The following is a 57671-nucleotide window of genomic DNA, read 5'->3' as shown; positions in this document are numbered from 1 at the left end:
GAGGTCTTATCAAGAATTAGGTAAACAGCAGTTGTTAGTGAAAAGTGGCGAGTTAAAAGGGCGATTAGAAGGCAGTCGAGATGTTGTTAGATACCAACAAAGCAATATGGGACAACTATTACTCAGTGCTTTTGTTGAAAAAACCGATGCAGACGTTGGCATTATGTCTGGGGGGATGATTCGTGACTCGTTAATTGAAGGTAATATTACCTATCGTGATATTTTAAAAGTAGAACCTTTTGGTAATAGTGTAGTTTACTTTGAATTAACTGGCAGTGAATTAATTGATTATCTGAAAGTTGCATTAAGTAAAAAACAAGGTTCGGGTGGATATGCACATTTGAAAAATATAAACCTAACAAGAAATGGGAACAATATTGAAGATATAAAAATTAATGATCAACCGATCAATTTACAAAAAAACTATCGTATTGCCACACTCGACTTTTTAGCCGCAGGTGGAGACGGCTATCCAATAACCAATACGTCATCGACTTATGTTGATACGGGCTATCGCGATGCCGATGTTGTAAAACAATATTTTGAGACTCATTCGCCAATTACTGCGTCTGATTATGAACCAAAACAATTTATTATTGAGAAATAAATATTGAGATAATTATGAGCATGACCGAATTTCAACAAAGTTGTTATAATATTGTGACAGACCCTAATTTGTCACCCAAACAAAAATCAAATTTGCTCGCCTTAGCAGCAGAAAATAATTTACCTTATGTAGATCTGGATGAAGAAACACAACAAGCTTTAAATGACCGCGTTATTTGTGATATGTACGAAGGTCACGCACCTTATAAACCTCGTTATGTTTTACCTGATTATGTAAAATTTTTAAAACAAGGATCACAGTGGCTAGAACTTAATCCAGCTGAAACATTTGATGATGCATTAAATTTGCTTATCATCATCTATCATCATATTCCTTCAGTAACTGGTATGCCTGTTTATTTAGGATGCTTAGATCAAATTTTACTTCCTTACGTTGGTAATCTTACTGAAGATGAAATTTATCAGCGATTAAAGCATTTTTGGATCATGCTTGATCGTAATTTACCTGATGCATTTATGCATGCAAACATTGGACCAACCGATAATATTATCTGTCGGGTAATCTTACGTATAGATAGAGAGCTCAAACAAGTTGCTCCAAATTTAACCTTTATCTATGATGAAGACATTACACCAGAATCATTATTATTAGTGACAATTGAAAATATTTGTGAAACAAGTAAACCCCATATTGCAAACAATAATTTGATCCAAAAAGATTTTGATGGCCAAGGATACGGTGTTGTAAGTTGCTATAATTCACTACCTGTTGCTGGAGGAGGAAGCACGCTTTCACGAATCAATTTAAAAGAAGTTGCAGTACGTAGTAAAAATATAGAAGACTTTTTGTCAAATATCTTACCTCACTACTGTCAATTGCAGCTCAATCTTATTCAAGCAAGGTCAAACTTTCTTTACAATAAATCGAACTTTTTTAACAGCAGTTTTTTAGTTGAAGAAGGTTTAATCGATCCAAAACGATTTGCACCAATGTTTGGTATCTTTGGAATGGCCGAAGCAGTTAATATCTTGCAAGAAAAAACAAATTTAGCTGGACGTTATGGTTTTGATGAACAAGCTAATGAACTTGCATTAACTATTACACAATTAATTGCCGAATTTATTGATAACCATACAATAGATTATGCTTGGAAAGGGAAAGCAATGCTGCATTCACAATCAGGCATTAGTATAGATAGAGCAACAACACCCGGGTTAAGAATACCATATGGGCAAGAACCCGATCCTGTCACTCATATTATGGCTCTGTATAAACATCACCAGTATTTCACTTCGGGTATTAGTGATATTTTAACAATTGATGAGACCATAAAAAATAATCCCCTAGCCTTGCTACAAATTTGTAAAGCTGCTTTCAAATTTGGTTTCCGCGAATTTACTGCCAATATCAGTGGTAATGATCTTGTTCGAGTTACAGGTTATATGGTGAGATTATCTGATATTAAAAGGTATAAAAAAGAAGGTTCGCGAATTAATACTACTTTCTTAGGGGCCGAAGCTGCCGAAAATACCGAAAATAATAGTTATTTATGTCGAAAACCACGAGTAATCAGTCATGAGCAAGTCATGGGCAATCGTTAATAAGCTTTTACCCTTTTCTTGTGTAGATGGACCTGGTAGTCGACTAGTTATATTTTTACAAGGATGTAATTTTCATTGTTTAAACTGCCACAATCCTTATACGATATCATTGTGTAAGGATTGTGGCCAATGTATTGATACTTGTCCACATAAAGCATTAAGTTTTAGTAACAATAAAGTTATATGGCAAACTTCAAATTGTCAGCAATGCGATACTTGTATTAATACTTGTAAGCATTCTTCATCACCAATGACTTATAGATATAGTGTAGATGATATTTTAATCACTATCCGGAAATATCTACCGTTTTTAAATGGTATTACCATAAGTGGTGGAGAAGCAACAATGCAGTTACCCTTTATTAAAGAGCTATTCAATGTTATCAAACAATCTAACGATTTAAAGCACCTTACCTGTTTTATTGATAGCAATGGTTATTTAACTAAAACAGGGTGGCAAAAAGTAGAAAATGTGATGGATGGCGCAATGATTGATCTCAAAGCTTGGGATAATGATGTGCATAAAAAGTTAACGGGAAGAGACAATCAACGAGTAAAAGAAACGATTAAATATCTAGCAAAAATAAAAAAACTATATGAGGTAAGACTTTTAATTATTCCTAAACAAACGGATCTACAGGATAATGCTAAAAATATTGCCAACTTTTTGATTGATTTAGATCCCAATATTCAAATAAGAATTAATGCTTTTCATAATCATGGTGTATATGGTATCGCTAAAAACTGGCCACCTGCCAGTAGACCCGAAGTAGAACTGTTTGCAGAACAATTAAAACAGCATAGCCTACAACATATTATATTACCTAATGTTTATTTGTAATGGTATTACTTGTGAATTTTAAGCATCGATAAATGGCAGGTCAATTTTATCGATGCTTTATAGCTGTTTTAGGATATCATTATATATTAACAATTATGATATTATGAAAACTATTCATAATATTCAATTGTTCTGGTTGTGATTTTATAGTCATCACAATTTTTAATTGTCCAATCACCTTTTTCATTATGCCCAGAAAAATAACATTCAAGCGATGCTTTCTTCTTAGAATTAATATATTTTTTCATTTTGATTAGCTGCCCTTGTTTGTTATATTCCATTATATATTGTTTTTCATCAATCACGGTCGAAATTAACTGATTATTTTTATCGTATTGAAATGTCATATGATCTCCAAGAGAGAGTATCCTGTCTTGAGGATCGTAACTTACAGAAACGGATTGAAGTTCATCTGAATCTATCCCAATTTGGATAAATTTATTTTTGTAGTCTGTCTGAAAAATATTAAATAAATCTATTTTTTCGTAATCATCTGTAGCTAATGGATTAAAATGATTTTGATTTTTACTAGGTAAAGACATTGTAAAATGATCATAGAATTTCCAGGTTTTTACCTCTGTTTTTATATCTTCAGAAGAACTAATAATACGCTTATTTTTATAATTACCTTGATTGAAAGTCGCAACAAAATTAGAAACTAATCCATTATTATCAAAATTCATTTCGAAAGTTACTTCTCTATTTCGATTAAGTGATTTTGCGTAACTGTCTAACAATTTATCTTTTATCGTGCCTTTTGTTGATTTAATTCTATTTTGAGTAAGAGCATGATCAAAATAATAATACATTACAACTAAGTTAGTTGAACGAGCTAAATTTGATGAAGGTTTAACTTTGGCAAATAGTACGGGATCAGGCTCTTTGCCCCAATCATTAATCTGTTGTTTATACTTGATACAATAATTCCTTAGGTTACGTGCTTTCTTAGCATCATAATATGCATAGGTGAAATGTTGCAAATCTGAGTTATCATTATCTATATTATAAAAAAATGATTTTCTAATAGAATTTTTATCATTAATGATAAATTCACCATTTACCGATTTAGCTAGCTCGATTCTAGATCTTAATTCATTAGGGAATTGCTTATTAATTAAACTAGGATAACTATAGTCAGAGTTAGCATATTGTTTATTTGTATTTATTTGGTGAAAATAAAAGTATTGCTGAAAAATATCATTATTTACCCATGAAGGGATCTTTTCAACTGTATAACTTACATTTATAAAAGTATTTACATCTTTTCTATTCTCATAAACACCTAATTTATTTAAAGTTACTTTTCCAAAACAGAAACTACCTTCTTTAAATTCAGTTTCACTGTTTAATTTAGCTAAATGATAGCGCTTCGTTTGATTTTCGACATCTAATGAGTACTCTAATAAACCCAAGCTAGAAAAAATCTCTAATCGTCGATTTAATTCGTTATTTACCCATACATCTGCCCGCTCATGAGTTGGATAATTAATTTCTTGTTTAAGATAAGGAAATGTTACTTTACCTAGATAAAAACAAAAAGGTTTTTCTTGAACTTGTAGTGCAGCTTCAATGTCGTTCTTCAATTTAGTTTTACTCTTATCACATCCTGTTAAAATAACCATTAATGTCAGTAGAGCTAAGTAAAAATATTTTTTCATTATTATTGTTCATCCTTTTTTAATAAATAATAGAGTTATTTAATACTAACAATACTTTATATCATAACCGATAATACTATTACATTAAGTAAAAAGTAAACCTGAGTTGACGTTAATTATATGGTTCAGTTCTATATTGAGTAGATCGCTATTAGGTAGCTTTGACTAAATGGTTCTAAATGCAGAAAAGGGACAATTGTCCCTTAAATTAGAAAAATATTATTTATTCTTTTTAAATGCAGTTGCAAATGCATTTCCCATGACATTATTAGTCATTGAAGAAGAGTGTTGTTTTTTAGTATTGTTAACCGAACGTTCATTAATGAATTTTCGATTATCAGTTTTTGGCGATGCAGGATCATCTAATCGCATTGATAAAGCGATACGTTTTCGAGAAATGTCAACTTCTATCACTTTAACTTTGACTATATCACCAGTTTTTACCACAGTTCTTGGATCATCAACAAACTTATCTGATAAAGCAGAAATATGTACTAAACCATCTTGATGCACACCTATATCAACAAACGCGCCAAAATTAGTTACATTAGTAACAGATCCTTCCATAATCATACCTATTTTTAAGTCTTCCATCGTTTCTATATCATCAGCAAATTGCGCAGTTTTAAATTCAGGTCTTGGATCTCGGCCTGGTTTATCAAGCTCTTTGATAATATCTGTAACTGTTGGCACACCAAAATGATCATCTACGTAATCGATTGCTTTAAGTGATTTTAAATAGTTTGTATCACCTAAAATTTCTTTTAAAGATTTGTGATTTTTTTCTAAAATTCGTTCTACAACTGGATAAGCTTCTGGATGAACGGCCGATGCGTCAAGAGGATTTTTACCATCCATTATACGTAAAAATCCAGCGCACTGTTCAAATGCTTTAGGACCTAAGCGTGCCACTTTTAATAATTGTTGACGATCCGTAAATTGTCCATTTTCATTACGCCAATTAATTATATTTTGGGCTATTACTTTATTAAGTCCAGCAATACGAGCAAGTAACATCATCGAAGCAGTATTTAAATTCACACCAACCGCATTAACACCATCTTCAACAACAGCATCAAGTTTTTTTGCTAACTGAGTTTGGCTAACATCATGCTGATATTGCCCTACCCCAATCGATTTAGGATCAATTTTAACAAGCTCAGCTAATGGATCTTGTAAACGACGTGCAATTGATACTGCGCCACGAATAGATACATCTAAATCAGGAAATTCTTGCGCTGCTAGTTCTGATGCAGAATAAACCGAGGCACCTGCTTCGCTTACTATCACTTTTTGTGCTTTCACTTCTGGATATTTCTTCTGAACATCAAGATAAAAACGTTCAGTTTCGCGTGAAGCTGTACCATTACCAATGGCCACTAATTCAACTTGATATTTAATACAAAGTGCGGCAATAACCATAGCTGCTTTATCTGCCTGCCCTGTATGAGGATAAATCGTTTCAGTCGCAACTAATTTACCTGTTGCATCAACAACAGCTATTTTTACACCTGTTCTTAAACCGGGATCCATGCCCATAGTAACTTTCATACCTGCTGGAGCAGCCATTAACATATCATGCAAGTTGGCAGCAAATACATTAATCGCTTCTTCCTCTGCTCGCTCACGTAATGTTGTCATTAATTCGGTTTCCATGTGCATCAGAATTTTAATGCGCCATGTCCAATTAATCACAGCTTTGCGCCATTTATCTGCTGGCTGTTCATTAAAATGGACGCCTAGATATTCAGTGATAATTTGTTCACAATAACTCTCTTTAGGCGCTTCTTCAAATTGCGGATCAGCATTTAAGGAGAGTTGTAAAAAGCCTTCATTTCGCCCTCGAAACATTGCTAATGCACGATGAGATGGTATTTTAGAAATCAGCTCGCTGTGTGAAAAATAGTCTCGGAATTTAGCTCCTTCTTCCTCTTTACCACTCACCACTTGTGAAACTACATGAGCATTATTCCAAAGATAATGACGCACTTTTGCTAATAATGCTGCATCTTCTGAAAAGCGCTCCATCAAAATGTAACGAGCTCCATCCATTGCTGATTTTGTATCAGTAATACCTTTATCGGAATTGATATATTTTTCGGCTTCAATTACAGGATCAAGCATGGGATTCTGCCATAAGCCATCCGCCAATGGCTCAAGCCCTGCTTCAATGGCAATTTGACCTCGAGTACGGCGTTTAGGTTTATATGGTAAATAGAGATCTTCAAGTTCAGTTTTACTAAGCGTTTGTGCAATACTGTTACTTAATTCTAATGTCAATTTACCTTGTTCTTCAATAGACTTTAAAATTGTTTGCTTACGATCTTCAAGTTCTCGCAAATAGCTCAATCGACTATCAAGAGTACGTAATTGGGTATCATCAAGCCCACCTGTCACCTCTTTTCGATAACGAGCAATAAAAGGAACGGTACTACCCTCATCTAATAATTGAATCGCCGCTTGAACTTGTTCTGACTTTACGGCTAACTCACTGGCTATAATATGGCTAATTTGTTTATTCATCATGGTATTTTTAACAATTTTAAGCAAAGTAGTGATTATATACCTATCCTTGTTTCTGTTGCAATTCTGAGCCTTTTATATCCTCCCCAAAAAATATAACTGCTAGTTATTGGGATATTTTTAGCTTGGCTAACATTTAATAGAGCTAACCACAAATTTAACTTCTTTATTTAGAACTACATAATGCGTAATACGGATGCTGATCATCTCTATCGCCATTTAGTGCAGCATCATTCATATTGATATAAATAGGATCACCCGTAGACTTAGAAAAATCACTAGTCCAACCATAGGTTGGGTTATGAAATTTATCGCCTTGATAATACGCTAATCCCCCCCATTCAGTAATTAATCCCCCATGTACCGCTCTTTTGTAGTAGTTATCAGGATTATTACCATATTTATCTTGATGAAGCAGAAAGTTGGCATTACTCAGCTCTCTTAGAGATGCTAATTTATAATCACCTAAATTATTGCACCAATCTTTTTGTTCTTGAAGTTTATCAATATATTCTCCTCTATTGATAAACCATTTAGTTATTCGGAAACTGTAACTAAGCATTACTCCTTGTTTGGTTTCGCCTATAATCTCAATATCAACAGGTAAATTCGCTTTGGGTGCTGTAGCTCGATTAGCACCTTTAGATGAGGAATCAGGACCTTTTAACGTAACCAGAACCATATTTTTTGCATCATAAGCCTTAAAACCACCTACAACTACTGCTCTTGGAGCCTCTGACTTTGCAACTGTCGCTGTAATTGCGCCAGGTGATCCTTTATCAGGATCCGATGTTCTTACGATCCATTTTGTTGTGCTTAATGAATTATCAATATTCTCGGTAATTAAATAGAAAAAGAGACCATTTGCACCAACTGAAGGGAAATTATTTAAATAATCATTTTGTGCTACAAAACCATTCCAGTCTACCCAATCAAAAACAGATCTATCCCCCCAAGAATAAGCTGTAGCACTATAAAGCATATGTGGACTAGCATATTTGATAGCTTCACCACCTACTTGTACATTAAAATTTCGATAAGGTGTTTTTGTTATAGCAATCTTACTATCTGGATAATTTTGAAAATTTGGAACTCCGTATTTTGTAGTTAAAGCTACCCCACCACTAACTTTAATATAAGGATAAATACCACTTTTTACTAATTTTTCAAATGTCGTTTTTGTTTGATCGTCTGTTAATTTAACTTCTTTATTATTTTCGTCTTCGTAATACCATTCCAGCGAAACTGGGTTATCCTTGTCCTCTGATAATTTAATATCTCCATCACCATCAACATCTATAACCTCAGAGCTTTCTGGTTGTTTAATTGCTGCTAATAAACCTAAACTTTCAGGAGTTTTAGTTGAAACATCTGAGCCTAATGCTGTGTTCAAATCACCTGTATAAAAATAGGTGTTTCCATTATAGATGACACCAAAATAATTAAATGCTTTATTGGATTGAATATTATTTTCAATTGAACTAATAAAACGAGGACTATTTCCATTAATAGGATTTGCAGTAACAGCCGATAATGCTAAAGATTTAGTTGAAAAAAACTAATAAGACAAACTAGACCCCAAATTGGCTCTTTCCGTGTAGTCATATTCATTCCTAATGGTGATAATAATAACAACTTATTTATTTTATTATTGTATAATTGCGAAATTAAACTTATTTATGCGATATAATTAACTTAATTACTTATTAAACAAGAGATGTTCCAAGAATAAAATAAAAAAACACAACACAAGCAATAAAAAAATAATATCATTTTAATGTTGATTTTTAAAGATTATTTAACGTTATTTTGATAAATATTAAAAAATAGAATAAATTTTACCAAATAAATGTCGAGCTTTTACTCGAACAATATATTTTAATAAAGAAAAATCGAGTTTTTACTCGAAAAATAAAGATTACTATAGGGAATGAAAATATGCGAAAGAATAATTATATAACAAGAGAAGGTTATTTGAACCTTAATGGTGAATTGAAATATTTATGGAAAGAAGAAAGACCTCGCGTTACACAAGCTGTATCAGATGCAGCAGCCCTCGGAGATCGTAGTGAGAATGCAGAATATATTTATGGAAAACGAAGATTACGTGAAATTGATCGGCGTATACGTTTTCTTACCAAGCGACTAGAAACGTTAACAATTGTCGAACCACACCCAAAACAAGAAGGTAAAGTATTTTTTGGCGCATGGGTAAAATTGGAAGATGAATCTGGTAATTTACATATTTACCGTATTGTTGGTAGCGATGAATTTGATCCTAAAAAAAATTGGATATCAATTAATAGCCCTGTAGCAAAAGCATTAATAGGTCATAAAGTTGATGATGAAATAGCCGTTATCACCCCTAATGGCAAAGTACTATATTATATTACTGAAATAAGCTATAGCGAGTTATGCTAATATGCCTTAACTTATTCATTCTATTTGTTAAATCTAAAAACTATAAGATATGGGTAATTAAGTATATAATTATCAAAACATTTGTAATCTATGTAAGATATTATGATTTTCGTCAATCAACTATACATCTACCCAATCAAATCAATGCAAGGGATACAATTAACAAAGGCAAATACAGTTGATGGAGGCTTTGAGCATGACCGCATATTGATGCTTAGTGAACCCGATGGCACTTTTATCACGGCAAGACAACACCCTGAGCTCCTGAAAATCAAAACATCCATAGTAAAAAACGAAGTACATATTTCACTATCTCCAACTGAAATAATAATATTTAATCTTGATGAGTTTTCGTTGAATTACGAGCCTACTGAAATTTGGGGTAATCATTTTACATCACTAATAGCTCCTATAAGAATCAATCAATTTTTCAGTCAAATTTTGCATAAAGATGTACAATTAAGATGGGTTGGTCAACAATTAACTCGTCGAACTAAACGCTATCCTGATATTCCTGTTAGTTTTGCTGATGGTTATCCTTATTTGTTATTAAATAAAGCTTCATTTGATTATTTACAACAGCAATGCCCTGAAAAATTAGATATTAGACTATTTCGTGGAAATATTATTATCCAAGGAGCACTTCCTTTTGCGGAGGATGGCTGGAAAACAATAAAAATTGGCAATGTGATTTTTGATATTGTTAAACCTTGTAGTCGCTGTGTTATAACGACAATGAACATAAAATCTGCAATATTCTTAGCTGATAATGAACCAATTAAAACCTTACGTTACTTTAGAGCCGATAAGCAAGGTGAAATTGATTTTGGTATGAATATGATAGCCCGAAATCATGGAACAATTTCAGTTCACGATAAAATTGAAGTATTGGAACGGCAACCAGCTAAAAATTATATTAAAACCTTTCCACCAGAAATAAAAACTGAAGCAAAAGTTTGTACAATAAATTTTGAAAATCAAATAATTAAAGCTAATAATAAGCAAACTATTTTAGAGCAGTTAGAACAACATAAAATAGCATTACCTTATTCTTGCCGTGCAGGTATTTGTGGACGTTGTCTAGTTGAATTAAAACAAGGTGAAGTAGAGGCATTAACACAAGCTGCTATTAGGCGAAATAATAAAATTTTAGCCTGTAGTTGTGTGCCTAAAGGAGATATTACAATTAAATTACTTAAGAAATAGCCTTAAATTCAAAATTATCTGAAGTCAGCTTTTGTTCAGTAAATTTTTTCTCTACAGATATTAATCTATCATTCATTACTTTAATTGCTTCAGAAAACACAAACGTTTTATTCATTGCCACAAATGAAGCTTGTGCAATAATACAAAGAGATGCATTTTCCCCCGCTTCAACGACCATCAAACAAACCTTTTGTCCATCTTCTTGTAAAATTACCTCAACAATATCAGCTATTTTAGGCTTGTATAACATTGGTTGTTGTGAAAAATACCAACTTTTAGGCATTTGAGGCTTTAAAAAATTAGCTGCAACAATAGCGTTAATAGCTAGTTCAATCTTTTGTGAATCTGTCAAATTAAGTAACTGACAACTATTATAAAATTGATAATAAGACGTTGCGTCACTAACAGAAAATGGAAATTCGCCAAAAACATCAGGAACTAACATTTTACTTGGATAACAAGAACGAAATAACATTTCAGATGAAACTTCAAGCATTAAACTATCGTATTCGCTATCAAAATACCATCGCCAACAATCAGTTGGTCGAAAAGTCATTTTCATTAATATGTTACCCTTATCATTTGATTTAAAATTGGTCAAAAAGATAACATAAATTACATAAAAAATAAATAAAAAGTTAAAATAAAAATAATTTAATTATATAATTTTTAAAAAATTTAATTATAAAGTGAAAGGATCAAAAAAATATAAATTAGATCTAAATTAGATCCAGTTAGATCCCTTTAGATCTAATCATTTTATACTGAAACATATACTTACCTGAAAGTTTTTTACAATAAATTCAATTTTTAGATACAAAAAAAGGTACTTTTCAGCACCTTTTTTATAGTTATAAATAGCTATTTAGCTTGCAACATTGATGCGTTTCATATCAGTCATATAACTACGTAATTTACGACCGATTGTTTCAATTGGATGATTACGGATTTCTTCATTCACATCGCGTAATTGTGCATTATCAACACTACCTTCAGGGATCGCTTTACCTAGATCGCCAGCTTGTAACATTGGCATGAATTTTTCTTTTAATAGTGGTACAGCGGCATTAGCAAATAGATAGTTGCCATACTCAGCTGTGTCAGAAATAACAACATTCATTTCATACAAACGTTTACGCGCAATAGTATTAGCAATAAGTGGTAACTCATGTAATGATTCATAATAAGCTGATTCAGCTAAAATACCAGATTCAAGCATAGTTTCGAAGGCAAGTTCAACACCGGCTTTAACCATTGCAACCATAACAACACCTTGATCAAAATAAGCTTGTTCATCAATTTTACCTTGATAGTCAGCAGCTTTTTCAAAAGCGGTTTCACCCGTTTCTTTACGCCATTTAAGAAGGTTTACATCATCATTTGCCCAGTCTTTCATCATAGTTGATGAAAACTCGCCTGATATAATGTCGTCCATATGTTTACGGTAAAGATCCGTCATGATCACTTTTAATTCTTTTGCTAAAGCATTTGCTCTCAATTTAGCTGGATTTGATAAACGATCCATCATTAAAGTAATTCCACCTTGTTTTAGCGCCTCAGTGATCGTTTCCCAACCAAATTGGAGTAATTTACATGCATAAGCAGGATCAACACCATCTGCCACTAGCTTATCAAAACAAAGTAATGATCCTGTTTGTAACATTCCACAAAGAATTGTTTGTTCGCCCATTAAATCTGACTTAACTTCGGCGACAAATGACGATTGTAAAACGCCTGCACGATGTCCGCCTGTTGCCGCTGCCCATGCTTTAGCTATTGCTAGCCCTTCATCTTTTGGATCGTTTTCTGGATGAACTGCAATTAGTGTCGGCACACCAAAACCTCGTTTATATTCTTCACGAACTTCAGTACCAGGACATTTTGGGGCTACCATCACTACTGTAATATCAGAGCGAATCTTTTCTCCTACTTCAACAATATTAAATCCGTGAGAATAGCCAAGCGCAGAGCCTTTTTTCATCAACGGTTGAATAGCTTGAACAACAGCAGAATGTTGTTTGTCTGGAGTCAAATTGATAACAAGATCTGCTGTTGGAATTAATTCTTCATAACTTCCTACTTTAAAACCATTTTCAGTTGCTTTCTTCCATGATGCACGTTTTTCAGCAATAGCTTCTTTACGTAATGCATAAGATATATCTAAACCTGAATCTCGCATATTTAGACCTTGGTTAAGACCTTGTGCTCCACAACCAACAATTACAATTTTTTTACCTTTTAAAAAATTAGCTTCTGATGCAAATTCATCACGAGCCATAAAACGACATTGACCTAATTGTTCTAATTTTTCACGCAAATTCAATGTATTAAAATAGTTTGACATTTTTCTCTCCAAGAGTTTAGGTATTCATAATCAACAATAAAACACTATATAATACTTTTAATATTGCTAAAATTGATATATTTAAAATATAATATTGCATAAATCGCAATATACTTGCTAAGTTCAATTCTTTCTTTTACTCTAAACCCCCCTTAATTTTGAATAAATCAATATGGATGCTCGATATAAACAAGCAAATAAAGAGGCTAAACTTTCGCTATTGCTAACTTTTATTTATCTTCTTGGATGGATCGTTTGTGCATACTGTATTAACGACAAAATAGGATTTTTAGGTCTTCCATTGTGGTTTGAACTATCTTGCATTATGGTGCCTATCGGTTTTATATTGCTTTGTTGGGTAGTTGTAAAATTTCAATTTAAAAATTTCTCATTAGAACAAACTAAGTGATTTAACATGCATTTAGATATTATTGTACCGCTTGTCATCTATCTTATTTTTGTGTTTGCATTATCAATTTATGCTTATGTAAAACGCAAAAAAGTAAATCAATTCACTGATTATTTTATCGGCAATAGAACCATGGGAGGATTTTTACTCGCCATGACACTAGCTGCAACTTATATTAGTGCTAGCTCGTTTATTGGTGGTCCTGGTGCTGCTTATAAATTTGGTCTTGGTTGGGTGCTATTATCGATGATCCAAGTACCAACTGTATTACTCTCGCTTGGTATCCTAGGCAAAAAATTTGCCATTTTGGCTCGTAAATATAATGCTATAACGTTAAGTGATATGCTTTATGCTCACTATAAAAGTAAAGCCATAGTTTGGTTTGCAAGCATCTCATTAGTTGTGGCTTTTATTGGTGCTATGACGGTACAGTTTGTTGGTGGTGCACGATTATTGGAATCATCAGTTGGCATTTCTTACGATATCGGATTATTAATTTTTGGTGTTGGTACCGTTATATATACTGCTTTTGGAGGATTTAGAGCAAGTATACTTAATGATGCTTTTCAAGGTTTAGTAATGATAATTGGCGCTATATTGCTATTAACAGCAATTATTTATGCTGGTGGTGGTATAACAGCGATTATTCACCGTTTGAATGAAATTGATCCTGCATTACTAACACCACAAGGTCCTAACAATTTTATGGACTTTCCGTTTATGGCATCATTTTGGGTTTTAGTCTGTTTTGCTGTGGTTGGTTTACCTCATACAGCGGTTCGCTGTATGGCGTACAAAGACAGTAAAGCTGTACATAAAGGAATTATAATTGGTACGATTGTTGTCACAATCATTATGCTAACTATGCACTTATCTGGCGCTCTTGGACGAGCTATTATTAGTGATTTAACTGTTCCCGATCAAATTGTTCCAACTTTAATAATTAACATTATGCCACCATTAGTGGCCGGTATCTTTTTGGCTGCTCCACTTGCTGCAATTATGTCAACAATCAACGCCCAATTGCTACAAATTTCATCAGTTATTATTAAAGATCTATTTTTAAGTATGAATCATACCAAAAGCTATAGTGATAAAAGATTAACTCGCACATCTGTTATCATAACTTTTAGTTTTGGTGGATTACTCATCCTAGCGGCTTGGAATCCACCAGACATGATTATTTGGTTAAATTTACTTGCATTTGGCGGGCTTGAAGCCGTATTCTTATGGCCATTAGTACTTGGACTTTATTGGAAAAAAGCAAATTCGACTGGTGCTTTATGTTCTATGTTTGCCGGGGCAATAAGCTATATTCTTTTATCTGTTTACAATATAAAGCTTTATGCTTTTAACCCGATTATCCCATCCTTAATTATTGGATTGGTAGTGTTTATGATTGCCAATATGTTTGGTAACACAGGAAAAAATTATGCCTTGGATTCAACTCAAAATTAATACAACCAATGATCTTGCTGAACAAATTAGCGAACAATTAGAGGAGTCTGGTGCTGTATCAGTCACTTTTCAAGATACCTTTGACACACCTGTTTTTGAACCATTACCTGGCGAAACTAAACTTTGGGGTAATACCGATGTGATTGGGCTTTATGATGCTCAAACAGATATCGATGAATTAAAAGCAATGCTAAATCTTGAACAATATTCTTATAAGATTGAACAATTAGAAGATAAAGACTGGGAACGTGAATGGATGGACAACTTTCATCCTATGAAATTTGGTGAGCGACTTTGGATTTGTCCTAGTTGGCGCGAAGTGCCCGATGCTAATGCAGTTAATGTCATGTTAGATCCTGGATTAGCATTCGGCACAGGTACTCACCCAACCACGGCATTATGCTTAACTTGGCTTGATAGTTTAGACCTTAAAGATAAATTAGTTATCGATTATGGTTGTGGATCTGGTATTTTGGCAATTGCTGCACTAAAATTAGGTGCAAAACAAGTAATCGGTATTGATATTGATCCTCAAGCCATTCAAGCTAGCCGTGACAATGCACAGCGTAATGATGTCAGTGAAAGGCTAGATCTTTATTTATCAAAAGAGATCCCAGACAATTTGCAGGCAGATATAGTTATTGCCAATATTTTAGCTGGACCATTAAAAGAACTTGAACCACATATAAGTAAATTAGTAAAACCTGAAGGTAAACTAGGTCTATCTGGTATTCTAACTACCCAATCCTCAAGTGTTTGTATGGCTTACCAACCCAATTTTAAATTAGATCCAGTGGTTGAACTTGATGAGTGGTGTCGTATTACTGGTAAAAATAAAAAAATTAACGCTACCCCCTTTTAAGTTTGAAAAAAAATGCGTAATATAGCCAACTTTAATTTACTTAGCATTGGTGAACTAAAATTAAAGAATAATTTAATTGCTGCACCAATGGCAGGAATAAGTGATAAACCATTTCGTAATCTATGTCATCGATTTGGTGCTGGTATGACTGTTTCAGAAATGTTTTTAGCAAATTCTGATGTTTGGCATACCGATAAATCAGCTCTGCGAATGATAGCGAGTGATGATGTTGGTATTCGTGCAGTACAAATTGTCGGTTCTGATCCCGACGAAATGGCAAAAGCTGCTGAATTTAATGTCAAACACGGTGCTCAGTTGATTGACATTAATATGGGATGCCCGGCTAAAAAGGTCAATAAAAAATTGGCTGGTTCTGCTTTAATGCAGTATCCGGAACTTATTAAAAAAATTTTGCAGAAAGTTGTCGGTGCAGTTGATGTTCCGGTAACATTAAAAACGCGGACTGGATGGAATAAAGAAAATAGAAATTGCATAGAAATCGCACAAATTGCACAGGATTGTGGTATAAAGGCAATTACTATTCACGGAAGAACACGTGCTTGCTTATTCAACGGTGTCGCTGAATATGACTCTATTAGAGCAGTTAAAGAAAATGTTACAATTCCTGTAATTGCTAATGGAGATATTTGTACACCTGAACAGGCAAAAGATGTTTTTCAATATACGCAGGCTGATGCTATAATGATCGGGCGAGCGGCACAAGGGCGACCTTGGATATTTGAAGAAATTGCATTCTATTTAACACATGGACAGTTACAGAAAAACAAAAGTATTGATGAAGTAGAACAAGTTGTACTATCACATCTTGATGATCTTTATCAATTCTATGGAGAATACAAAGGATTAAGGATTGCCAGAAAGCATGTAAATTGGTACACCAAGAATTATGCTGACAGCGATCAATTCAGGCGCTTATTTAGTGTACTTAGCAATACAAGTGAGCAAGTAAACACTCTAAAAGCATTTTTTAGTAAAATTAGAAACAACCCAAAGAGTTAAGAATACTATGTCAGAACAACGCGTTACAGCTGCAGCACTTAAATTTACAACTGTAAATTCTCAAGACCAAATAACACAAAAACCATTGCGTGATTCAGTGAAGCAAGCTTTAAAAAACTATTTATCACAATTAAATGGTGAAGATCCTACAGACCTTTATGAATTAGTGTTAGCTGAAGTTGAACATCCATTCCTTGATATGGTTATGCAATATACACGCGGCAATCAAACTCGAGCAGCAAATATGCTTGGTATCAACCGCGGTACACTTCGCAAAAAATTAAAACAATATGGAATGAGTTAATCTTCTATTATTTAACATTTTATAATATAAAAAGTACCTTAATATGAGGTGCTTTTTTCTATTTTAGAACACAATTAAAAAATTCATTGAATTATCCTCTTTTATAAAATATACAAAGGAACTGGGGTTCTATACCTCATAAGTAATAGTTTTAATCTGACATTTGAGTTATTTTATAACGTAACTAAGAGTGTCATAATTGAATCAAACAGAAAAATCATTAAATCTGAATTATGGCTTTTAAAATTCATCAGCAGCTTAATACGCACAATAAGCCCGTAAAGTCATAGGATATAATCGAGATAGTTACTATCGCTTTAAAAATGAGCAATGAGAAAGGACTTGCTCTTCAAGAAATCAGTTGTAGTAGCTCAGATTTAATTTAAGCTAGTACATTTAAAAATGCATCTTTTAAGATTGGTGATCATGAAAATTCAATAATATATCTTCCACATTTTTTTCGACTTATACAAATAATATTTAATAGCTATATTGAAACACATCCCAAAGGTAAAGATTCAATCGAATTTTACATGAATAAATTAAGAGAACGTTATTCAAGTAAATAGTGAAATCCCCCATATACCCTATGAGAATATTGTTTTATTTAAAGCAAAATAATTGGCGTTTTGAGAAAAACATAACCGCAAAATCAAGCGAGGCGCAGATGATAAAATAAACAACTATAACAAATAGAAAAATTTCTGTTGGATAAATCATACTACGATTATTAATTTGGGTTGCAATAAAAGTAAATTCTGCTACTCCAACAATATAAGCCAGTGAAGTATCTTTAATCAGTGATACCCATTGGTTTACAAAAGACGGCAACATCATTTTAAGGGCTTGTGGTAATATGATAAATATAATAACTTGCTTTTTAGTTAAGCCTAATGAAAACGCCGCTTGCCATTGTTCTTTAGCCACTGCAATCATACCTGCATGAGCTGAATGACCAATGTATGCAGCGCCTATCAAGGATAAAGCAAATATTACCGTTGCAATTGCTGGCACATCTACACTAAGTAACACAGGTAAAAGAAAGAAAGTCCAGAAAATAAGCATAATGACAGGAATCGCTCTTAAAAAACCAAGTATACCAACTAAAAAATAACGCATAATTCCTTTTAAGACAGTCAACCCGACTCCAGCAAGAATACCCAAAAAAGTTGAAAATATAATTGCAGCAAAACTCATTAACAGCGTTAAAAAAATTCCTCCGGGAAAATTTCCCCACATCATATAACTGAAATTCTGGTAAATAACCTCTAAACCTTTAAGCTCCATAAATGATTACACCTTACCTATTTGCAATCGTTTTGCTTGATAAATATTACCCAAAGTTCCAACAATCACTATCGCCAAAATATATAATAAAGTTGCAATAGCAAAATCTTGAAAGGTTTTTAATGATTCGGTTTCAACTTGACGCGATACATAAGAAAGTTCTAACACACCAATAGCCATTGTTAACGACGAATTTTTTATAATATTCATGTACTGGCCAATTAAAGGCGGAAATGCAATACGAAAACTTTGTGGCAAAATAATAAATCGCATACTTTGCCACCAAGTTAAACCTAATGCCAATGAAGCCTGTTCTTGCCCCCGACTTACACCAGCTATACCCGCTCTAAATTCTTCGGCAATAAAAGCACTGGAATAACAAGTTAAACCAACTAAACCGATTATAAATTCAAATGATGGCATTTTCAGTGAAAAAAACAGCAACTGGATTTGCGGTTCGTCAAATAACCATAATTTAAATTCTATTGGTAATAAATTACCCACACCAAAATACCAAAAAAAGAGTTGAGGCAATAACGGAGAATAACGAAAAATTGCGTTATACCCCATTACTATAACTTGAATAATTTTAATTCGACTTTGTTGAGCAATAACCAGCAAAAAACCTAGTGATGTTGAAAATATAATGGTTAGCAATGAGATAGCTAACGTAACTAAAAAACCATCCCATAACCACCACAAATAACGAGGCTCAAGTAATTGCTCATACATAACTACTGACCTTTGCCAATTTTAAAATCACCACGAGGCATCGCTGATGCAGTTCCAGGTCCAAACCAACGATTATAAATCGTTAATGCTTCACCTTCTTTTTCTAGTGTTAACAAAATTTGATTCACTTTTTCTTTCAAGCGATCTTCCCCTTTTGGTATACCAACAGCTTGATATTCTTGAGTAATACTAAATGGTGAAATTTCAAACACAGCTCGTTGTTCTTCTGGTAAATTCGCTAATAAACCGACTAATTTCGCATCATCTTGAGTAATTGCCTGTACAACACCATTACGTAATGCCGCAAACGCAAATGGTGTATCATCATAAGAAATTACTTTAGCTGTTGGATATTTTTCTCGCAATGTAATTTCCATAACTGTACCTTTATCGGCACCAATACGAAGATTTTTCAAATCATCTGCTGATTTCAATACGCCTTTTTTTGCTACAAATTTCTGACCAGTCGCAAAATAAGGAAGGCTAAAATCAACGGTTTTTGCTCTTTCATCAGTAACGGTAAAATTAGCTACAATTAAATCGGCTTTTTGGGATGCTAATAATGGAATTCGATTAGCTGGATTAGTCGGAACAAGCTCAACATTAACCTTTAGTGCTTTTGCTATCTCGTTGGCATAATCAACGTCAAGACCAACAATTTTATTTGTCTTTTCGTCAATATAACCAAATGGCGGATTACTATCAAATACCGCTATTTTTATTTCTCCTCGTTTCTCAATATCATCAAGGCGATCTGCATAAGCAGAATTTGTACCTAACAAACTACTTACTAATGCAACAACAGTTAGTGATTTAGTCAACAATTTCATTCCGATTCTCCCTCAGTCAAGGTTATGTTATATACCGTTAAAGTCTAGCAACAAAGAATCGAATGAATAAATAACAAATACTCACATGGTTATAACTAAAAGTTATATGTGGTAGTTTTCGATTAATGACATTAGAAAAACGAATACAAGCCAAAACAGCTTATATCACTATATTGATTTATTTAATAATATTGATTTACCCTACTATCTCGCTATCAACAAAAAAATAAGCAATTTCTTTTTCAGCCGAGGTTAGAGAATCTGAGCCATGTACGGCATTTTCGGTCATACTGTCAGCAAAATCAGCTCGTAAAGTGCCTGCGGCTGCTTTAGATAAATCAGTTGGTCCCATCAATTCCCGATAACGCTTAATAGCATTATCGCCTTCGAGAATCTGAACAACTATCGGCCCAGATATCATAAATTTAACCAACTTATCAAAAAATGATTTACCTTGGTGCTCAGCATAAAATCCTTCTGCCTGTTCTTTGGTTAATCTAAGCATTTTTAAGGCAATAATGTTAAGTTTTGCTTGGCTAATACGGGTTTCAATTTCACCAATCAATTGTTTTTTAACAGCATTAGGTTTGATGATAGATAAAGTTCTTTCAATAGCCATAGATTTGCTCCTTGTTAGTTTAATCAAGGGTAAATGTCATTCGTGAGATTTGTCCACTTTGATCTAATAAAAATAGATGATGTAAACCTTTATGAGTAACTGTCAAAGCTACCTTTTGATCGCCATACGTTTTCTCAATAACTTGACCATCTAAAAACCACCATTTGTCACCAACACCACCTTGTGGAGTTAGATCGATAGTGACATCTTGCTGCCCAGGTAATCGTTTTACCAATTGCTTATCTTGCAGCCCAATAATATTGAGTGGCAAAAAGATATCTTTACCAAACACTGGGCAATGATTATCAACTTCAGGAATTAGCGATTGTCGACGTTCTTTGGGTAGTAGCCAATTTTCTAAAGCTATTGGCCAAAGTGCAACCTGTTTTTTATGTGCATTGCTACAGTCTGCTGACACACGTTTGCCGGCATCATTTACCCAAATAGTCACCCACCCTGAACGATAAATATTATTATTAAGTGCCGTTAGAGTATCAAGTGTTGGAGGTATCATATTATTTAATACCCATGCATTTTTTTGACGGTGGCAGTTTTCATCAGTTGCAGGTAACTTTTGTCCTGATGGCCAACAAATTTTTTCTAAGGTTACTGTTGTCGGTTTAGTTACTAAGGGAAGTGGGCGATTTATTCGTCGCTCTTTATTTAATAATAACGTGTTAACTTGTTGTAGTATCGGCACCGCTGTAATACTGCCATATTGACCAACAACGGGCGTTCCATCAGGACGACCGACCCAAATGCCAATCAAATAGCGAGGATTGACCCCAATCGCCCATGCATCACGATATCCATAGCTAGTGCCTGTTTTATAGGCAAGCTGATAATTATTAACTAGCATCTGTCTTGTGATCCATGCACTTCCATCGCTAATAAATGGCTTGCTTAGTAAGGGATCTGCTTGCGTAAATCGTAAAGGACTTACTTGCCCATGACGAGCAAAGGCACTATATGCGCTAACTAAATTATCCATTCTTAACGACGCACCACCCAAAATATACGATATATTAGGATCATTACCTTTAGATTGAAGCGATAAGCCAATACTAAACAGCTTGCCAGCAAATCGTTTTGGTCCATAAAGCTCAATTAACTCAACAGCAGGTAAGTTTAATGAATTCTTTAATGCATCTGAGGCACTTATTGGTCCATAAAAATCTTCATCAAAATTCGTAGGTCGATAATCAGAACTGATTCTAGGTGTATCTTGCAATAACGATTCAGAATGAATCATGCCGTCATCAATCGCTAAAGCATACATAAAAGGCTTTAATGTCGATCCAGGAGATCGAAGCGAATTTATCATATCGACCTGACCGAATCGCTCTTTATCGTTAAAATCAACCGACCCAACATAGCCTTTTACGGACATATCCGTATGATCGACAACTAAAATAGCTAGTGAGTTTTTGGGAGGTAACTGATTTTTACGATTAGCTGCAATATCTTCAAGGCTATATTGAAGAGAAAGATCAATATTTGATCGAATAATATCAACATCAGGATATTGTTGACTTAATCTTCGAGCTAATAAAGGAGCTAATTGCGGCTTTTTACGTGGGTAAACCCATACTTCTTCTTTTCTAACTTGCTCTATAATATCAGGTGACCATACCTGATATTGAGCCAATCTTGCTAAAACTTTGTCTCGTGCTTGTTTGGCTCGTTCGGGGTACCTATCAGGACGCAAACGGCTGGGGGCTTGTGGCAATACAGCCAATAAAACTGCCTCACTACGTGTTAACGCTTTGGGCTCTTTACCAAAATATGACCAACTAGCAGCCCCTAAGCCTTCGATTGTCCCGCCAAATGGGGCGCGATTAATATATAAAGTTAAAATTTCATCTTTTGTAAAACGTAATTCAAGTTGTAGTGTTCGAAATATTTGTTGTAACTTTCCTGATATGGAGCGATCGTGTGGATAAAGCAATCTTGCAACCTGCATCGAAATAGTACTACCACCTGAAATAATTCTTTTATTGGTGATATTTTGCCAAGTTGCTCTCAATAAAGAGGCAGGATTTATACCAAAATGATCATAAAAATAGCGGTCTTCATAATTTAATAACACATCTAGGTAATCATTGGGAACTTCATCTAACTTGATAGGATACCGCCAAACACCATTTTCATCAGCAAATCGCCACAGAGGCGTACCATCTTGCGCAAGAATTGTTTGTGTCGTTTTATTTTTTGTTATTGATAAAGGATAAAAGTGATCGGCAACAAAAAAGCTACCTAATAACAAAAGGATAGAAAAAAATAAGAAAGCCAGAATTTTAAGTAGGCGCTTTTTCATTTTGTCAAAAAGTTTCAGGTAACACTATGTTTCGGTATAATATGTTTCAGTATAAATAGATGCCGCTAACAATTGTTAGCGGATAATCAATTTGTTTACATTTTAAAAATCAAATTTAATTGATACATACTCGTTATTGTTGTTTAGATTCATTGCGCTCAACAATAGACATTAAGTCAATTGATTGACCAATTGCAAATCGATCGGGGCGATACATAGATTCAACATAAGGGTATGGAATCATATAATTACCAGCCGTCACAGCTCTAGCCAAATAAGCAACCTGCGATCGATAAGTACCATCGCTCACATAGTGATTAATATCAACAGCTGCAACATATCTATCATCACGGAATTCTTGATATTTAATATCATTGCTATCTTCATCTTTCAACAAATTGGCAATTTCCGGTATTGCCTGTAGACTCACACTACTATTTGTGAGATTTTGATTTTCTAACTCAAGTCCAGCAGGTAAAAAATCAACAATTAACGCATCGTGAACGACTTCTTTATGTGCCCTAACATCCAATAATACCACCACTAAATCACCCACTTTCAAGTGATCAGGTTGAATTTTGTTACCTTTCAAATCGTAATAGGAACGATTGATAGTTAAAACATTTTCATCACTCGTTGGTGCAGGCGCTTTCTTGCCATAGCCTGAAACGGTAAATTTAATATAAAGTGGTTGTGCATTTTCTGGATTAGAAATCGTTAATCTATTGGCTAAATTAGCAAAATCAAAAGAGCGTGATAAAGTCGAATCAACCTCATTTGACTGCTCGTTGAGCACCACATTAAATTTATGTGAAGATTTATGTTGTTCTAATGACCAACCAGCCACAAATAATGCGTTAAGTTCCTGAGTTGAAAAATAACGAGTATCATTAAGCAAATCAGATAACTGAATTAAATAATCAGCTTGCTTATCAACACTTAAATTATTTTCTACCAATAAAGATAAAACTAATGCATTATCACGAATAGCACTACCATATTCGCCTAACCAAGAATAGCGATTATCATAACTTGTTGTAAATACTCGAGGCATCAAATTATTATAGATATTATCAAAACCAGCCAGCTTGGCGGAAAGCGCTAACTGAGCAACTGGTAATGGTGACAATACTTTAAAATCACTTTTAGTGATCTGTTGATACATCCGATTAATTTCATTACGCATAGGCACAGTGATTTTATTTTGCCTTGCCAACACAGCTAAAGCATAAGCTTTAGTTGCAAATTGCGTATAATTGCTTGCTTGTGAATTATCATAGTAGCTTTGTAACCCATTAAATGCATTGGCATCATAAGTATATTGGCTAATGCGGGTAATTGCGGCATCAAGCTCTTTATTATTGACATTATAACCACGCTCACTTGCTTGGATTAAAAAATCAGTTGCATACACCGTTAACCAATATTCCTCGGCACTGTCTTTGCTCCATAAACCAAAACTACCATTATTACGTTGCATTGATAAAATTCGCGAAATACCTAGTTGTACTTTTTCACGTCGTTTGTCATCTGATTCAGTTTTAATCCCCAATGCAGAAAGCTGCTCTTGGTTTGCATATAACGATGGCATTAAACCACTAACAGTTTGTTCTAAACAACCATATGGATAAGCAAATAACTCTTTAATATACTGAGCAATATTAAGCGGAGGCTGATTTGATACAATTAATTTACCCTCAACGGTATTATCAATCATGTCAACAAGACTACCTTCTGGCAACGACCAACTTTCACCGCCATTTATTGCCATGGAATAATATTGTGTAGTTGCGGAATAACCTGGTCTAACGCCAATGTTCCAAGATCGTTTGATCTGATACTCAGAACCATCTTCTAACAAAATACCCTTAACATTAATGGTAACAGAACCTTTCCCATAGCCATAATCGGCCATGATTGGCACTTGAATAATCTGTCTTTGCTTACTATTTAATGTTAATGTTGTTACTTTAGATGAATCTTGATGGACCAAACCATCAGTAGACACCTCAATCTGCATTGTTTGCGTTTTTTCGGTTAGATTATTCAAATCTAACGCCAAGTTAGCCGTATCGCCAACCGTTAAAAAGCGCGGTGTCGATAATTCAGCAACGACTGGCGAGGCAACTAGCATAGTTTGTTCAGCCTTACCAAAACGTGTATCATCCCACGCTTGTGCCATTATGCGCAATTCACCATTAAAATCAGGCAAAATAAGCTCAACAACGCCCTCGCCATCATCATTTAGCTTAATGGTTTGCAATTGCTGAGCCACAATATTGACATCATTTGATGGTTTTTTGCCGTTAGCGCTAGCACCAAGCATTGCATCACCACCAAAGCTCACATTGACATTACGACCTTTACCTTCAATCAACTTACCATAAACATCATAAATATCGACGTTATAACGTTTACGACCTAAAAACGCACTATAAGGATCAGGGGTAACAAAATTGGTAATATTCAACACGCCAGAATCCACAGCCGAAACCAACACCGTTACCTTACGATCTTTTTGGATTGATTTTTTATCCAATTTAATTTTTATTGGAATGGTTTTTTCAGGCTCTGTCTTTTTCGGTGCTTCGATATTGACATTTAATTGACGATCTGAAGTATCAATTGGTAGATAAAGCAAACCAATAGCTCGTTTAATTGTCTGCACCGCGGCATCGGTTGATGGACGAATAATCATCGCATTAATATAAATATCATGACATTTCCAATTTTCAATTGGAATTTCAACATCAAGACCATTATCATCAACGGTAATATTTTTCTTCCACAATATACCATTATTATTTTCAAGCGAAATATAACCAGAACCAGCAACAGGAGCTTGAACATGAATTTTTGCTGTATCACCAACTGCATAAGCCGTCTTATCAAGACTTAATTTAACCTGATCAGGGCGAACAGAATTAGTACCGTTGGTATTATCTTCCCAATTATAACCACTTCTAAAACGTATGCTACTTATCACATTACTTTTAGTATCAACCACCTCAATACGATAAAAACCATAATCATTGGTTTGATAAGAAACTTTAGCAGTACCATTTTCAGCAATAAAAAGCGGTTGCTCTTGCACAACAAATTCACTCGAATTGTACTCTTGATGCCATCCTGAATCGCTAGACCAGCTCCAATAGTAATTACGACGCTCACGAACAATCCTTGCCTTTAAATTCTTTGTTGCTAATTTATTGCCCTCAACGTCGACATAAGCGACTTCAAACTCAGCATTATCGCCTTTATCAACCGTTGGGCTTTTTTCATAGCGATCTGTCGACCAATCATAATAAGGCAATTGAGAAAACAACGCCCGCACAGCTGGCATTTGAACGCTTGGCCAAATCGCTTGGCTTGCATAACGAGTCACAGGGCGACCGCCAGAATCAAGCAAACTTGCTTGTAAAACCACATTAACTGGCGAACTCAATTTACCCCAATTGCTAGTATCAACTACTACTTGCGCATTTCCGTTTTTATCTAAAGTCGTCTCAACATTATCAAGTTGACTAACCTTATTACTGTTAGTTACATCACCAATGTTATAATCAGCAAGTTTAGGAATCGAATCAACTTTTTTAAGATAAATATGACCATCTAAAGTATTTCCTGCGGCTGGAGCACCATAAAGATACCAACCTTTAACCTCAAAATTGATATGTTTATCAAATTGAATCGGATTATTTGACGCGGTTGTAATTTCCATCCCCATACGTTCTGGCAAAAACTCTTCCACATTAAAATAAGCATAATGGTAACCAATATTACCTACATCAAAACGAAACGCCCATTTACCAGTTGCCGCACTTGCTGGAATAACATATTTCCATTGATACAAACCGCTTGAATCTGCATTTTCTTTAACCGTAAAATTGTCAACCACTAAATTATCGGGCGACATAACATCAACCACAATCGGTTGAGCAGGCAATGGCTGACCATCGGCATCACGCAAAAGTGCATTAAAATAGACTGTCTCTTTTGGACGGTATAAATCACGAGAACCAAAAGCAAATAATTGTTTTTGATAAGAAGGAGAGCCCGTTAAATTATATTCGCTTAAATTCAACGCACCATGTTCCAAATCAACCAAAGAAATTTGCTTGCCATCGCTTGCTGTCAGCAAGGCATATTCCATATCATCTGGCAACATTACGTCGGCATAACCGTTTTCATCGGTTTTTGTTGAAATCGTTCTACAGCCTTTATTGCTATCGCGCTCCCCTTTTCTACATAACACCGATACATCAATGCCTGAAAGCGGTTTACCATCATCTAAAGCATGCGTCATGATCGTCAAATAACCGTAATGATAATCACGCACCGAAACGCCGATATTACTGACAAAAAATAAAGACGCAGGATTTAAATAATCATAGCTACCCGCTTTACTCATCACCGCAAAATAAGCACCATCATGTTGCAATGGTGAAATAGATGATAAATTTAGTAATACTGTTTCTTGCGAATTACGTTTTGGATTTAAATCAAAGCGAGAAGTATAAACTAAATCAGCAAACTGTTGAAAATCCTTAGAGTCCCAACTTGATAATTGTTTAATAAAACCATAACCAGCAATAAAATCGGACAGCTTTTCAGGCTTAATTCTAAAAAAGTTAACATCAATCTTATCAACGTTAAGAGTAACCACAGGCAAACCGCTCATTGATTTGCTTGGCAACAAATAGCCACTACTAGCAAACCCAACCATTGGCTTACGATCTTGGGTTTTAATGTTAGTTTGATAAACCCAACCTAAATTACTGCCATTAATGCCTGCTAACATTTTATCAATGGTGAGTTCTAATTGACGATTTGGTTCAAGATAGCGATGTCTTAATTCTAATCCGTTATCCGACAACTCCCAAGCTCCGTCAACATTACCCGTTTGGCGATCAACTAAACGAAGTAAATTAGAAAAATTGAGTTTAGGATTTAAAGGAACCGAAAAGGTAATAACTAAAGTACTTGAACCATCAATAATGACCTCTGAACTATCAATAACAGTTAATTCTTTACCGTGATATTTTTCAACTAATTCTGGTGTGGGGTTAAAGGCTAGTTTTGACGATTCATCTTGTACGATATCGTTGTCATCACTAGGATTGCTAATATCAGCGGTTGTATTATTATCAATAACTTTTGTTTCTGATTGCGTTTCTGCCTGTTCAGCGCGTGTGTTTTGTTCAGCGTCTTTATTATCACAACCAGCTAATGCTAACAGCAGGCTAAATACAACTAAATGCTTTACTAACCCCATTTTCCACCCCATAAACAATAATTCTTATTACTAATTATTTTTATCTAATTTTTAACCACATATTATGTACTACCTTCGACCTTTTAGCAAAGGGTGTTTAGTAAGAATAGTTATAGTGGATTGGCTGAAAAATGTAGCTGACTTAAAGTTACTCATATTATCCATAATATTCGCCTTGTAAGATATTCAAATTTGTACTAACCTCTATTTACCTAATAAAACCCAATTTATCAATCCCTAATTATCGTACTAACAACCTAGCTTAGTTGAGGGCACATTTTGGTACTAGGATAAAGCAGGCATATGAACTTTACGATATTATGGCAATATTGTGGGCGTTTATTTTGCTCAAAATTATTCAGGTAGACTATTGATTTTATTAAGGTTTTTATTATTATTTTTAAATAGAATCATACACTTATAAGCTAGTTTTTTATTACGTTGAATTTGGCTTTTTAAGAAATAAGAAAAGCACTTTTGTTATTTGATAATAGCTATTAATAAAAACTTGTTAATAACAGCTAGTTAATAACAAAAGCGCAAGCTTTTAAGTCGTATCGGACAGGCGTTGTTTTGGCTTTTAGTCATTAAAGTGCTAGCTTTGCCTGCTCAGCTCTCCAACTTGTGCGGGGGCTTTATTCTTTGTTATATTATCCTCTCAAGCACCATAACCCCCTTCCGCGCCCTAAGGATTAAGAACTAAACGCTAAGGTGCGGTGCAAACGCCAAAGCGGGTGTTGCCGGGACGGTAGCTGTTGACGACGCCGCCGGGCGAGCTGACATAGAACTGGCGGCTACCTGTAGCGTCGCTCGTCCAGTAGTCGGCGCCGACGAATTCCGAACCACGGTAGTACATGCCGCCCCACTCCGTGAAAAAGCCAGCGCCTATGTGACGCTTGTAATGATCACCTGATGAACTAGGTGTTGCACCTAAATTATTATAGTTTGAATTGGTTAAATCTCTTACCCGTGGCATTCGATAACCCAAACTATTACACCATGCTAACAGGTCACTATAAATGCCCGATTTCATCCCCCGATTGACGAACCACTGCTTTAACACAAATCCATATTTTACTACCTCATCACCGGTATTAATATCTCTACCCACTAACTCAAACGTCTGCGGTAACTGTGGCTTAGCAATTGGGTTAGAATGAGGATTATCCCATTGATTGCTTGCCTCTGGACCTGTTAGCGTTACGCGAGCTACAACTCCCCTATCTTCATAAGGAATCAACCACTCATGAGCGTCAACATTTGTCACTGTTGCAGTAATTCCCTCATGCGTGACTGGTTCCCATTTCAATTCATTTATATCCACTCCACTTATGAGTAAATCAAAATATAAACCATCCGCACCTGTAGTCGGGAAATTGAGGTCGTATAATTCAGGATTGATAGATTGAACTAAAAAGCCCTTCTTAAGATTCCATATGTCAGCTGGACCTGCATATTTATCACCATCATAAGCTTCAGATAGATTCGGCCTTACATAGTTGACAAACATAGATGAAGGCAAAATTATTGCATCGCTACGATTATTATGTATTCGACTAGTTTTGCTAGTTAATGCCTGCAAATTCAATGAATGTAGCATTAATAACAATACCAACAAGATTTTTTGGGTTAATTTTGATAATGATTTGGAAGATATAAATGAGCTTCGTATAAAAACTCGTCGAATAGGATTATTTGATAAATTTAAGACATAGGTTTGCCAGTGCTTGTGCCTAAAATGATAATGCATTACGTTTCTCGTGTCAAGTAATATTTTGTTTTATTTGAATTTTTATGTTTATTCGCTTATTTAATAAGCTCATTTTCCTTAAACGATGAAAGTATAGCCGTTTAAGAAATAGTTGGCTAGTTTTTGGGCGGACTTTTTTGTAAAAAAATGCAAATCTTAGAAAAGCACTGAGTTGTTTATACTTTATGGTTAAAATATTCCTCTAAAAACTCATAAGGTGCTTTTCCTGAAATCGCTTAAGATTTTGTATTCTATCTTTTAAATCGATAAATATTTGCTGATTATGTCATATCTCAATTCAAAGTTTGTATCACTCTTTCCGCTTTGCCATTCGTTTGTAGTCACAGGTAAATAAATAAAATTAGTTTATGATTAAACATTATTTCAATTTCAGTAATTATTGATCCGTAATAATTTGCATACCATGTTGTCGCCCCGTCTGCATAAGGGAAATAATTTGTTTAATTTTGCCTTCATTAATTAAATTACTGACAGCAGGAGTATTAATAAGCACTTCAAACAACGCTTTACGCCCATTTTTTGTTAATATTAGCTTTTGACTGATAATTGCTCTTAAATTATTTGATAATTGTGTGCGAATAAAGTTACGCGAACTTTCATCAAATACATCAATAATACGATTAATACTTTGAATAGCAGAGCATGTATGTAACGTAGCAAAAACTAAATGCCCTGTTTCTGCTACTGTTAATGCAGTTTGGATAGATTTTTTATTACGCAATTCCCCAAGCAATATTATGTCAGGATCTTGCCTTAAAAGGCTATCAAGTGCATAGTCAAAATTTGTAAGTTCTCTCTGTTGAATTAATGAATGTTGATTATGATAAATAAACTCAATGGGGTCTTCTAAAGTAATAATGTGTTTGGATTGAGTTGAGTTAATATATTCAATTAATGATGCAAGCGTCGTTGATTTACCACTTCCTGTAGCACCTGTCACTAAAATAATACCACTTTCGTGCGTTATTAGCTTTTTGAAAATCTCGGGGGCACCGATTTCAGCTAGATCAGGAATATGGTTTTTAATGATTCGAAACACCGCCGAAATACCACGCTGTTGATAAAAAATATTGACTCTAAAGCGACCTATTTCAGGAGATTGATAGGCTAAATCAATTTGTTTATCTTGCTGTAATTGTAATTTTTGTGATTCATTAAGTAACGCCAATAGTTCAGATTCTAAATCTAACGGCGATAACTTTTCGTTTGATACACACTGTAATTGTCCATTAATGCGAATGCGTGCAACTTCACCACTTGAAAGATGCAAATCGGATGCTTTTTGCGTTACACTAAGCGACAACATCGATTTTAACATTATATTTTACCTATTAGTTTATTAATTGGGAATTAACATGAATACAGTACGTGACAATTTACTTACTATAAAAAACACAATTCAAGAAATAGCAAAAAAATGCGAACGAGATCCCAATACAATCGAACTTATTGCGGTCAGTAAAACAAAGCCAGTAACCTTAATCAAACAAGCGATAGATGCAGGTCAACTATCTTTTGGTGAAAACTATGTTCAAGAAGGCGTTGAAAAAATCCAGTATTTTAAACAAACTCTCCCCAATACTTTATTAACTTGGCATTTTATTGGTCCATTACAATCGAACAAAAGCAAATTAGTCGCCGAACACTTTGATTGGATGCATACCATTGATCGATTTAAAATTGCTCAACGTTTAAATGATCAGCGCCCAGCTAATATGGAAAACTTAAATGTACTTATTCAAGTTAATATTAGTAAAGAAGCCAGCAAGTCAGGGGTTGTTCCTGAACAAGTTGCTGATTTAGCAAAACAAATTATAACACTACCCAATTTAAATTTACGTGGGTTAATGGCGATCCCTGAAATTGAAAATGATTTTGACAAACAACTAAACGTCTTTAACAAAATGCACGAACTTTTGCGTTCTTTACAAACTGATTATCCATTTATGGATACATTATCCATGGGCATGAGTGGCGACATGCAAGCTGCTATTGTTGCTGGTAGCACTATGGTTAGAATAGGTACAGCGATCTTTGGAGCAAGGCAGTATTTGTGATATATTGCCCCAATAGTTTATTTTAAGGAGTCTTAAATGACATCGCTTTATTTTCTAGGTAATACCATCTTAACGGTATGTCTCTATGTTTTAATTTTGCGTTTATGGATGCAACGTGTGCGTGTAAATTTCTATAACCCATTTACCCAATTTATCGTACGAATAACTCAACCTATTATCGGTCCACTACGCAAAGTCATTCCATCTATTAAGCAAATTGATACCGCTACATGGGTTCTTTTATATTTTGTTGCCGTCATTAAAATTATTTTTATTTCCTACTATGGAATGATTAATGAATCAATTTGGGCTAGTAAGTACCTGCTTTATGCTATTGCTGTCATAGCTCATGCATTCGGGCATTTATTATTCTGGTTATTACTATTTCGAGCAATTCTAAGTTGGGTTAGTCGTGGACAATCAAACGCAGATGAATTACTTGCTCAGTTAACTGAACCACTTATAGCACCAATTCGCCGTATTGTGCCACCGCTTGGAATGATTGATATCTCATTTATGATTTTTGTATTTATTTTAATGTTTTTAAATATGCTCGCTGTTGACGTATTTGGTTATTTATGGATTGTGCTTTAGATTAAAATCAAAAGGGAGCTGTAGCTCCCTATTTTAAATGATATGGTCTTCCCAACAAATCACATCTTTTTCATAAACAATCCGATTTTTAACCGATATCTTCAGCTTATGCATAAGCTTTTTATTACCCGTAATAAGCGGATGCCAATGAGGCAATTGTCCTGTTTCAGAAAAATAACGATAGGTACAGGTTAAAGGTAACCATTCAATGGTAAGGAGGTTATCACGAGTCAACTTGATACAGTCGGGTTCATAATCAAAACGTCTATTATAATGTTTACATTGACAAGTATTGGAATCAAGCAAATTACAAGCAACATTAGTATATAAGATCTCGTCTGTATCTTCGTCCATCAATTTATTTAAGCAACACTTACCACAACCATCACAGAGCTGTTCCCATTCTTCATCACTCATCTGAGCTAATGTCTTATATTCCCAAAATGGCTCAATCATACTTTGAAATCATCTTCTTTTAGCATTTGTAAGAAAAATCCATCAGTTTTAATTTTTTCTTCTATTTCAGTGGCGGTACCAACTACAAATTTTCGTTTACCGTCAAGTAATACTTTCATGACAAAAACAGGAGAACCAAAAATAGACATTACTTTTTCAGGAATTGTTGAAAAATCATTTTCATGTTCCATATATAGATAGCAATTCTCTTTTTTGGTACTTCGGTAAATATAACACCACATCATAGAATAAAACCTTTACTCATTAATACTATTTATTAAGACAATTTTGTAAATAAACACCTGCGCCAAACAAGCCTGGATCTTCATGTGTTATTACATAAACAGGAATTTTTTTGACTAAATAGGACATACGCCCTTTATGTTCAAAAGCATCTCTAAATGGAGATGTTTTAAAAAATTCGATAAAACGCGGCACAATACCACCAGCAATATAAACACCACCTTGTGTATTAAGTGTTAATGCCAAATTACCTCCAAAACGCCCCATAAAAGTACAAAAATAGGTTAAAGTTTGTAAGCAAAGTGGACAACTTTTAGATAGCGCTTTCTCAACAATAATGTCGGGTGTAATCTCTATTACTGGTTGATTATTAATTTGTAACAACGCTTGATAAATATTAACAATACCATTGCCTGATAAAAACCGCTCAGTAGAAACACGCCCAAATTTTTTGCGAAGTTGCATTAAAATACGGTCTTCATCATCACTTATCATTGGAAGCTCTGTATGCCCCCCTTCTCCTGACAAACTAATCCAGCGTCCATTAACTTTAATTAAATGCGACACTCCAAGCCCTGTACCTGCACCATAAATTGCAATTGGATAATCTAAATCAGGTTCATCGCCACCAATCTGAACAAGATCTTGTTTAGATAATTTAGGGATTGAAGTTGATACTGCTGTAAAATCATTAATTACTTCTAGTTTTTCAAGATTAAGTTCCTTAACTAATTCAGCTCGTGAAAACGACAAATCATTGTTTGTCATGCTAATTATATCTTCATCATTAATCGGACAGGCAATTGCAATACACGCCATTTTAACGGTAACCGATTGGGCTTGTAAGTAATTCTTAATTAATTTTAGCAATACATCATCCTTTGCAATAAGAACTTTAGTTATTGCTGATAGCTCATTTGTAGCCAAATTATAAAGCGCAAATCGAGCATTAGTTCCACCAATATCGGTGACAAGTGCATATTGATTCATGTTACTTCCTTTATGATAAATTAATTCTTTTTAGTTAAAATAATAAGTTTTGCCCATCAATCGATGAAAGTATATTGCTGATATTAATAATTATATTAAATTATCCTAAGCAGTTAGTACGATAAGAATTTCATCTAATATATTAAAAAACTATCGAATAAAAACTCAATTTAAATCAATAAATCTACAACCACTTTTTAAGTTTAAAATAAATATAAGGAGCAACGCCTGCTAGCAACATTAATAGTAATGAAAAAGGATAACCATATTCCCATTTTAATTCTGGCATAAATTCAAAATTCATACCATAAGCTGAAGCAACTACCGTTGGGGGTAAAAACACAACAGATACAACCGAGAAAATTTTGATAATTCGGCTCTGTTCAATATTGATAAAACTAGTTGCAGCTTGCATTAAAAAGTTTACTTTTTGGAATAATGACTCATTATGTGGAACAAGCGATTCAATATCGCGAATAACTTCACGAGCTTGTTCTAGTTGATCTACTGGCATCTTTGCTCGGCGAACTAAATAATTAACTGCACGTTGGCTATCCATCAAACAAAGACGAACTTTCCACGCGGTATCTTCAAGTTCAGCCAACGAGGTAATAGCTTCATCGTAATGCTCTTGAGCTGAGCGATCCATAATAATTAAACTTAATTCTTCGAGTTCACTGTAGATATTTTCAATTTGATCTGCTAACTGCTCAACTTTAACTTCAAATAAATCAAGTAATACTTCATAAGGATTTCCATCGTTCATTCCTTGGTAGCGCGATCGCATGCGATACAAACGAAATGCTGGTAAATCTCGCTCACGTAGCGTAAACAAACGACCATTATGCACTGTAAAAGCTACTGTTGAGTTGCCCGCACGATCTTCTGCATCTTCATAAAAAAAGAAAGAGTGGACATGTAAACCTTCGTTATCTTCAAAAAAACGAGCTGACGCTTCAATATCGTCAAGTTCAATACTTGTTGCTAAGTTTTGTCCTAAATGTGTTAAAACAAAATCTCGATCGGCTTCTTCTGGCTCAATTAAATCAATCCAAGTTGCATTATTTATATCGCCTTCATTAATTTTTACTAATTGTTTGTTTTTCAATCCAAACGCATTAATCATAAGGCCTCCTATAGGAAAAATCTTTTAGAACATCACATTAACAAATGTCTAGCATTATACTCGCTATGACAGCAAATTCCTATGTTTAAACCAATCTTTCTAATCTTTATAAAATGGGAGAAAAATTCCATTATTAAATTAAATTCGCTGATATTACTACAGTCTCATGTTACAATATGTAGCTTAAAATACTTATGTCATGTTTAGGAGTTAATAATGGCCAATAGAGGAATAAATAAAGTTATTTTAGTTGGTAATTTAGGTCAAGATCCCGAAGTTCGTTATATGTCTAACGGTAATGCAGTTGCGAATATTAGCATTGCAACATCAGAATCATGGAAAGATAAACAAACCAATGAATACCGTGAACGTACTGAATGGCATCGCGTTGTTATATTCGGTAAATTAGCTGAAATTGCTGGCGAATACTTAAAAAAAGGTTCCCAAATTTATATTGAAGGGCAATTACAAACTCGAAAATGGCAAGATCAATCAGGGCAAGATCGTTACACAACTGAAGTTGTAGTTAACCCAATTGGTGGTACTTTACAAATTTTAGCAACACGCAATAACAGTGAAGGCATTGATAATAATTCACAAAATTGGGGGCAAAGTGCAAATAATTCTTCATCTGCACCAGTGGCTCCTTCTCGCCCTCTAACACAAAATACACCTGCACAGCCTGCGGCGACTCCAGAACCACCAATGGATTTCGATGATGATATTCCATTTTAAGTATTAAAAGTTCAATTTGATTTTATGAAAGGAGTCGAACATTACTCCTTTCAAACCTTAATTCGATATCACATTTTATCTACTAATTCATAAAAATTATTCAGGCTTGACATTATTTCTATTAATATTAGACCTAAAATTATCAGTGTAGTACCTACAATTTTTTCAAACATGGTAATAAAATCCGATACCGAATTACAACTACCTCCATATATCATTTTCTGTTTATTTCAATTATACTTAGCTGCAAATTTTGTCGGATTTAAAATAAATCTATGTTGGAACTTATACAAACTGTCGGCTTTGGTTTAATTTTATTTATTCCTTTAACGAATCCTTTAACCACTGTGGTACTGTTATTAGGTCTATCGGGCGATATGACCAATGAAGAGCGGAATTACCAATCAAAATTGACCTGTATTTATGTGTTTATAATTATGGTTGTATCGTTTTATTGTGGGCAACTAGTAATGAGCACATTTGGCATATCGATTCCCGGATTACGCATTGCTGGTGGCATGATTGTTGGTGTTATTGGCTTTAGAATGTTATTTCCACAACAACCATCACACAAAACTCTTGAAGCAGATGCAAAAAAGAAAGAGATCTCAAATAATATCGCTTTTGTTCCTCTCGCCATGCCAAGTACAGCAGGCCCCGGAACTATAGCAATGATAATAAGCATGTCATCAACAGTAAAAAGTGGTGGCTATAACGTTTCAACTTGGGTTGTTTATACTGCTTCGATATTAGTGCCTTTATTGTTATGTATTATTCTTTGGTTTTGTATGCGCAGTGCAGGTAGCATAATGCGCTTTATGGGGAAAAGTGGCATTGAAGCCACTTCAAGAATTATGGGCTTTTTATTAGTTTGTGTTGGAACTCAATTCATAATTAATGGCATTAAAGAAATTGTATTGAATTTTCCTAATATTTAATATTAGAAATCAACTAACAAAGCTAAAGATTTGGTATGTTTTTAATCATTTCTACCCGCATTAAATAATCATAAAGCGGAACTAATTGTTTAAAACCTTTAACCAGTTTATCAGGTAAATCGCTATTTAATGCATCCTCAATATGATTACTTGTCACCATAACCGCAATATTTTTACGGTTATACCAAGTTGCAACTTTTTTGTCCTGCTCTTTAATTAATGGGCGTTTATAACTTTCACCAACAAGCTCAAATGGTTTTTTGACGCAACGTGTCATTGCTAAAAATTTCTTAGTATCGTTAAGAATCTCGTCTCGAAAGATATCCATCGTTTGTTTTGATGAACAATAATAACCAAGTCCATATTGATAACTACTTGGGCTAATTTCAAAAAAATAAGCGGGCGCTTCTTTCCAATCTTTATTTGGTCGTTTAAATGTCAACCATAATCGGCTACGATAAAGTGATTTATCATTTGAAAAACGAGTATCTCGATGTATTCGTGAAATCGTTTTACCAATAGCAGGGCGAGTTTCAAACCACTCATCAATTTTGAGCATCTCTGGTGTTAATTGTTCAACCAAAAGCCTAAACGGTTTAACTAAATCGTTATCATAAATAGCACGATGTTCTTCAAACCACGGTTTACTGTTATTAATCCAAGCGTCTTGCAAAAAATTAAGCCCAGCTTGGGTAAAGCCAGTAAAGTTTGCCATTGCTTACTCCTTAAATAACGCTCTTACTTTTTCTAAATCTTCTAAAGTGTCTACACCAATTGCTGGAGGTTGTTTTGCCACAGCGACATGAATTTTTTCACCGTACCAAAGTACTCTTAATTGCTCTAACATCTCAATTTGTTCAAGCGTTGATGGCGCCCATTTAATATATTGACGAATAAAGCCAGCACGATAAGCATAAATACCAATATGACGAAGATAAAAATTACCTATACTCGATGGTTTTAACTGTTCAGTTAATTTCGCAAAACGATCGCGCTCCCAAGGTATGGTAGCCCTTGAAAAATAAAGCGCATAACCATCTTTATCTGTCACAACTTTAACTGCACCAGTATTAAATGCTTCTTCAACAGAATCAATTGGCACAGCTAACGTTGCCATTCCCGTTTTATATTGCACTAAATTTTCAGCCACTTGATTAATAATAACAGGCGGTATTAAAGGTTCATCCCCTTGTACATTAACAATAACCTCATCATCAGTAAACTGATAAGTATTTATCACCTCTGCCAGCCTTTCTGTACCAGAATTATGCTTGTCACTAGTAAGAATGACTTCACCACCATACTCTTTGATTACCTCATAAACTTGTTGATGATCTGTTGCAATAATCACTCGATTAGCTGATGATTTTTTTGCTTGCTCCATCACACGAACAATCATAGGTTTACCATGAATATCTGCTAGTGGCTTACCTGGTAAACGGCTCGATGCATACCTAGCGGGAATAATAACCGAAAAGTTCATAATTAAAGACCTTATTATTTATTCTTGAATACATTCAGATTGGTTAAGTGGTTTAGCTTCACATTCTAGCAGCACCGGAATATTATCTTTAACTGTATAAACTAAATTATCTGCATGACAAATTAACTGCTGATTAGTAGCATTATATTGCAATCGACCATGGCATTTAGGACAAGCAAGTGCGTTTAATAGGATATCTTTCATTTTTTCTTCTCTTGGGATTTAGTCTCAGCTAGTAATAAACAGATTTGATCAATAACTTGCACAGGTATTACCGCATCGATGGGCAGATACCACCAATTTTGTTGAGCAAATTGTCTACATTTAACTGCATCTTTTTCAGTCATTAAAAGTGTTTGTTTATTACGTGCAACATTATTTAACAACGGTAAAGTAAATTTTTGATGATCGGCAAAAGAAACGGTTTCGACCACATCCACTTGCATTTTACCTAACATATCAAAAAAACGTTTTGGATTACTAATACCTGCAATAGCGCATATATTTGACAACGAAGATAACGCTCTTTTTTCTTGAGAAAGTAAATTCACTGCATACAATGGCATTAATTGCATAGTAAAGGTTTTATTAGGATACTGCTGCGCTAAATTATTTACGCTATCACCATTAATGACGATAAGATCAACCGATTTTAATCGACTTTCACGCTCTCGCATGGGTCCTGCTGGCATCCACCATCCATTACCGAATAGGCGCTTTCCATCAATCACAACCACTTCAATATCACGCGCTAAAGCATAATGTTGTAAACCATCATCAGTCAAAATAACATCTAATTGGTACTGCTTTAATAACGCTTGAACAGCCTCAGAGCGATAAGGTGAGACAGCAATAGGTACATTAGTACGTTGATAAATAAGCACAGGTTCATCACCTACTTGTTCAGTTGTAGTGGTATTATCTAAAATAAGCGGATAGTTATCAGCCTTTCCTCCATATCCTCGTGAAACAACTCCAACCTGTAAGCCTTTTTGTTTTAACGATTCAATTAAACTAATAACTAGTGGCGTTTTACCGTTACCGCCAACAGATAAGTTGCCAATAACAATAACAGGTACGGGAGATCGCCAAGATTTTAAAATACCAACTTGATATAAAAAGCGACGGAAAATAGCAATCAAACCATATAATAAAGAAAATGGTATGAATAACCAAAATAAACGATTTTTACCATACCACAATTTTTCAATCATAACTTTAATATCACTCAATTACATTTAGTAAAATTGTTTTATATTTCAATATAACAATTATTATAGTTGCCTATAGCAAACGATAGCCTATTTTACTCATAATTTGGTAAACTACCAAACCAATCATGATACCATCTAGGTTTAATTTCACCTCGCATAGTTTTTAGCTTCCATGTTTGTTTATCAAAAAAAAGACTTATTTGACCTGTTCTAGCAGTAACATAATTGTCTAATTGTAAATCTTTATACTTTGCCATTACCTTATTGGAGGGGAGTTTCCAAGGATTATAACGAGATGTAGACGCCAAAGACTTTACTGGTTTAACATGATTTAAAAATGTATAACTTGACGATGTACTACTACCATGATGGGGGATTTGTAAAATAGTAGACGTTAGCTGATTTCGATATTTAGTAACTAACTGATATTCCTGATTACGTTCTAGATCTCCAGTTAACAATACAGAAAAACGTCCATCGGTAACTTGCACCACACAGGAATCCTTATTTTGAGCATCGCTAACTAGCTGATGAGGCCACAGCACATTAAACGTCAGGTCATTCCAAATAACACTATTACCGGCTAAGCATTGATAATCATTATTAAAGTCAGAAGACGAACTCATTAACCATGCCTCAGGATAAATAAGTTGAATTAATTTCAAACCGCCAACATGATCATTATGTTGATGGCTAATAATAATACCTTGTACATTCAAATTATGCCATTGTAGAAAAGGAATAATAACCCTTTCCGTAGCGGAACTTTTTTCCCACTTAGCTCCTGTATCATACAAAATTGCAGACTTACCATCATGGATAACGATAGCTAATCCATGACCTACATCTAACATGTCTAACCGCCAACGATAGTGTTGCTGTTTAAAAAAAGGGGTAACCAGTATCATCAAAATTACGAGCAAAGTAATGCTAAAGCGTTGCCAAACTCCTGTACGGATTATCACTACAGTTAACCAACCTAAAAGACCTAATAAATAAAAATCTGAAGGGATGTTAATCCATAATTGATTAAGCCAATTTAAACTCAAAAATAGCCATTCTAGAGATTTATCAGCAATTAGCCAAAACCATAAGGCAATAGAAAAACAATCAAAAATACTAAATATTAACGCCAATAAAATGGTAGGAAATGTAACTAATGAAATAACAGGAATTGCAATTAGATTTGTTAAAATTGAAACTCCACTAACACCTTGAAAAACAAAAAACTGAATTGGAAGCAGCAATAAGGTTAACCCACACTGCAAATGTAATATCCTAATTATATACCAACGTTTTTTATGCCTTACTGCTTTGGAAAGCGGCGCCCAATCATACAAAAAAATTAAAGTTATTACTGCATAGCAAGATAACCAAAAACTTTCAGATAAAATCATCAGTGGATCAAATAATAATAACAACGCAATGATCCGATTGATTTTTTGCCATGAACTTATTTTATATTTTTTATAACGAAAATAGATCCAAATTGACAAAGCAACCATAGCTCGCAAAGTAGGCGGATTAAAACCTGTTAACCATGCATAAAAAAATGCACATAACCACCCTATTATAATTGGTACAAAAAAATAGATAAAACGCTTTGGAATAAAAAACAGTATAGCTTTAGCCAAAAAGCAACTAAGTCCATAAACAACTAAAATATGCATACCAGATATAGCCATTAAATGAGCAATACCTGTTTGCATCATTACCATACGAAGCTCGTCATCTAATTGAGAACGATCACCAAAAGCAAGGGCTAGCAAAATACCTTTATAACTAAATAAATCGATATAAGGTAGAGCCAAATCAGTAATATATTGTCTTAAGTCAGATTTATTATTTAATAACTTGGCATCAACCAATTTAGCCGATAATAAGCTACGGTTTGCTATCGAAAAGCGTTGGCTATCAAATCCTCCATCATTTAAGTATCCATGTACAACTTTTGTTTTTAGTGTCAATTGCCAAATTTCCCCAGATTTAGGGTGATCTAACCTATCCCAGTAAACCGAAATCGGAACATCCTTTGCAAGCGTAACATCTGAAATGGAAAAAATAGAAAATGGCATGTAATAAGGTCCGTTGACCATTGCTGCCTGATGAGTATTGATATTAACCACTTTGGCGTGAACAACTAGCGTTTTATCAATATAAGGGGAAATGTTGGATAAATATTGCTTAGAATAAGCAGTTGACCACAAAAAACCTAAACTAAATGCAACAAAAACAGATAAATACCAACGAAAATTAACAGGAACGATTAACACAATTAAAAACAAGATAAAAGCAAGTAAACACCAATATAGATCAGACAATAAATGGGGCAAAAAGAGTAATGGTAAACAACCTAATGAAAACATGATAGCCATTAAATCCAAAGAACAAATTTTCTGCACTAATACTTACCATCTTTATATTGAACAATATAAGCCTATCACTTGATATCATAAAAAAATAATTGATGTAGATTTTTTCGATCTTTGTTCCATTTTAATTATCAATCTTAATGAAATTTACTGAAATTATTCGGAATATTGCATATTTTAAAAGAGGGATTTAACGACTTAAATCAACATAACGTTGACTGGTTTTTCCTTAATGATAATTGGTAAAGGTTATTTAAATAAGTAAGTACAACTAAATGATAGAAATTAAACTAGCTAAAACAAAAAAGCCTTTGATTTAACTCAAAGGCTTTCATCTAATTGTAAAATTTAAAGATTATGCGTTTGCAGCATTATTTACTCTTTCACGTAATTCTTTACCTGGTTTGAAGTGAGGTATATATTTATGTTTCACTTCAACATTACCACCAGTTCTTGGGTTCCTTGCTTTACGTGGAGCCCGATAGTTCAAACTAAAACTACCAAAACCTCGAATTTCTACACGATCGTTACTTTCCATAGCTAAAGCGATCTGTTCAATGATATCTCTAACTGAATCATCAACTAGTTGAACAGGAAGATGTGTTCGCCAGTTAACAATTCGTTCTACTAAATCTGATCTGTTCATGATCACTCCTAATTTATTTATGTGGCATGTAACTATTTCATTTTATCCCATAAAAGAAAAAGAGGGCAAGCCCTCTTTACTCTTTACATAAATATTTTTTACTCAGTTTTTGATGCAGCTTTAAATGCTTCTGCCATTGCATTAGTAAATGATGCATCTTCTTGAGTTGCTGTGTTGTTTACTGCTGCGAGAGCTTCTTTTTCATCAGCTTCATCTTTCGCTCGTACTGATAACGAAATTGCACGAGTTTTACGATCGATGTTAACAATTTTAGCTTCAACTTCATCACCAACTTTTAATACAGTTGTTGCATCTTCAATACGCTCACGAGCAATATCTTGTGCTTTTAAGTAGCCTTCAATACCTTCAGCGATTTCGATGGTTGCACCTTTAGCGTCAACTGCACTTACTGTACCTTTAACTATTGTGCCTTTTTTATAGTTAGAAGCAAAGCTACTGAATGGATCATCTTCTAATTGTTTAATACCTAGAGAGATACGTTCACGTTCTGCATCAACTTGTAAAACAACAGCTTCAATATCATCACCTTTCTTATAAGCTTTAACAGCTTCTTCGCCAGGCATATTCCAAGAAATGTCTGAAAGATGAACTAAGCCATCGATACCGCCCTCTAAACCGATAAAGATACCAAAATCAGTGATTGATTTGATCTTACCGCTAACTTTATCACCTTTATTGTGTGTTTCAGCAAATTGTAACCATGGATTTGGTTTACATTGTTTAAGGCCAAGAGAAATACGACGACGTTCTTCGTCAATTTCAAGCACAACAACTTCAACAACATCACCTAAGCTAACAACTTTAGATGGATGAATATTTTTGTTTGTCCAGTCCATTTCAGAAACATGAACTAAACCTTCAACACCTGTTTCAATTTCAACAAAACAACCGTAGTCAGTTAAGTTAGTTACTTTACCTGTTACTTTAGTACCTTCAGGATAACGTTTAGCGATTGAAACCCATGGATCTTCGCCTAATTGTTTTAAGCCAAGTGATACACGTGAACGATCTTTGTCAAATTTAAGTACTTTAACAAGTAATTCTTGACCAACTTCAACCACTTCACTTGGGTGTTTAACACGTTTCCAAGCCATGTCAGTAATGTGAAGTAACCCATCAACCCCACCAAGATCAACGAATGCACCGTAATCGGTAAGATTTTTGATGATACCTTTAACTTCAGAACCTTCTTGTAGATTTTCAAGAAGTTGTTCTCTTTCTGCACTATTTTCAGATTCAATAACTGCACGACGTGAAACAACAACGTTGTTGCGTTTTTGATCTAATTTAATAACTTTTAATTCGATTTCTCTATTTTCAATATGAGAAGTATCGCGTAATGGACGAACGTCAACAAGTGAACCAGGAAGAAACGCACGAACGCCATTAAGATCAACCGTAAAGCCACCTTTAACTTTACCATTGATAACACCTAAAACTGTTGCAGCATCTTCAACTGCTTTTTCTAGTGTAAGCCATGCTTCATGACGCTTAGCTTTTTCACGAGATAAGATAGTTTCACCAAAACCATCTTCGATTGAGTCAAGCACAACGTCAACAACGTCGCCGACTTGAACTTCTAATTCGCCTTGGGCATTTTTAAACTGCTCTACTGGAATCGCTGATTCAGATTTTAAACCAGCGTCAACTAAAACAACATCTTTGTCGATTGCAACGACAGTACCACGGATCATATTACCAGAACGAGTGTCTAGTTGATTGATAGACTCTTCAAAGAGTTGAGCAAAAGATTCAGTCATATTTATATACTTAAGTTAATTTTAACGTCCACATTACATCCTGTCTTGTGGGGTTGTTTATAATACTCCATACATCCTTATAATGGAGCTAGGTTCACGCTATAATTTAAGTTACAACGCAAGTTTTTCGTTTATATACTTAATAGATTGATTAAAAACATCTTGAATAAACAGTGATGTAGTATCAATTATTAGAGCATCAATTGCAGGTTTAAGTGGCGCAACGGCGCGATGACGGTCTCTTTCATCACGCGCAGTTATTTCCTGCAAAATTTCGGCGAATTTAACATTATTTTGCTTATCTTGCAACTGTTTCATTCGCCTTTCTGCACGAGAATGGGCACTAGCATCAAGAAATATCTTAACAGGGGCATCACTAAATACTACACTGCCCATATCACGACCATCCGCAACCAATCCAGGTGCTTGCTTAAAGTCACGTTGACGTTGTAATAAAGCTACTCTAACCGAATTAATTGCTGCCACTTTTGATGCGGCCCCCCCCGTTTGTTCTGTACGGATTTCTTTAGTCACATCAACCTGATTTAATAACACTTTAACATCATAGCCTTGCGTATCAAACGTTAGCGGCAAAGTAAGAGCTAGTTGTTCAAGTTTATAGGCATCATCTAGCGCAATATCTTGCTTAAGCGCACTAAGTGCTAGCACACGATAGATAGCACCAGAATCTAAAAGATGCCATTTAAAATGATTGGCTAATGCTTGACATAACGTACCTTTACCGACACCACTTGGTCCATCAACAGCAATAACGGGAACAGATTTATTCATTTCATTCTTCGCTTAATCGTTTAAATTGTTCGAAATAATCAGGAAAAGTCTTCATTGTGCATTTAGGATCTAATATCGTCACAGAAGTATCAGAAAGCGCCACTAGCGAAAAACACATAGCAATACGATGATCATTATAGGTTTCGATTTCAGCATGGTTTAATTTAATTGGTGGAATAATAGTAATATAATCGTGACCTTCATCAACAGTTGCACCAACCTTTCTTAATTCTGTTGCCATTGCATATAAGCGATCAGTTTCTTTCACTCGCCAATTATAAATATTACGAATCGTAGTAGGACCTTTAGCAAACAATGCCGTTGTAGCAATAGTCATTGCCGCATCTGGAATATGGTTCATATCCATATCAATGCCATTTAATTCACCATGTGAACATTCAATATAATCATCAGCCCAAGTGATTTTAGCACCCATTTTTTCAAGTACATGAGCAAATTGGGTATCGCCTTGTAAGCTATTTTTTCCAATGCCAGTTACTTTAACACTACCGCCTTTAATTGCAGCCGCTGCTAAAAAATAAGAAGCAGAAGACGCATCGCCTTCAACTAAATAATCGCCTGACGATTGATAACACTGATTAGCTTTAACAGTAAATTTTTGATAATTGTGATTGGTAACTAAAACACCAAACATAGCCATCATTTTGACTGTAATATCAATATAAGGTTTAGAAACAAGATCACCAATAATAGTAATTTCTGTGTCTTGTTTTGCTAATGGCGCAGCCATTAATAGTGCAGTTAAAAATTGGCTAGATACCGAACCATCAACTTTGATATCACCACCTGTAAAACCGCCTTGAATATGTAGTGGTGGATAGCCTTCATTTTCAAGATAATCAATTCTAGCTCCAACTTGTCGCAAAGCATCGACCAAATGACCAATTGGGCGTTCTTTCATGCGTGGTTCGCCCGTTAACACAATATTATTATTTCCAAGACATAACGTAGCAGTTAAAGGACGCATTGCTGTACCAGCATTACCCAAAAAAAGCTCTAATGCATGGTCGGATTGCAAAATACCGCCCACACCTTGCACATCACAAATCGTGCGATCGTGTGATAACTGGTACTTCACACCTAATGCTGCAAGCGCATCAAGCATATAACGCACATCATCACTATCAAGTAAATTCGTTAACCGTGTATTACCTTTACTCAATGCTGATAGTAATAACGCACGATTAGAAACACTTTTTGAACCAGGCAAATTGATAGTACCATTAAATCTTTTTATCGGTTGTAATGTTAAGGATAACATAAGGACTCTCTTTAATATTCTTTAAAATTTCTCTAACGTCGCTTTCAATAAATCAATTGCTTGCTTATCTTTAGCACTATTTTCCCATAACTTATCAAATAAATGGCGATACCGTTTAATTGCCTCATAAGATGACGTAATCGATGCAATACCGGTAGTAACATTAGGTAACTCACCTAATCGAAATGGGCTCATTGCTAATGAAATAGGATTCCCATCTTGATAAAAAATCTGAAAAGCAATTGACGGAATAGCTTCTTGTGTAATAGCAATTGTTGGCGCAAGAGATTGTTGTTCAATTAACAGAATTAAGTGATAAACTTCTTTGCGTGCTAGTAGCATTCTTTCCGATTTTTTACCCGGCGAAATAGTTAAATTGCCTACCAAACCAATATGTAAAAAACGTTCTACATTACGTAAACTGATTAAATTAATAACTTTTGGAATTGATTGACAGAACTGAGTTTTACGATCTTTTAAAATGGATAAGGTAGTGGCATATTTTTGAGGATCAGCGGGTTTACTCGATTCATTTAACATCATCGCTAAATGAGACAAATAATCAGAAGAAGTTAATAAAAATGAAAAAGGATCGAAATGAGAATAGATATGAGTTGATTGCTCTTCTAATTGACGCATACGTTCAAAAAAACCTTCACCACTCGAATAATATTCAGTATCAATGCCGAGTAAACTAGCAAAAGACGTATCGAGTAAGTAAGCCAATCGCTCTAGAGTTTCAATTTTAACGATCTCACCTTTTTCTAACCGATATACTGCTGCTCTTGAAATTTTAAGACTTTCTGCAACATCTTCAGCCTTCAAAGAGGCAGCAATCCGATACGCACGCAGACGCTGACCTATAGCACAATAATCAATCGATCCAGTAATCATAATACACTCAAACTATTAGGATTTTGGCAGTGTATCACAAGGTGATAGCAATGCCAATTTTTGGCAAAATGTTTTATTCCTATCTAAGTTTTTCTCCTACTATATTAACTTTTATATTATTGATAACAATTTATTTAGTCTGCGACTGTAGTAATATAGCCTGCAAAGCTGATGCATTCTTATATTCGGTATACTCAGTTATTGCTTGTGGCTGCTTTAATATATCAGTTGTATTGCCAAGTACTTGTGATGCCATTACAAATCCGTTAGGTTGCATTACTGAACGTTTATAAAAATCAATCAAATCTTGCTTAGTGATTTTTTGCAATTGCTCGATTTTTTTATCCTTTGAATCAAACGCAAAACGTGAATTACAGTAGTCAGGCATATAACGACCAAACTCCTCATCCAATGTTTGCGGAGGCATTTTCAATTCATCAAGTACCGCTTTTTTATATTGTTCAATATCTTTTTTCGATAATGCTTGCAATTTATTCAGCATAACTGGATAAAATTCTTGGTAGCGTTTAATTAAATAAGCCGGATCATATTGATTACTTTGGATGATAAAACTCATTCCCGACGAATCACCAACCGTAATAGGCTCTGCAAATACAGCATAACCAAGTTGCTCATTGGTGCGTAACTGATCAAAAAACCAAGGTGAAATAATTTTAGAAAGAGTATAACTTATCATGCTACTACTAATTCGATCATAACCCATTGGAATATAGCTCATCATTAAAGCATTATCAGTGCTTTTTGCATGTTGAGTTATTTTAGCCTCTAACGAGTTTTTAATCTGAATATTATTAACAGGAGTAAATTCAACATCACGCACTAATGTTTTCTGGATGGCATGATAAAGATCTAAAGAGTCCTCGTTAGACAAATTACCCAAGCTAAGCATATAAGGTACTGAGTGAGTTAATAAGTTATCACGGTAAGTTAACAGCTCATCAATAGTCATATTTGCTGTAATTTGTCGTTTTTCATCTCGTTCAAAATAATGCGGTAATACCGACAATGCATTAATAGGATTAAGCGCCAACCAATAACTTTTAGCATGCTCAGATTTATCCAATTCCTGCAAATACCAAGATTTAGCTAACACTAAGCTTTGCTCATCAATCGTCACATTGCGATAACTATTAAGAATTGCTGTTACCATTTTAGGTAGATGCTGACTAAAGCCACTAGCAGAAATCATCAGGCCATTATCATTATTTGTTGATAACGAAATACCCGCAACCCTAGCTTGAAATCGTAATTGTTCTAAATTACGACTTGCAATGTAATCAAGTAAATTAAAAGCGACCTCTGCTTTAGCATCACTAAAAGCCTGGTTATTCCGTAACGAAACCACAATCGCCGCTTTAGGTTCAGTTTTGAAATATTGACTAACAAAATGAAGATGATTACCCCGTTTACTAAACCCAGCTGGTTGAGCTTGAGCACGGTTTTGCTTCACAATTGAAAAATTGTCAGGAATATAAGGATTTAATTCAGGTAAACTAAATGTGAAATTTTTGCCTAAAGCCAACCAATTCGCTTTTTGCTCACTAGTAATATTATCGATTTTATAAGGTGCGTCTACAAAATAAGCCGTCTTATTAGTTGTTTCATTTGGTGAAATAATCCAAACTCTAACGTTATCCGGCGTTAGGCTTTTTAAACGAGCGGTGATCGCTGTTTTATCAAAATTATTAGCAATAAAATCAGAATTTAATATATTTTTAACGGGGTACAACAACATCTGATCAGATAGCCATTCCACATAAGACATATCACGCTCAACATCCTGATACTTAAATTCTAGAGCTAAAACTTTCTTAAGTTCTTCATAATAAGCATCAGAAATTCCTTGCTTTTGAATTAACTGTAAATAATTAAAAATAGCCCCAATAACTTTATCTTTTTGAGCGAGACCATCGTCGGTTAAGCTCACATTAATACTCAACATACCGCTATTACCATAACGGATAGGGTTGATAGACGAACTAATACCTTCAATAAGCCCCTGCTTTTGTAACTGATCAGACAACGTATTGGTGCTACTGTTATCAATTAAATAAGTGATATATTCATCACTTTTATCAGCAAATTTATCTAAATTGTTTTCCATTGGAAATTGTAAAAATAGCAATTTTTTAGGTTGCGCTGGCACCATTGCAATCTGTTTGCTTAGCACATTTGGTGTGATCGCTGGCTTATCAACTATTGGAGCATTAATATTTTTATTAGGGATTTTACCAAAGGTGTTTTCAGCTAATTTTGCCAATTTATTGATCGACTGATTACTATAAATTACCCCCACCATGATATTAGACGAATAATAATCTTTATGGAAAGTCACTAAAGCATCTTGTAATTTACTACTTGGTTTATCACTTAATGTTTCTAAATTACCACCCGAAAACTGTGCCGATGGATGATTAGGGTTAATAGTTTCGGAATTAACTTGCCCGATCCTAAAACCATCATTTGATCTGGCCATTGTCAATTCAGCATTAACTGCATTACGTTCTTTATCGGCAAATTTAGGATCTAAATTGGGCTCAGCAATAGCATCAGCTAAATAATCCAGCGCTTTATCAAATACGCTATTTTCAACTTCAAAATAAAAAGCCGTTCTATGTGCCGCAGTGCTAGCATTATAACTCCCCGAATGACGACTTAAAAATTGAGAAAAGCTTGCTGGTTCTGGGTAATTTTTCGATCCCATTAATACCATATGTTCAGCATAATGAGCCAACCCTTGCTGATCTTTGGGATCTTGCAACGAGCCGACAGGCAATGCTAATGATGCCAGTGATTTTACAGCATTAGGATCAGACACAAGTAACACACGCATTTTATTTGATAGCTCAACCACTTCATATTGGCGCTTATCGCGCTCGCTTTGCTGAACTTTTTCTAACAAAACTGGGCTCACAAGCTTATTTTCAATAGCAAACAATACCGGTGAAGTAGTCATAGTTAATAATCCAATAAAACTACTAATTATTAAATTGACTATTTTTTTATTTTTCAAATCCATAATATTCACTCGCTTGACTTTATCATCAAAAAAATGCTGTTAAAAAGAAAGAAGCGGATGTATCAAAATGCTTAAACATAATGATAGATTCCGCTATTTTGTAATGAATACAATTAATGTTCTCGAGTTTTTCTAAACTCAATATCAGGATATCTTTCTTGGGTTAAATTTAAATTAACCATACTTGGTGCCACATAAGATAGATTATCCCCACCATCTAAGGCCAAATTCTGTTCACATTTTCGTTTAAAATCTTCGAATTTTTTCACATCGCTACACTCAACCCAACGCGCTGTTGTCACATTAACTAGTTCATAGATAGCTTCGACGTTATACTCTGATTTTAATCGAGTAACCACCACATCAAACTGTAAAACTCCTACAGCGCCCACAATTAAGTCATTATTGGTTAATGGACGAAACACTTGTACAGCACCCTCTTCGGACAATTGAACTAATCCTTTTAATAACTGCTTTTGTTTAAGTGGATCTTTAAGACGAATTCGACGAAACAGTTCTGGTGCAAAGTTAGGAATGCCTGTAAATTTCAGATCTTCACCTTGTGTAAAAGTATCACCTATTTGAATCGTGCCATGATTATGTAAACCAATGATATCACCAGCATAGGCTTCTTCAACATGTTCACGATCACCTGCCATAAATGTTAAGGCGTCAGAAATATTGATATCTTTAGCAATACGTACATGTCGTAACTTCATACCCTTTTCATATTTACCCGATACAATGCGCATAAATGCAACGCGGTCACGATGTTTGGGATCCATATTGGCTTGAATTTTAAAAACAAAACCACTGAACTTTTCTTCTGATGATTCGACTTCGCGCTTATCGGTTTGACGAGGTTGAGGAGTTGGTGCCCAAGCTGTTAAACCATCAAGCATATGATCCACGCCAAAATTACCCAATGCCGTACCAAAAAAGACTGGCGTTAAATCGCCTGACAAGAAAGCATCTAAATCAAATTCGTTTGATGCGCCTTGCACTAATTCAAGCTCTTCACGCAGTTGCTGCGCTAAATCATCACCCACCGCTAAATCCAAATCAGGGTTAGTTAACCCTTTAATAATTCGGACCTCTTGTATTGTATGACCTTTCCCTGATTGGTAAAGGTAAGTTTCGTCTTTAGCTAAATGGTAAACACCTTTAAATAACTTGCCACAACCAATCGGCCAAGTAATAGGGGCGCACATAATATTTAACTCGTTTTCAACCTCATCAAGCAGTTCCATTGGATCGCGAATATCACGGTCTAACTTATTCATAAAGGTTAAAATTGGTGTATTGCGTAATCGTGTCACTTCCATTAATTTGCGAGTACGATCTTCAACCCCTTTTGCTGCATCAATTACCATCAAACAACTATCAACCGCTGTTAGCGTACGATAAGTATCTTCAGAAAAATCCTCGTGCCCTGGAGTGTCTAATAAATTAACTAAGCAGTCATTATAAGGAAACTGCATCACAGATGTAGTAATTGAAATACCACGTTGCTTTTCCATTTCCATCCAGTCTGACTTAGCATGCTGGGCATTAGCGCCACGGCCTTTAACTGTACCAGCTGTTTGAATTGCATGACCAAATAACAATACCTTTTCGGTAATGGTTGTTTTACCAGCATCGGGATGAGAAATAATTGCAAAAGTGCGACGTGCATTAACTTCGTCTAAATAAGTTTGTTCTGTCATAAAACTGTTTTAACCCACACAAAAATAATCGTATATTTTAGCAGGTATCTGTCCATTTTGCCATTGATGTTATATGTAACGTTATTTGCCTTATTTATTTATCTATGCATAATATTTACCTTAAGATAAGTAATGCACTATTTTACTGCTTTTTGTTAAAAAGTTTCAGGTAACTATGTGTTTAAGTATAAAACTGGAATTTGCTATGAACATTCGTGATTTAAAATTATATTTACATTTATGCGAAACCTGTCACTTTAGTATAACAGCAAATGCTATGCATGTTAGTCCATCAACTTTATCAAGGCAGATCCAACGACTTGAAGAACATTTTGGTCACCTGCTATTTATTCGCGACAATAGGCAAGTACAAATCACTTCGGAGGGCGAAAAAGTTAAACGTTTTGCTCAACAAGTAATAAATATGCACCAACAACTAAAATATGATTTAGATCAATCTAACCAACAAATTGTCGGTGAGCTCACTCTATTTTGTTCAGTCACCGCTGCATATAGCCATCTACCTGAAATACTTGATCGCTTTAGAATCCACTATCCACTAGTTGAAATCAAACTATCAACGGGTGATGCTGCTGACGCTGTAAAGAAAATTCAAGCAAATGAAGCCGATTTAGCTATAGCAGGTAAACCAAAACAGCTCCCTACGGGTATTGAGTTTTTAAAATTTGGCGAAATTGAAATGGTATTGCTAATACCTAAACTTAATAGCACGTTTAGTGACAAACTACATCAAAAACAGCCTGACTGGCATAATATTCCCTTTATATTGCCTGAACATGGCCCTAGTCGCCACCGTATTGATTTATGGTTTAAGCAAAGAAAAATTTCCAATCCCAAAATTTATGCTACGGTTGCAGGACACGAAGCCATTGTATCGATGGTTGCTTTAGGTTGTGGGGTAGCCTTATTACCTAAAGTCGTAATGGACAATAGCCCTGAACGAATCAGAGAGCGCATAACCGAATGGTCAACAAACTTAATGGAACCGTTTGATGTTGGTATTTGTGTACAAAAAAGAAGATTATCAGAGAAAATCATTGCTGCCTTTTGGGCAATTTGCAATCTCAATTTACCTAATAACGCATAACAAAAATATAGTGTATAATCACACGTAAAAAAATTAAAACTATATAACGTGTTAACTAGCATATACCTAATTTTTTATTAAGATTTTATGTAGCAGAATAACATTGCATGGTATTGAAAATGAAAAAGATAAAATTAAGAACGTTAGCCTCATTAATATTTTTTGTCGCTGTTACTATGCCATTAATGGCACAGTCCAATACCACAAAATCAGCCACCTCTAACATAAACGCTGGTACTGACAAAAACAATACAAAAGCCGATAGCAAAACGGCAACGTCAACCACAACTATAACAACCAATACTGAAACTAACAGCAGCACGCCATCCCCAATTGATAACACAATTAAAAAGCCAAAGTGGCTAGTTCGCAATACATTGGCTTATTATGATGGTGATAGTGATGACCTTGTTACAGCTGGACTTGGGTTTACCCCATTATCAACCACTATTATCGTGCCAGAAGTTGAAATTCCAGCTAAACCAAACTTTCAAGAACGCCGACAAGCCAAACTAAATCGCTATATTGACACCAAAATTGGTGAAGGAACACTATTTGGTTTTAGAAAGCAAGAACTAACCCCTTTGTTTGACGGTAAAATTGCAGGTACCGAAATATCAGCTGTACAAAGGCAAGACGGTGTTGGCATGTTGCTACAAATTCCACTTGATTTTAACAAAAATAAACCTTGCATTGTTGCGGTTCCCGCTAGTGATTCGGATGGAGTATTTAATACCAAAGATATACAAATTCGTGGATTGTGGGGACTCCGTCACAACTGTGCAGTAGTATATAACGACAAAGGGCTAGGTAACGGCATTTATGATATTGAACGCAAACTTGGGTTCACCGTATGGGGAGAAGTGCAAAATGGTAACATCTTATTTTCTCCTTGGATTAATAATGAAGAAAAATATATTAAAAAATATCCCCACCGCTATGCTATAAAACAACTACACTCGCAACTCAATGCCGAAGCCCGCTGGGGGGAACACGTATTAAAATCCCTAGAATTTGCTTTTTATGAACTTAATATTAAGTTTTCACCGAATGATCAAGCTATATTCAACAAAGACAACACTCTGGTTTTAGTCTATGGCGCAAGTGATGGTGGTGGAGCAGCATTAAAAGCTGGCGAATTAGATGATCAAAATATGATTGACGGTATTGTTGCAGTTAATCCACAAATTCAACCAAATCTTGACAAAGCCTCAGTTAAACTCAAAATCGGCAACAACAACTCGCAAAAGTTAGAAGCCAAATCTATTGCTAATTACAGTGCTTATGGTGCGTTATATATACCATGTGCCATACCAGCCATAACAGCTTATAAAGACGATGCTTATGTACCTTATGCGGATTATTTTCTTTATTCACAAGAGCGCTGTAACGCCCTTAAAAAAGCAAAGTTACTTACTACAGGAACACCAAAAGAAGCGCTAGAAAAACTACATAAAAATGGTTGGACACCAGAAATGGACATCCAACTACCCTATTTTTACTACACTGAATCCATTGGTCTACCTTATCAATATATTAGTGCCTATGGCAAATATAGTGTCACCGAAAATATGTGCAATTTTTCGGTAGCAAGCACCCAGCAAAACCCAATTAACAACACAGGAAAAGTTGCACCATTAAAAGAAATTTCGTTTGAACAAATATGGGGAATGGCTAACGGTCATTTACCGCTTTGGAATGGCCGTAATGCAACGGTTTTGGATCTAGTTGAAAACGAAGATCTCAACACCCCAAGACGTGAATTTTATTCTAGCTCGCAAACGAAAAATACAATCGATTACGGCACCAAAGGATCGATCTGTGTTTATAAAAAATCACAAGAACCACGAGTTAACGAAGGCATAAAACAAGTTATGGCATCGGGTAACTTACATGGTATAAAAACCTTTATTGTCCATGGTCGGAACAATGTTAAACAATTACCAAACTATACATCGCGCGCTTATGTCGCATTAAACAGCTTGGTTGAAGGTAAACAATCACAACTGCGATACATTGAAGTAGAAAATGCCAGCTACTTAGATGGCAGAGCCCCATTTGACAACACATTACTACCAATTGATTATTATGGCGAAGATGCCATCGAGTGGTTATGGGCTAACTTAACCAACAACGCTACGCTACCAGTAAGCCAAGTTGTACGTACTAAAACTCGTGGAGGCAAAAGTGGTTATGCGCCACAAATAACCAACAACAACCTAAAACCGATAGCCCAAACGCCAAATAGCAACAGCATTATCCAAAAAACGGATGGCAAACTGATATTGCCAAATTAACAGTAAATATCTAAAACACTACTGGTTTAAGCACAGCGGCTTGAACTGGTAGCACCAAAATCCAGTTTAGCTGGTGCTATCTTTTACTATTAAACAGATTTTGGGATATAACAAAAAAAATAACGACTCTAATTGAGCATAATGCAGCTTAACATCAACAATTGTTTCTTTTAACAAATATAATTTTGGTCGTCTATTTGCCATGCCACTAAGGACATTACCAACAAAGTCAATAAAAGCATAATTTTCGAGCCACTCCCCTTGCCACATTGAATTCATAAAATGCTGATAATCTGCCGGATAAACGTCAATATAAGGTTGGATATGAGCTTTTGTTACTTGATTAAATTGAGACACACTCGACAACAAACCATAATTAGCCCAATGCTTTGACAAAAAATGATCCCACACAATATCTAATGTAATGGGTGCAACTCGCTGATGCGATTTTCTAAACAGCAGCTTAGCTTTCTTAACTTCAAGCAGGCTATCGGTCAATCTATCAATTTTACGGTGTAGCATAATGCCATCGGCAATATTAGAGTTATAAATTAAATAAGGATCACCTTTAACAAAATCAGCTACTGTATTACCAATCAACGAACTACGTGCTATCGTAGCCAAATGTAAATGAGCAAGAATATTCATAAAAGTAACCGTTAATTATTCACGATGTTTAAATTCGCCTTCGACGAAACCTTCTCGCCAATAACTAGTAATATGAAAAGCATCAGGCGACAAATGTATATATTTATCTTTAATAGCATGACGCACAGATTGTGCCAACGAACGCTCCATTCCTCCCCAAAACAACAACTTATTTTGCTCTGATAAATCAGTATTAATTACCGCATCAACTAATTGAAAGGGATTATCCCTATTTTGTATAAACCAATTCACCTTAATATTTTTATTATCTGGCAACGGCACTATATCACTTTTATGATTAACCTGTATAAAGGCAAAAGCCTTCTGATTTTGGGGTAGATGTTCAAGCGTATAACATATGGCGGGCACAGCCGAAATATCCCCCATTAACACCAAACAATTATCAGTAAATCGCAACTTGCTAGCTGCCGCAATCAAACCGATTTGGTCACCAATCTTAGCTTTTTGCGACCACACTGAAGCCAAACCTGTATCATGAACAGCAAAATCAACAAAAAATTGATTAGAGGCACGCTCAAATTCGCGCACACTATAACTACGAACTAGCTGACGTTGCTTATCACCAACAGCGATTTTATTATTATCATCAAGTTTAGGGAAAGTAATTACATTGGTTGAAGGATCAGGAAAAAGCAATTTTAAATACGGACAAACCCATAATGGATCGATATTTACTGGTTTATCGCTGCTAAACTGTATGCGAATAAAACTGGGAGATATTTTTTCAATATTCAATACCGTTAATAACGCATTAACGATGACTTTCTTATTGAATTTGATTTTTTCTATTTTTTCATCCATCAACTGATCCCTAAATTTATTGCTAGATGCCATCATCATACAACAAAATATATTAGAATAACCTGGATTCAAACATGAAGTGCAATTTTAAACACGGTGGAGTGAAGAAAGTAGAAAGGTGATTTATACTAGCACCTTCGCACCACCACAGTTTGGAGATTGCTATGCATTATAATCACCTTTCTAGGAAGGAAAGATACCAGATTTTCGTATTATTACAAGCAGGAAAGAATAAAAAAGAGATAGCCCAGCTACTCAATAGACATCCTTCGACAATAAGTCGAGAGATAAAAAGAAACTCAAAACCTAATCAAACCTATCGAGCACATGAGGCGGTAACACTCGCTAGGAAAAGGCGAAAAAACAGCGGTAATGGTAAGCCAATAGAGTCTTCGGTATGG

At 34.8% G+C, this 57671-nt stretch carries 48 protein-coding genes (1 of these 48 running past the window's edge); 17 read left to right on the top strand and 31 right to left on the bottom strand.

All coding sequences use genetic code 11. The annotated features are described in order from the left end of the window. The 3 genes in view from ushA to A9G37_RS08585 are tightly spaced (at most 14 nt apart) and all read left to right on the top strand, a layout consistent with a single transcriptional unit that may run on beyond the window. Positions 1-607: the final stretch of a bifunctional UDP-sugar hydrolase/5'-nucleotidase UshA gene (gene ushA / locus A9G37_RS08595; protein ID WP_141671137.1), read on the top strand. The gene continues 1076 nt to the left of window position 1, outside the view; 607 of the gene's 1683 nt are visible here — the last part of the coding sequence; the start codon falls outside the window, past its left edge; the stop codon is at positions 605-607. A 14-nt stretch (positions 608-621) separates the two neighbouring features. Further along, entirely contained in the window at positions 622-2169 is a 1548-nt protein-coding gene (locus tag A9G37_RS08590) for a YjjI family glycine radical enzyme (RefSeq protein WP_218059353.1), read from the top strand. Then, positions 2144-3010: a YjjW family glycine radical enzyme activase gene (locus A9G37_RS08585; RefSeq protein ID WP_065575254.1), complete on the top strand. Its 867-nt coding sequence runs from the start codon at positions 2144-2146 to the stop codon at positions 3008-3010. Before A9G37_RS08590 ends, A9G37_RS08585 begins: the two co-directional genes overlap by 26 nt. Before the next feature lie 110 nt (positions 3011-3120). Here A9G37_RS08585 and A9G37_RS08580 read toward each other — a convergent pair whose 3' ends face one another. The 3 genes from A9G37_RS08580 to A9G37_RS08570 all read right to left on the bottom strand — a co-directional run bounded on the left by A9G37_RS08580 (position 3121) and on the right by A9G37_RS08570 (position 8584). Next, positions 3121-4668, bottom strand: coding sequence for a hypothetical protein (locus A9G37_RS08580; protein ID WP_065560327.1), 1548 nt, complete (start codon positions 4666-4668; stop codon positions 3121-3123). A gap of 219 nt (positions 4669-4887) precedes the next feature. Next, on the bottom strand, positions 4888-7194 hold the full coding sequence (locus A9G37_RS08575) for a Tex family protein (RefSeq protein WP_065575265.1): 2307 nt from the start codon (positions 7192-7194) through the stop codon (positions 4888-4890). A gap of 163 nt (positions 7195-7357) precedes the next feature. Further along, positions 7358-8584 (bottom strand): hypothetical protein, encoded by a 1227-nt coding sequence (locus A9G37_RS08570; RefSeq protein ID WP_065575253.1) that lies wholly within the window; start codon positions 8582-8584, stop codon positions 7358-7360. A gap of 545 nt (positions 8585-9129) precedes the next feature. On the opposite strand from A9G37_RS08570, the gene greB reads away from it, so the two are divergent. Together greB and A9G37_RS08560 are read left to right on the top strand one after the other, a co-directional pair. Beyond that, positions 9130-9612, top strand: a complete 483-nt coding sequence (gene greB / locus A9G37_RS08565) for a transcription elongation factor GreB (RefSeq protein ID WP_034911052.1) — start codon at positions 9130-9132, stop codon at positions 9610-9612. Between the two features lie 102 nt (positions 9613-9714). Next, a complete protein-coding gene (locus tag A9G37_RS08560; RefSeq protein ID WP_065575252.1) occupies positions 9715-10818 on the top strand; it encodes a YcbX family protein in 1104 nt (367 codons plus the stop codon). Here the strand turns inward: A9G37_RS08560 and A9G37_RS08555 are convergent. Continuing rightward, positions 10808-11380, bottom strand: a complete 573-nt coding sequence (locus A9G37_RS08555; RefSeq protein WP_051634189.1) for a cell division protein ZapC — start codon at positions 11378-11380, stop codon at positions 10808-10810. The genes A9G37_RS08560 and A9G37_RS08555 overlap by 11 nt on opposite strands. A gap of 303 nt (positions 11381-11683) precedes the next feature. Further along, entirely contained in the window at positions 11684-13162 is a 1479-nt protein-coding gene (gene ilvC, locus A9G37_RS08550) for a ketol-acid reductoisomerase (protein WP_034911056.1), read from the bottom strand. Positions 13163-13334: 172 nt separating this feature from the next. Between ilvC and A9G37_RS13625 the strand changes: the two genes are divergently transcribed. The 5 genes from A9G37_RS13625 to fis are packed head-to-tail and all read left to right on the top strand — an operon-like array spanning position 13335 to position 17215. Further along, complete coding sequence (locus A9G37_RS13625) at positions 13335-13571, top strand: YhdT family protein (RefSeq protein WP_034911058.1); 237 nt, start codon at positions 13335-13337, stop codon at positions 13569-13571. Between the two features lie 6 nt (positions 13572-13577). Continuing rightward, complete coding sequence (gene panF / locus A9G37_RS08540) at positions 13578-15029, top strand: sodium/pantothenate symporter (RefSeq protein WP_065575251.1); 1452 nt, start codon at positions 13578-13580, stop codon at positions 15027-15029. Next, complete coding sequence (gene prmA / locus A9G37_RS08535; protein WP_065575250.1) at positions 15004-15891, top strand: 50S ribosomal protein L11 methyltransferase; 888 nt, start codon at positions 15004-15006, stop codon at positions 15889-15891. The genes panF and prmA overlap by 26 nt, the downstream gene beginning before the upstream one ends. A gap of 12 nt (positions 15892-15903) precedes the next feature. Next, positions 15904-16911, top strand: a complete 1008-nt coding sequence (dusB, locus tag A9G37_RS08530; RefSeq protein WP_034911067.1) for a tRNA dihydrouridine synthase DusB — start codon at positions 15904-15906, stop codon at positions 16909-16911. A gap of 7 nt (positions 16912-16918) precedes the next feature. After that, positions 16919-17215, top strand: a complete 297-nt coding sequence (fis, locus tag A9G37_RS08525) for a DNA-binding transcriptional regulator Fis (protein WP_034883623.1) — start codon at positions 16919-16921, stop codon at positions 17213-17215. A 603-nt stretch (positions 17216-17818) separates the two neighbouring features. Here fis and A9G37_RS08520 read toward each other — a convergent pair. From A9G37_RS08520 to A9G37_RS08485, 8 genes are all read right to left on the bottom strand, one after another. Next, positions 17819-18502 (bottom strand): amino acid ABC transporter permease, encoded by a 684-nt coding sequence (locus A9G37_RS08520; protein ID WP_065575249.1) that lies wholly within the window; start codon positions 18500-18502, stop codon positions 17819-17821. A 6-nt stretch (positions 18503-18508) separates the two neighbouring features. Then, positions 18509-19234: an amino acid ABC transporter permease gene (locus A9G37_RS08515; protein ID WP_065575248.1), complete on the bottom strand. Its 726-nt coding sequence runs from the start codon at positions 19232-19234 to the stop codon at positions 18509-18511. Positions 19235-19236: 2 nt separating this feature from the next. Continuing rightward, entirely contained in the window at positions 19237-20070 is an 834-nt protein-coding gene (locus A9G37_RS08510; protein WP_442903146.1) for an ABC transporter substrate-binding protein, read from the bottom strand. A 190-nt stretch (positions 20071-20260) separates the two neighbouring features. Further along, a complete protein-coding gene (ndk, locus tag A9G37_RS08505) occupies positions 20261-20683 on the bottom strand; it encodes a nucleoside-diphosphate kinase (protein ID WP_034911074.1) in 423 nt (140 codons plus the stop codon). 19 nt (positions 20684-20702) lie between these two features. Continuing rightward, on the bottom strand, positions 20703-23000 hold the full coding sequence (gene pbpC / locus A9G37_RS08500; protein WP_065575246.1) for a penicillin-binding protein 1C: 2298 nt from the start codon (positions 22998-23000) through the stop codon (positions 20703-20705). A gap of 133 nt (positions 23001-23133) precedes the next feature. After that, positions 23134-28275, bottom strand: a complete 5142-nt coding sequence (locus A9G37_RS08495; RefSeq protein ID WP_065575245.1) for an alpha-2-macroglobulin family protein — start codon at positions 28273-28275, stop codon at positions 23134-23136. Positions 28276-28981: 706 nt separating this feature from the next. Continuing rightward, positions 28982-30025: a hypothetical protein gene (locus tag A9G37_RS08490; RefSeq protein WP_141671136.1), complete on the bottom strand. Its 1044-nt coding sequence runs from the start codon at positions 30023-30025 to the stop codon at positions 28982-28984. Positions 30026-30422: 397 nt separating this feature from the next. Then, a complete protein-coding gene (locus A9G37_RS08485; protein WP_065575243.1) occupies positions 30423-31364 on the bottom strand; it encodes a type IV pilus twitching motility protein PilT in 942 nt (313 codons plus the stop codon). Positions 31365-31401: 37 nt separating this feature from the next. Between A9G37_RS08485 and A9G37_RS08480 the strand changes: the two genes are divergently transcribed. Both A9G37_RS08480 and A9G37_RS08475 read left to right on the top strand, forming a co-directional pair. After that, on the top strand, positions 31402-32103 hold the full coding sequence (locus tag A9G37_RS08480) for a YggS family pyridoxal phosphate-dependent enzyme (protein ID WP_065575242.1): 702 nt from the start codon (positions 31402-31404) through the stop codon (positions 32101-32103). A 36-nt stretch (positions 32104-32139) separates the two neighbouring features. Then, positions 32140-32697, top strand: coding sequence for a YggT family protein (locus A9G37_RS08475; RefSeq protein WP_065575241.1), 558 nt, complete (start codon positions 32140-32142; stop codon positions 32695-32697). A 33-nt stretch (positions 32698-32730) separates the two neighbouring features. Here A9G37_RS08475 and A9G37_RS08470 read toward each other — a convergent pair whose 3' ends face one another. The 4 genes from A9G37_RS08470 to corA form a co-directional block, all read right to left on the bottom strand. Further along, positions 32731-33153 (bottom strand): YcgN family cysteine cluster protein, encoded by a 423-nt coding sequence (locus tag A9G37_RS08470; protein ID WP_065575240.1) that lies wholly within the window; start codon positions 33151-33153, stop codon positions 32731-32733. Next, positions 33150-33398: a YcgL domain-containing protein gene (locus A9G37_RS08465; RefSeq protein ID WP_081296761.1), complete on the bottom strand. Its 249-nt coding sequence runs from the start codon at positions 33396-33398 to the stop codon at positions 33150-33152. The genes A9G37_RS08470 and A9G37_RS08465 overlap by 4 nt, the downstream gene beginning before the upstream one ends. Positions 33399-33423: 25 nt before the next feature. After that, positions 33424-34386 carry a glucokinase gene (locus A9G37_RS08460; protein ID WP_065575239.1) on the bottom strand — a complete coding sequence of 321 codons (963 nt, stop codon included), beginning with the start codon at positions 34384-34386 and terminating at the stop codon, positions 33424-33426. A gap of 184 nt (positions 34387-34570) precedes the next feature. Beyond that, on the bottom strand, positions 34571-35512 hold the full coding sequence (corA, locus tag A9G37_RS08455; RefSeq protein WP_034912903.1) for a magnesium/cobalt transporter CorA: 942 nt from the start codon (positions 35510-35512) through the stop codon (positions 34571-34573). Between the two features lie 216 nt (positions 35513-35728). Here corA and A9G37_RS08450 point away from each other — a divergent pair, with 216 nt between their 5' ends. Both A9G37_RS08450 and A9G37_RS08445 read left to right on the top strand, forming a co-directional pair. Next, positions 35729-36247 carry a single-stranded DNA-binding protein gene (locus A9G37_RS08450; protein ID WP_034912906.1) on the top strand — a complete coding sequence of 173 codons (519 nt, stop codon included), beginning with the start codon at positions 35729-35731 and terminating at the stop codon, positions 36245-36247. A 275-nt stretch (positions 36248-36522) separates the two neighbouring features. Next, entirely contained in the window at positions 36523-37185 is a 663-nt protein-coding gene (locus A9G37_RS08445) for a MarC family NAAT transporter (protein ID WP_034912908.1), read from the top strand. Between the two features lie 22 nt (positions 37186-37207). On the opposite strand, the gene A9G37_RS08440 is transcribed toward A9G37_RS08445, so the two are convergent. From A9G37_RS08440 to prfC, 12 genes are all read right to left on the bottom strand, one after another. Further along, complete coding sequence (locus tag A9G37_RS08440) at positions 37208-37900, bottom strand: DUF2461 domain-containing protein (protein ID WP_065575238.1); 693 nt, start codon at positions 37898-37900, stop codon at positions 37208-37210. A gap of 3 nt (positions 37901-37903) precedes the next feature. After that, positions 37904-38668 carry a 3-deoxy-manno-octulosonate cytidylyltransferase gene (kdsB, locus tag A9G37_RS08435; protein ID WP_034912915.1) on the bottom strand — a complete coding sequence of 255 codons (765 nt, stop codon included), beginning with the start codon at positions 38666-38668 and terminating at the stop codon, positions 37904-37906. 18 nt (positions 38669-38686) lie between these two features. After that, complete coding sequence (locus A9G37_RS08430) at positions 38687-38872, bottom strand: Trm112 family protein (RefSeq protein ID WP_034912919.1); 186 nt, start codon at positions 38870-38872, stop codon at positions 38687-38689. After that, positions 38869-39882 (bottom strand): tetraacyldisaccharide 4'-kinase, encoded by a 1014-nt coding sequence (gene lpxK / locus A9G37_RS08425; protein WP_065575237.1) that lies wholly within the window; start codon positions 39880-39882, stop codon positions 38869-38871. The genes A9G37_RS08430 and lpxK overlap by 4 nt, the downstream gene beginning before the upstream one ends. Positions 39883-39974: 92 nt before the next feature. Then, positions 39975-42284 (bottom strand): DNA internalization-related competence protein ComEC/Rec2, encoded by a 2310-nt coding sequence (locus A9G37_RS08420; protein ID WP_065575236.1) that lies wholly within the window; start codon positions 42282-42284, stop codon positions 39975-39977. A 325-nt stretch (positions 42285-42609) separates the two neighbouring features. Then, on the bottom strand, positions 42610-42900 hold the full coding sequence (gene ihfB / locus A9G37_RS08415; protein WP_034912930.1) for an integration host factor subunit beta: 291 nt from the start codon (positions 42898-42900) through the stop codon (positions 42610-42612). A 98-nt stretch (positions 42901-42998) separates the two neighbouring features. Further along, a complete protein-coding gene (gene rpsA, locus A9G37_RS08410) occupies positions 42999-44681 on the bottom strand; it encodes a 30S ribosomal protein S1 (protein WP_065575235.1) in 1683 nt (560 codons plus the stop codon). Between the two features lie 111 nt (positions 44682-44792). Continuing rightward, the gene (gene cmk, locus A9G37_RS08405; RefSeq protein WP_065575234.1) at positions 44793-45473 is read right to left on the bottom strand and encodes a (d)CMP kinase; all 681 of its coding nucleotides are present in this window, start codon (positions 45471-45473) and stop codon (positions 44793-44795) included. 1 nt (position 45474) lies between these two features. Further along, positions 45475-46755: a 3-phosphoshikimate 1-carboxyvinyltransferase gene (gene aroA, locus A9G37_RS08400; RefSeq protein WP_065575233.1), complete on the bottom strand. Its 1281-nt coding sequence runs from the start codon at positions 46753-46755 to the stop codon at positions 45475-45477. Between the two features lie 21 nt (positions 46756-46776). Next, positions 46777-47649: a helix-turn-helix domain-containing protein gene (locus tag A9G37_RS08395; protein WP_065575232.1), complete on the bottom strand. Its 873-nt coding sequence runs from the start codon at positions 47647-47649 to the stop codon at positions 46777-46779. Positions 47650-47779: 130 nt separating this feature from the next. Then, positions 47780-50626, bottom strand: a complete 2847-nt coding sequence (ptrA, locus tag A9G37_RS08390; RefSeq protein WP_176701893.1) for a pitrilysin — start codon at positions 50624-50626, stop codon at positions 47780-47782. A gap of 176 nt (positions 50627-50802) precedes the next feature. Continuing rightward, positions 50803-52395 carry a peptide chain release factor 3 gene (prfC, locus tag A9G37_RS08385; RefSeq protein ID WP_065575230.1) on the bottom strand — a complete coding sequence of 531 codons (1593 nt, stop codon included), beginning with the start codon at positions 52393-52395 and terminating at the stop codon, positions 50803-50805. A 205-nt stretch (positions 52396-52600) separates the two neighbouring features. Between prfC and ilvY the strand changes: the two genes are divergently transcribed. Both ilvY and A9G37_RS08375 read left to right on the top strand, forming a co-directional pair. Beyond that, a complete protein-coding gene (gene ilvY, locus A9G37_RS08380) occupies positions 52601-53503 on the top strand; it encodes an HTH-type transcriptional activator IlvY (RefSeq protein ID WP_034912953.1) in 903 nt (300 codons plus the stop codon). A gap of 119 nt (positions 53504-53622) precedes the next feature. Continuing rightward, the gene (locus A9G37_RS08375; RefSeq protein WP_034912957.1) at positions 53623-55800 is read left to right on the top strand and encodes a 3-hydroxybutyrate oligomer hydrolase family protein; all 2178 of its coding nucleotides are present in this window, start codon (positions 53623-53625) and stop codon (positions 55798-55800) included. 66 nt (positions 55801-55866) lie between these two features. On the opposite strand, the gene A9G37_RS08370 is transcribed toward A9G37_RS08375, so the two are convergent. Together A9G37_RS08370 and A9G37_RS08365 are read right to left on the bottom strand one after the other, a co-directional pair. Then, positions 55867-56448: an acyl carrier protein phosphodiesterase gene (locus A9G37_RS08370; protein WP_034912961.1), complete on the bottom strand. Its 582-nt coding sequence runs from the start codon at positions 56446-56448 to the stop codon at positions 55867-55869. Positions 56449-56463: 15 nt separating this feature from the next. Then, entirely contained in the window at positions 56464-57270 is an 807-nt protein-coding gene (locus A9G37_RS08365; RefSeq protein ID WP_065575229.1) for a siderophore-interacting protein, read from the bottom strand. A 164-nt stretch (positions 57271-57434) separates the two neighbouring features. Here A9G37_RS08365 and A9G37_RS08360 point away from each other — a divergent pair. Further along, positions 57435-57671: helix-turn-helix domain-containing protein (locus tag A9G37_RS08360; protein ID WP_065575228.1), on the top strand; the 237-nt coding region annotated here is incomplete at its 3' end.

Origin of the sequence: Gilliamella sp. GillExp13, assembly GCF_001690815.1 — a bacterium.
Lineage (GTDB): Bacteria > Pseudomonadota > Gammaproteobacteria > Enterobacterales > Orbaceae > Gilliamella > Gilliamella bombi.
The sequence above is the reverse complement of the archived record's forward strand: the minus strand, read 5'-3'. Positions and strand labels throughout refer to the sequence as shown.

Bases quoted from the DNA above. Each gene is read 5' to 3' on its own strand.
- A9G37_RS08590 (WP_218059353.1), top strand. From the start codon at position 622: ATGAGCATGACCGAATTTCAACAAAGTTGTTATAATATTGTGACAGAC.
- A9G37_RS08585 (WP_065575254.1), top strand. From the start codon at position 2,144: ATGAGCAAGTCATGGGCAATCGTTAATAAGCTTTTACCCTTTTCTTGT.
- A9G37_RS08580 (WP_065560327.1), bottom strand. From the start codon at position 4,668: ATGAAAAAATATTTTTACTTAGCTCTACTGACATTAATGGTTATTTTA.
- A9G37_RS08575 (WP_065575265.1), bottom strand. From the start codon at position 7,194: ATGATGAATAAACAAATTAGCCATATTATAGCCAGTGAGTTAGCCGTA.
- greB (WP_034911052.1), top strand. From the start codon at position 9,130: ATGCGAAAGAATAATTATATAACAAGAGAAGGTTATTTGAACCTTAAT.
- A9G37_RS08560 (WP_065575252.1), top strand. From the start codon at position 9,715: ATGATTTTCGTCAATCAACTATACATCTACCCAATCAAATCAATGCAA.
- A9G37_RS08555 (WP_051634189.1), bottom strand. From the start codon at position 11,380: ATGAAAATGACTTTTCGACCAACTGATTGTTGGCGATGGTATTTTGAT.
- ilvC (WP_034911056.1), bottom strand. From the start codon at position 13,162: ATGTCAAACTATTTTAATACATTGAATTTGCGTGAAAAATTAGAACAA.
- A9G37_RS13625 (WP_034911058.1), top strand. From the start codon at position 13,335: ATGGATGCTCGATATAAACAAGCAAATAAAGAGGCTAAACTTTCGCTA.
- panF (WP_065575251.1), top strand. From the start codon at position 13,578: ATGCATTTAGATATTATTGTACCGCTTGTCATCTATCTTATTTTTGTG.
- prmA (WP_065575250.1), top strand. From the start codon at position 15,004: ATGCCTTGGATTCAACTCAAAATTAATACAACCAATGATCTTGCTGAA.
- dusB (WP_034911067.1), top strand. From the start codon at position 15,904: ATGCGTAATATAGCCAACTTTAATTTACTTAGCATTGGTGAACTAAAA.
- fis (WP_034883623.1), top strand. From the start codon at position 16,919: ATGTCAGAACAACGCGTTACAGCTGCAGCACTTAAATTTACAACTGTA.
- A9G37_RS08520 (WP_065575249.1), bottom strand. From the start codon at position 18,502: ATGGAGCTTAAAGGTTTAGAGGTTATTTACCAGAATTTCAGTTATATG.
- A9G37_RS08515 (WP_065575248.1), bottom strand. From the start codon at position 19,234: ATGTATGAGCAATTACTTGAGCCTCGTTATTTGTGGTGGTTATGGGAT.
- ndk (WP_034911074.1), bottom strand. From the start codon at position 20,683: ATGGCTATTGAAAGAACTTTATCTATCATCAAACCTAATGCTGTTAAA.
- pbpC (WP_065575246.1), bottom strand. From the start codon at position 23,000: ATGAAAAAGCGCCTACTTAAAATTCTGGCTTTCTTATTTTTTTCTATC.
- A9G37_RS08495 (WP_065575245.1), bottom strand. From the start codon at position 28,275: ATGGGGTTAGTAAAGCATTTAGTTGTATTTAGCCTGCTGTTAGCATTA.
- A9G37_RS08490 (WP_141671136.1), bottom strand. From the start codon at position 30,025: ATGCATTATCATTTTAGGCACAAGCACTGGCAAACCTATGTCTTAAAT.
- A9G37_RS08485 (WP_065575243.1), bottom strand. From the start codon at position 31,364: ATGTTAAAATCGATGTTGTCGCTTAGTGTAACGCAAAAAGCATCCGAT.
- A9G37_RS08480 (WP_065575242.1), top strand. From the start codon at position 31,402: ATGAATACAGTACGTGACAATTTACTTACTATAAAAAACACAATTCAA.
- A9G37_RS08475 (WP_065575241.1), top strand. From the start codon at position 32,140: ATGACATCGCTTTATTTTCTAGGTAATACCATCTTAACGGTATGTCTC.
- A9G37_RS08470 (WP_065575240.1), bottom strand. From the start codon at position 33,153: ATGATTGAGCCATTTTGGGAATATAAGACATTAGCTCAGATGAGTGAT.
- A9G37_RS08465 (WP_081296761.1), bottom strand. From the start codon at position 33,398: ATGATGTGGTGTTATATTTACCGAAGTACCAAAAAAGAGAATTGCTAT.
- A9G37_RS08460 (WP_065575239.1), bottom strand. From the start codon at position 34,386: ATGAATCAATATGCACTTGTCACCGATATTGGTGGAACTAATGCTCGA.
- corA (WP_034912903.1), bottom strand. From the start codon at position 35,512: ATGATTAATGCGTTTGGATTGAAAAACAAACAATTAGTAAAAATTAAT.
- A9G37_RS08450 (WP_034912906.1), top strand. From the start codon at position 35,729: ATGGCCAATAGAGGAATAAATAAAGTTATTTTAGTTGGTAATTTAGGT.
- A9G37_RS08445 (WP_034912908.1), top strand. From the start codon at position 36,523: ATGTTGGAACTTATACAAACTGTCGGCTTTGGTTTAATTTTATTTATT.
- A9G37_RS08440 (WP_065575238.1), bottom strand. From the start codon at position 37,900: ATGGCAAACTTTACTGGCTTTACCCAAGCTGGGCTTAATTTTTTGCAA.
- kdsB (WP_034912915.1), bottom strand. From the start codon at position 38,668: ATGAACTTTTCGGTTATTATTCCCGCTAGGTATGCATCGAGCCGTTTA.
- A9G37_RS08430 (WP_034912919.1), bottom strand. From the start codon at position 38,872: ATGAAAGATATCCTATTAAACGCACTTGCTTGTCCTAAATGCCATGGT.
- lpxK (WP_065575237.1), bottom strand. From the start codon at position 39,882: ATGATTGAAAAATTGTGGTATGGTAAAAATCGTTTATTTTGGTTATTC.
- ihfB (WP_034912930.1), bottom strand. From the start codon at position 42,900: ATGAACAGATCAGATTTAGTAGAACGAATTGTTAACTGGCGAACACAT.
- rpsA (WP_065575235.1), bottom strand. From the start codon at position 44,681: ATGACTGAATCTTTTGCTCAACTCTTTGAAGAGTCTATCAATCAACTA.
- cmk (WP_065575234.1), bottom strand. From the start codon at position 45,473: ATGAATAAATCTGTTCCCGTTATTGCTGTTGATGGACCAAGTGGTGTC.
- aroA (WP_065575233.1), bottom strand. From the start codon at position 46,755: ATGTTATCCTTAACATTACAACCGATAAAAAGATTTAATGGTACTATC.
- A9G37_RS08395 (WP_065575232.1), bottom strand. From the start codon at position 47,649: ATGATTACTGGATCGATTGATTATTGTGCTATAGGTCAGCGTCTGCGT.
- ptrA (WP_176701893.1), bottom strand. From the start codon at position 50,626: ATGACTACTTCACCGGTATTGTTTGCTATTGAAAATAAGCTTGTGAGC.
- prfC (WP_065575230.1), bottom strand. From the start codon at position 52,395: ATGACAGAACAAACTTATTTAGACGAAGTTAATGCACGTCGCACTTTT.
- ilvY (WP_034912953.1), top strand. From the start codon at position 52,601: ATGAACATTCGTGATTTAAAATTATATTTACATTTATGCGAAACCTGT.
- A9G37_RS08375 (WP_034912957.1), top strand. From the start codon at position 53,623: ATGAAAAAGATAAAATTAAGAACGTTAGCCTCATTAATATTTTTTGTC.
- A9G37_RS08370 (WP_034912961.1), bottom strand. From the start codon at position 56,448: ATGAATATTCTTGCTCATTTACATTTGGCTACGATAGCACGTAGTTCG.
- A9G37_RS08365 (WP_065575229.1), bottom strand. From the start codon at position 57,270: ATGGATGAAAAAATAGAAAAAATCAAATTCAATAAGAAAGTCATCGTT.